45 protein-coding genes and 12 pseudogenes (1 of these 57 only partly in view) are annotated in these 57300 nt (G+C 69.0%); 23 read left to right on the top strand and 34 right to left on the bottom strand.

The window, feature by feature from the left end:
- From AB0C59_RS32305 to AB0C59_RS32295, 3 genes are all read right to left on the bottom strand, one after another.
- A protein-coding gene (locus AB0C59_RS32305; protein ID WP_363010948.1) for a hypothetical protein crosses the window boundary here: on the bottom strand, positions 1-122 show its beginning. 220 nt of this gene lie to the left of the window's left edge; only the first 122 of its 342 coding nucleotides appear in the window; it begins with the start codon at positions 120-122; its stop codon lies off the left edge, out of view.
- A 1105-nt stretch (positions 123-1227) separates the two neighbouring features.
- Positions 1228-2130, bottom strand: coding sequence for a universal stress protein (locus AB0C59_RS32300; protein ID WP_363010946.1), 903 nt, complete (start codon positions 2128-2130; stop codon positions 1228-1230).
- A 749-nt stretch (positions 2131-2879) separates the two neighbouring features.
- Positions 2880-3293 (bottom strand): hypothetical protein, encoded by a 414-nt coding sequence (locus AB0C59_RS32295; protein ID WP_363010944.1) that lies wholly within the window; start codon positions 3291-3293, stop codon positions 2880-2882.
- A gap of 737 nt (positions 3294-4030) precedes the next feature.
- Between AB0C59_RS32295 and AB0C59_RS32290 the strand changes: the two genes are divergently transcribed.
- On the top strand, positions 4031-4936 hold the full coding sequence (locus AB0C59_RS32290) for a phosphotriesterase (protein ID WP_363010942.1): 906 nt from the start codon (positions 4031-4033) through the stop codon (positions 4934-4936).
- A 308-nt stretch (positions 4937-5244) separates the two neighbouring features.
- Positions 5245-5637 (top strand): VOC family protein, encoded by a 393-nt coding sequence (locus tag AB0C59_RS32285; protein ID WP_363010940.1) that lies wholly within the window; start codon positions 5245-5247, stop codon positions 5635-5637.
- Positions 5638-5785: 148 nt separating this feature from the next.
- Here the strand turns inward: AB0C59_RS32285 and AB0C59_RS32280 are convergent, their stop codons facing one another.
- Positions 5786-6151 (bottom strand): nuclear transport factor 2 family protein, encoded by a 366-nt coding sequence (locus AB0C59_RS32280; RefSeq protein ID WP_363010938.1) that lies wholly within the window; start codon positions 6149-6151, stop codon positions 5786-5788.
- Positions 6152-6249: 98 nt separating this feature from the next.
- On the opposite strand from AB0C59_RS32280, the gene AB0C59_RS32275 reads away from it, so the two are divergent.
- On the top strand, positions 6250-7191 hold the full coding sequence (locus AB0C59_RS32275) for a LysR substrate-binding domain-containing protein (protein ID WP_363010936.1): 942 nt from the start codon (positions 6250-6252) through the stop codon (positions 7189-7191).
- 191 nt (positions 7192-7382) lie between these two features.
- Complete coding sequence (locus AB0C59_RS32270) at positions 7383-7559, top strand: hypothetical protein (RefSeq protein ID WP_363010934.1); 177 nt, start codon at positions 7383-7385, stop codon at positions 7557-7559.
- Positions 7560-7634: 75 nt separating this feature from the next.
- Here AB0C59_RS32270 and AB0C59_RS32265 read toward each other — a convergent pair whose 3' ends face one another.
- The 5 genes and pseudogenes from AB0C59_RS32265 to AB0C59_RS32245 form a co-directional block, all read right to left on the bottom strand.
- On the bottom strand, positions 7635-8345 hold the full coding sequence (locus AB0C59_RS32265; protein ID WP_363010932.1) for a hypothetical protein: 711 nt from the start codon (positions 8343-8345) through the stop codon (positions 7635-7637).
- Positions 8346-8405: 60 nt separating this feature from the next.
- On the bottom strand, positions 8406-8915 hold the full coding sequence (locus AB0C59_RS32260) for a SigE family RNA polymerase sigma factor (RefSeq protein ID WP_363010930.1): 510 nt from the start codon (positions 8913-8915) through the stop codon (positions 8406-8408).
- Between the two features lie 744 nt (positions 8916-9659).
- Positions 9660-9749 (bottom strand): annotated as a pseudogene (locus AB0C59_RS32255) (FKBP-type peptidyl-prolyl cis-trans isomerase); the annotation flags it as partial.
- Positions 9750-9932: 183 nt separating this feature from the next.
- Positions 9933-10088: pseudogene (locus tag AB0C59_RS32250) on the bottom strand (LysR family transcriptional regulator); the annotation flags it as partial.
- Between the two features lie 150 nt (positions 10089-10238).
- The gene (locus AB0C59_RS32245; RefSeq protein WP_363010928.1) at positions 10239-11093 is read right to left on the bottom strand and encodes a patatin-like phospholipase family protein; all 855 of its coding nucleotides are present in this window, start codon (positions 11091-11093) and stop codon (positions 10239-10241) included.
- Between the two features lie 210 nt (positions 11094-11303).
- Here AB0C59_RS32245 and AB0C59_RS32240 point away from each other — a divergent pair, with 210 nt between their 5' ends.
- The 4 genes and pseudogenes from AB0C59_RS32240 to AB0C59_RS32225 form a co-directional block, all read left to right on the top strand.
- Complete coding sequence (locus AB0C59_RS32240; protein WP_363010927.1) at positions 11304-11735, top strand: hypothetical protein; 432 nt, start codon at positions 11304-11306, stop codon at positions 11733-11735.
- Between the two features lie 77 nt (positions 11736-11812).
- Positions 11813-12015: pseudogene (locus AB0C59_RS32235) on the top strand (IS701 family transposase); the annotation flags it as partial.
- Positions 12016-12054: 39 nt separating this feature from the next.
- Positions 12055-12898, top strand: a pseudogene (locus AB0C59_RS32230) (IS5 family transposase).
- Positions 12899-12917: 19 nt separating this feature from the next.
- Positions 12918-13151: pseudogene (locus AB0C59_RS32225) on the top strand (transposase); the annotation flags it as partial.
- A 328-nt stretch (positions 13152-13479) separates the two neighbouring features.
- Here the strand turns inward: AB0C59_RS32225 and AB0C59_RS32220 are convergent.
- From AB0C59_RS32220 to AB0C59_RS32210, 3 genes are all read right to left on the bottom strand, one after another.
- The gene (locus tag AB0C59_RS32220) at positions 13480-14583 is read right to left on the bottom strand and encodes a hypothetical protein (protein WP_363010925.1); all 1104 of its coding nucleotides are present in this window, start codon (positions 14581-14583) and stop codon (positions 13480-13482) included.
- An 836-nt stretch (positions 14584-15419) separates the two neighbouring features.
- Positions 15420-15767, bottom strand: coding sequence for a hypothetical protein (locus tag AB0C59_RS32215; RefSeq protein ID WP_363010923.1), 348 nt, complete (start codon positions 15765-15767; stop codon positions 15420-15422).
- 140 nt (positions 15768-15907) lie between these two features.
- Positions 15908-16771, bottom strand: coding sequence for a hypothetical protein (locus AB0C59_RS32210; protein ID WP_363010921.1), 864 nt, complete (start codon positions 16769-16771; stop codon positions 15908-15910).
- Positions 16772-17557: 786 nt separating this feature from the next.
- Between AB0C59_RS32210 and AB0C59_RS32205 the strand changes: the two genes are divergently transcribed.
- Positions 17558-19126 carry an Ig domain-containing protein gene (locus tag AB0C59_RS32205; protein WP_363010919.1) on the top strand — a complete coding sequence of 523 codons (1569 nt, stop codon included), beginning with the start codon at positions 17558-17560 and terminating at the stop codon, positions 19124-19126.
- Positions 19127-19963: 837 nt separating this feature from the next.
- Here the strand turns inward: AB0C59_RS32205 and AB0C59_RS32200 are convergent.
- The 4 genes from AB0C59_RS32200 to AB0C59_RS32185 all read right to left on the bottom strand — a co-directional run bounded on the left by AB0C59_RS32200 (position 19964) and on the right by AB0C59_RS32185 (position 24377).
- On the bottom strand, positions 19964-20887 hold the full coding sequence (locus AB0C59_RS32200; protein WP_363010918.1) for an NADP-dependent oxidoreductase: 924 nt from the start codon (positions 20885-20887) through the stop codon (positions 19964-19966).
- A gap of 993 nt (positions 20888-21880) precedes the next feature.
- Positions 21881-22126, bottom strand: a complete 246-nt coding sequence (locus AB0C59_RS32195) for a DUF5133 domain-containing protein (RefSeq protein ID WP_363010916.1) — start codon at positions 22124-22126, stop codon at positions 21881-21883.
- A gap of 663 nt (positions 22127-22789) precedes the next feature.
- Positions 22790-23446, bottom strand: a complete 657-nt coding sequence (locus AB0C59_RS32190) for an HAD family hydrolase (protein ID WP_363010959.1) — start codon at positions 23444-23446, stop codon at positions 22790-22792.
- A gap of 22 nt (positions 23447-23468) precedes the next feature.
- The gene (locus AB0C59_RS32185) at positions 23469-24377 is read right to left on the bottom strand and encodes a TIGR03557 family F420-dependent LLM class oxidoreductase (protein WP_363010914.1); all 909 of its coding nucleotides are present in this window, start codon (positions 24375-24377) and stop codon (positions 23469-23471) included.
- Positions 24378-25001: 624 nt separating this feature from the next.
- Between AB0C59_RS32185 and AB0C59_RS32180 the strand changes: the two genes are divergently transcribed.
- Positions 25002-25943 (top strand): SDR family oxidoreductase, encoded by a 942-nt coding sequence (locus AB0C59_RS32180; RefSeq protein ID WP_363010957.1) that lies wholly within the window; start codon positions 25002-25004, stop codon positions 25941-25943.
- Positions 25944-26464: 521 nt separating this feature from the next.
- Here the strand turns inward: AB0C59_RS32180 and AB0C59_RS32175 are convergent.
- The 3 genes and pseudogenes from AB0C59_RS32175 to AB0C59_RS32165 all read right to left on the bottom strand — a co-directional run bounded on the left by AB0C59_RS32175 (position 26465) and on the right by AB0C59_RS32165 (position 29312).
- On the bottom strand, positions 26465-26941 hold the full coding sequence (locus AB0C59_RS32175; protein WP_363010912.1) for a hypothetical protein: 477 nt from the start codon (positions 26939-26941) through the stop codon (positions 26465-26467).
- A gap of 770 nt (positions 26942-27711) precedes the next feature.
- Positions 27712-28351 (bottom strand): annotated as a pseudogene (locus tag AB0C59_RS32170) (IS3 family transposase); the annotation flags it as partial.
- Positions 28352-28790: 439 nt separating this feature from the next.
- Positions 28791-29312: a hypothetical protein gene (locus AB0C59_RS32165; RefSeq protein WP_363010910.1), complete on the bottom strand. Its 522-nt coding sequence runs from the start codon at positions 29310-29312 to the stop codon at positions 28791-28793.
- Positions 29313-29466: 154 nt separating this feature from the next.
- On the opposite strand from AB0C59_RS32165, the gene AB0C59_RS32160 reads away from it, so the two are divergent.
- Positions 29467-30972, top strand: coding sequence for a helix-turn-helix domain-containing protein (locus AB0C59_RS32160; RefSeq protein ID WP_363010908.1), 1506 nt, complete (start codon positions 29467-29469; stop codon positions 30970-30972).
- Between the two features lie 105 nt (positions 30973-31077).
- Here the strand turns inward: AB0C59_RS32160 and AB0C59_RS32155 are convergent, their stop codons facing one another.
- Positions 31078-31458 carry a hypothetical protein gene (locus AB0C59_RS32155; protein WP_363010906.1) on the bottom strand — a complete coding sequence of 127 codons (381 nt, stop codon included), beginning with the start codon at positions 31456-31458 and terminating at the stop codon, positions 31078-31080.
- 477 nt (positions 31459-31935) lie between these two features.
- Between AB0C59_RS32155 and AB0C59_RS32150 the strand changes: the two genes are divergently transcribed.
- Positions 31936-32388 (top strand): SRPBCC family protein, encoded by a 453-nt coding sequence (locus AB0C59_RS32150; RefSeq protein ID WP_363010904.1) that lies wholly within the window; start codon positions 31936-31938, stop codon positions 32386-32388.
- Between the two features lie 36 nt (positions 32389-32424).
- Here AB0C59_RS32150 and AB0C59_RS32145 read toward each other — a convergent pair whose 3' ends face one another.
- The 4 genes and pseudogenes from AB0C59_RS32145 to AB0C59_RS32130 form a co-directional block, all read right to left on the bottom strand.
- A complete protein-coding gene (locus AB0C59_RS32145) occupies positions 32425-32682 on the bottom strand; it encodes a DUF6207 family protein (RefSeq protein WP_363010955.1) in 258 nt (85 codons plus the stop codon).
- A 248-nt stretch (positions 32683-32930) separates the two neighbouring features.
- On the bottom strand, positions 32931-33623 hold the full coding sequence (locus AB0C59_RS32140; RefSeq protein ID WP_363010902.1) for a DUF2399 domain-containing protein: 693 nt from the start codon (positions 33621-33623) through the stop codon (positions 32931-32933).
- Between the two features lie 229 nt (positions 33624-33852).
- Positions 33853-34002, bottom strand: a pseudogene (locus tag AB0C59_RS32135) (TIGR02679 domain-containing protein); the annotation flags it as partial.
- A 31-nt stretch (positions 34003-34033) separates the two neighbouring features.
- Positions 34034-34366: a hypothetical protein gene (locus AB0C59_RS32130; protein WP_363010900.1), complete on the bottom strand. Its 333-nt coding sequence runs from the start codon at positions 34364-34366 to the stop codon at positions 34034-34036.
- A 244-nt stretch (positions 34367-34610) separates the two neighbouring features.
- On the opposite strand from AB0C59_RS32130, the pseudogene AB0C59_RS32125 reads away from it, so the two are divergent.
- Positions 34611-36791 (top strand): annotated as a pseudogene (locus tag AB0C59_RS32125) (RHS repeat-associated core domain-containing protein); the annotation flags it as partial.
- Positions 36792-37107: 316 nt separating this feature from the next.
- A pseudogene (locus AB0C59_RS32120) lies at positions 37108-37631 on the top strand (IS5 family transposase); the annotation flags it as partial.
- A 54-nt stretch (positions 37632-37685) separates the two neighbouring features.
- Here AB0C59_RS32120 and AB0C59_RS32115 read toward each other — a convergent pair.
- A pseudogene (locus AB0C59_RS32115) lies at positions 37686-38207 on the bottom strand (hypothetical protein); the annotation flags it as partial.
- Between the two features lie 5 nt (positions 38208-38212).
- On the opposite strand from AB0C59_RS32115, the gene AB0C59_RS32110 reads away from it, so the two are divergent.
- Positions 38213-38782 carry a hypothetical protein gene (locus tag AB0C59_RS32110; RefSeq protein ID WP_363010898.1) on the top strand — a complete coding sequence of 190 codons (570 nt, stop codon included), beginning with the start codon at positions 38213-38215 and terminating at the stop codon, positions 38780-38782.
- Here the strand turns inward: AB0C59_RS32110 and AB0C59_RS32105 are convergent.
- Together AB0C59_RS32105 and AB0C59_RS32100 are read right to left on the bottom strand one after the other, a co-directional pair.
- The gene (locus tag AB0C59_RS32105) at positions 38681-39739 is read right to left on the bottom strand and encodes an APC family permease (protein ID WP_363010896.1); all 1059 of its coding nucleotides are present in this window, start codon (positions 39737-39739) and stop codon (positions 38681-38683) included. The two genes, AB0C59_RS32110 and AB0C59_RS32105, sit on opposite strands and share 102 nt — an antisense overlap.
- Positions 39740-39860: 121 nt before the next feature.
- Complete coding sequence (locus AB0C59_RS32100; RefSeq protein WP_363010894.1) at positions 39861-40301, bottom strand: MarR family transcriptional regulator; 441 nt, start codon at positions 40299-40301, stop codon at positions 39861-39863.
- A gap of 139 nt (positions 40302-40440) precedes the next feature.
- Here AB0C59_RS32100 and AB0C59_RS32095 point away from each other — a divergent pair, with 139 nt between their 5' ends.
- The 3 genes from AB0C59_RS32095 to AB0C59_RS32085 all read left to right on the top strand — a co-directional run bounded on the left by AB0C59_RS32095 (position 40441) and on the right by AB0C59_RS32085 (position 42678).
- Positions 40441-41424, top strand: coding sequence for an aldo/keto reductase (locus AB0C59_RS32095; protein WP_363010892.1), 984 nt, complete (start codon positions 40441-40443; stop codon positions 41422-41424).
- Between the two features lie 784 nt (positions 41425-42208).
- A complete protein-coding gene (locus tag AB0C59_RS32090; RefSeq protein WP_363010890.1) occupies positions 42209-42517 on the top strand; it encodes a hypothetical protein in 309 nt (102 codons plus the stop codon).
- Positions 42514-42678: a hypothetical protein gene (locus AB0C59_RS32085; protein ID WP_363010888.1), complete on the top strand. Its 165-nt coding sequence runs from the start codon at positions 42514-42516 to the stop codon at positions 42676-42678. Before AB0C59_RS32090 ends, AB0C59_RS32085 begins: the two co-directional genes overlap by 4 nt.
- A gap of 43 nt (positions 42679-42721) precedes the next feature.
- On the opposite strand, the gene AB0C59_RS32080 is transcribed toward AB0C59_RS32085, so the two are convergent.
- From AB0C59_RS32080 to AB0C59_RS32070, 3 genes and pseudogenes are all read right to left on the bottom strand, one after another.
- Entirely contained in the window at positions 42722-43459 is a 738-nt protein-coding gene (locus AB0C59_RS32080) for a hypothetical protein (protein WP_363010961.1), read from the bottom strand.
- A gap of 169 nt (positions 43460-43628) precedes the next feature.
- Positions 43629-44030, bottom strand: a pseudogene (locus tag AB0C59_RS32075) (rRNA adenine N-6-methyltransferase family protein); the annotation flags it as partial.
- A 1019-nt stretch (positions 44031-45049) separates the two neighbouring features.
- Entirely contained in the window at positions 45050-45259 is a 210-nt protein-coding gene (locus AB0C59_RS32070; protein ID WP_363010886.1) for a hypothetical protein, read from the bottom strand.
- 488 nt (positions 45260-45747) lie between these two features.
- On the opposite strand from AB0C59_RS32070, the pseudogene AB0C59_RS32065 reads away from it, so the two are divergent.
- A pseudogene (locus AB0C59_RS32065) lies at positions 45748-45876 on the top strand (IS5/IS1182 family transposase); the annotation flags it as partial.
- Positions 45877-46191: 315 nt separating this feature from the next.
- Here AB0C59_RS32065 and AB0C59_RS32060 read toward each other — a convergent pair.
- The gene (locus tag AB0C59_RS32060) at positions 46192-47397 is read right to left on the bottom strand and encodes a hypothetical protein (RefSeq protein WP_363010884.1); all 1206 of its coding nucleotides are present in this window, start codon (positions 47395-47397) and stop codon (positions 46192-46194) included.
- 383 nt (positions 47398-47780) lie between these two features.
- Here AB0C59_RS32060 and AB0C59_RS32055 point away from each other — a divergent pair, with 383 nt between their 5' ends.
- Both AB0C59_RS32055 and AB0C59_RS32050 read left to right on the top strand, forming a co-directional pair.
- On the top strand, positions 47781-49343 hold the full coding sequence (locus AB0C59_RS32055) for a hypothetical protein (RefSeq protein ID WP_363010882.1): 1563 nt from the start codon (positions 47781-47783) through the stop codon (positions 49341-49343).
- A 47-nt stretch (positions 49344-49390) separates the two neighbouring features.
- Positions 49391-51424, top strand: coding sequence for a hypothetical protein (locus AB0C59_RS32050; RefSeq protein ID WP_363010880.1), 2034 nt, complete (start codon positions 49391-49393; stop codon positions 51422-51424).
- A 401-nt stretch (positions 51425-51825) separates the two neighbouring features.
- Here AB0C59_RS32050 and AB0C59_RS32045 read toward each other — a convergent pair whose 3' ends face one another.
- The gene (locus tag AB0C59_RS32045) at positions 51826-52467 is read right to left on the bottom strand and encodes a hypothetical protein (RefSeq protein ID WP_363010878.1); all 642 of its coding nucleotides are present in this window, start codon (positions 52465-52467) and stop codon (positions 51826-51828) included.
- Positions 52468-52521: 54 nt separating this feature from the next.
- On the opposite strand from AB0C59_RS32045, the gene AB0C59_RS32040 reads away from it, so the two are divergent.
- A protein-coding gene (locus AB0C59_RS32040; protein WP_363010877.1) for an IS5 family transposase occupies positions 52522-53320 on the top strand; the annotation gives its coding sequence in 2 pieces (ribosomal slippage) (positions 52522-53124 and positions 53126-53320; 798 coding nt in all).
- Between the two features lie 227 nt (positions 53321-53547).
- Here AB0C59_RS32040 and AB0C59_RS32035 read toward each other — a convergent pair.
- Entirely contained in the window at positions 53548-53967 is a 420-nt protein-coding gene (locus AB0C59_RS32035; RefSeq protein ID WP_363010875.1) for a MarR family winged helix-turn-helix transcriptional regulator, read from the bottom strand.
- Between the two features lie 97 nt (positions 53968-54064).
- Between AB0C59_RS32035 and AB0C59_RS32030 the strand changes: the two genes are divergently transcribed.
- Positions 54065-54862 (top strand): alpha/beta fold hydrolase, encoded by a 798-nt coding sequence (locus AB0C59_RS32030; RefSeq protein WP_363010873.1) that lies wholly within the window; start codon positions 54065-54067, stop codon positions 54860-54862.
- 847 nt (positions 54863-55709) lie between these two features.
- Here AB0C59_RS32030 and AB0C59_RS32025 read toward each other — a convergent pair.
- A complete protein-coding gene (locus tag AB0C59_RS32025; protein WP_363010871.1) occupies positions 55710-56438 on the bottom strand; it encodes a DUF4328 domain-containing protein in 729 nt (242 codons plus the stop codon).
- Between the last annotated feature and the right edge of the window lie 862 nt (positions 56439-57300).

The raw sequence follows: 57300 nt of genomic DNA, 5'->3' as shown, positions 1-57300 counted from the left end.
TGGTCGCTGTGGGGGCCAGGAGGGGTCAGACTCCCGCCGATCTGAGTGCACTCGACCAGCTCGGTGCCGTAGGACCTGCCTCCCCTTTCGATCGCATTGATGTAGAGGTGCTGGTTTCCCACCCCGGTTGACGAGTCTCCCCTGGTGAGAAGAGTGGCCTGTGTCGCATGTCCTGTCAGGTGAAGGATTTGGTGACGGTCCCCGCTCGGTGTCCCGTCGTGCCGAAGAGCTCCTTGAGCGGGTGATGCGGATCCCGAGGCCGCCGTCACCCAAAGCAATGTCGCTGCGACGAGACCCCATCGTGAAACGGAAGGCGGCATGCTCACCCCAGCCATAGAGTTCACCAGATGATCGGCTACCAGTGTCGATCGTCGCCAGGGGAAGTCAAAGACAAACCACACCCGGGTTGCCCGTTTCCCCCCTGTCGGCCGCCTTCCCGGCAGCGACCTCTCATCCCCACAGCGGCAGGCGCTCCCGCCGCTGTGGGGATGGGGCGGGCTCAACTGCTCAATCGGAACAGGACGCTCCTTCTTCGGTCGGGGCCGTGCGCGGTCTGCCGCTGCTGGAAGTCGCTCAGTCGGGGTCCCCTACCAGGGCTGCCGCCTGGGGGAAGCCGCTGGTCGAAGACGCGGACCGTCCTACGGCAGAACTGGCACGGGCCGAGGCGACAACTGGTCGTTGGCTGCCGGCCGCGCTGCATGAGATCCCTTCGCCGACCTCGATCCGGACAATCTTCCGCTGCTGGTTCAGGCGTGCCGTGGCTGGTGCCGTTCACGGAGCGCGTGTCCATGGCCTGCGTGGAGCTCGTACCGAGTGAAGGACTGTCCATTACGGGGGGACGGCTGCAGAACGCGTGCGAGCTGCCTGCAGACCCGCTCAGTGAGGCGTCTGAGCGATTTCAGCAGGTATTACTGCCGAACTGCTCGACGCGGACGGGTCCGGAGGACTTTGCACCCCGAGTCCGAGAACCGTATCCAACGTGCCGGGCATGGAGATCTGGGCGCCGTGTCGTACGGTCCCCGGCGGCGCCCTGGCTGTGTCGAGGGTGCGGTCCATGGTGTCTGCGAGGCCCCGTGAGCCTCGCGGACGGCGAGTTCGGGGCTCCTCTCCCGTCACGCGGCAGATCCTGCAGGCAACGGTGCTGACGGAACGGCGGCCGTCTCCCGGCCACCTCCCACGAGTTCGCACACGTACGTCGCTGGTGCGTCCATCGCGCCCTCCCGGCACTCACCCGTGGGGCACGATGGCCAGTGGGCAGGCGACGTGGTGCACGGCGGCCTGGGTGACGGGGCCGATGCGTGGAACGGTCGGCCGGTCGGACACGTGGCGGCCGACGACGAGGAGGCTCGCCGCCGAGGCGGCCCGGACCAGTGTGGTGGAGGCCTTGCCCTCCACGACGGTCTCCACCACCTCGGTCTCGGGAAACTTGTCGCGCCACAATTTCAGGACGGCCGACAAGAACTGCTGCCACTCCTCGGCCCTGTGCGGCTCGTTCACGAGAGCGATGTCGCCTGGGCCGAGAGCGATCGCGGACGGCCGCTGCCAGGCGTGCACGACACGCAGCCTGGCCTGCCGCCGCCAGGCCGCTTGGAACGCAAACTCGATCACTTCGTCACAGGTCTCGGTGAGGTCCACGCCGAGGACCACATCGAGGTCGCCGTCGCGGGCGGACCGGTTCCCGTCGTCGGCCGGCAGGCACGGGGCCTCAGCATCCGCTTCCCGGCGTACGAGGACGAGGGGGCGCGTGGCCTTCGCGGCCACCCCCAGAGCCACCGAGCCGACCAGCAGGCCGGTGAAGCCACTGAGGCCACGCGAGCCCAGTACCAGCAGTTCCGCTTGGTCGGCGGCCCGCAGCAGGGCCGCGGTCGCCGGACCCTCGACCTGCTCGTCAGTGAGGCGCACCTCGGGGGTGGCGGCGCGGATGCACTCCTCCGCATCTCGCAGGACACGCTCGGCCAGATGCCGCTGCGCGGCGCTCGCCGGATCGCCGTCCGCACGGCGGGGATGCCAGTTCCAGGCGTGCACCAGTCTCAACGGGCGGTTCCGACGGACGGCCTCGTGGGCCGCCCACTCGGCAGCGGCAAGGCTTTCGGTCGATCCGTCCACTCCGGCGATGACGGGCAAAAGCATGGTGCGCACCTCCTGCACTTCGTCCTGTTCGTTACCTTCAGTGTCCTGCCGCGAATGCAGGGTGGATAGCAGTCACACGGTCTACCCCCGTCCATTTGGACTCTGATCCCGACACGCGGCAGTCGTCACGTTGCGGAGGGGTCGGAGCCCTGCGGCCGTCGGCTGGGTGCACGAGGCATCGCCGAGATCCCGCCGTCGGGGGTGGTGTGCGGCTCCTCGATCGCGGACTCGGGCATGGCCCCCGTTCATCAGTTCTCGGAGTGCCCCGGGACGATGCCTTCCTCGGGCCTCACGGTAAAGCGGCTGCCGTCCGAGGCGCACGGCGCTAGCCCAGGACGGGTGTCCCGGACCCGCGGCCGCCCTGCCGGCGACTTGACGACCCTCACCGCGGGGCAGGAGTTCGCTGAGCGCCAGGCTCCTGACTCCGCCGTCCTCGGCTGCCTGACCGGCCGGGTACGGCTGGCCACTCACGAGCGGCGCTGGAGCTTGCAACAGAGCACTCTTGTCTCCATCCTGCCCGAACCCCCACCGGCTCATCGTCGATACGCCATCGGTGCGGTTCACCTGAAATGGGACGTCCGCACTATGTCGGCAAGCTCGATCCCGCGACACAGAGGCACTGCACGGGGCAGCGGCCCCCGGCCGACCTGATGCGGGCCATCCTGCGGGCGCCCGTCGTCCTGCTGTGGAACGGCGGCGTCGGCCAGGGAGCCGTCACCGGATCTCCTGGGCCGCTTCCTCGCTTCCGGTCAGCTGAACCGGGCTCCGGCAGCTGCCAGGCGGATGTGCCAGTCGCGCATTCGTGCGGCCGCGCCACCGTTGAGCAACTGGTCCACGGCGCCGCCTGCAGCCCCTGATCGCGGTGCTCCGCATCCGGTGTTCTCCAGGGCCCGCTGCTGGTCGGCGCTCGGCGTCGGGGACGAGGAAGCGCCCCGCCCCACGAAGGCGTAGCGCCTTCCGTCGACGGCCAGTACAAGGGTGCCGAGCCGGGTGAGGCGGCCGGTTACCGCGCGCGGGTCGGCCTGCAGAACCGTGCCGAGGGAGCGGTCCCGCACATGCAGGCCGCCGGGTCCCAGGGTGACCAGCACGGGCTCGCAGCGGGCGCCGTTCCACACGCTGCGCCGCCAGTGGACGATCCCCGAATGCCCGGTGTCTGTGCTCATGCCGCAGATCATGGCATGGCCACGGAGCTCACCGCCGCCGGGCCCGGTCGGGGCGATGGGCGCGGTTCAGCGGTCCGGAAGGACGGCGGAGGCGGAACCGCTCAGCTTCGCGTACCGACGGGAGCGGCACCCCCAGCCCCTTCGCCCGGAGGAGGGCCGCCAAAAGGTCGTCGCCTGCCTCTCGACGAATCTCCGGCTCCGATCGCCCGGCGCCAGGCCCCGCAGAGCCCTTGCTGACGGGCGTCCTTCCTGTGCCGCCGTACGGTGGCGACGAGTGGCGGTGCCGGGGACGCGGTCGAGGACGTTGCACATGAGGCGGCATCACCCGAGGTAGTTGCGGACGAGCAGGTCGAGGGGCCGCCGACGGAGCAGACGCACTACGGCTCTTGGGGCGCCAGGTCCGTGGTTCGCACGCCTGGCAGGGCCACCGCTGCTCTCATGCCCTGCCGCACTCCTCCTTCACTGTGGTGGTTCAGTCGTGTGCGACGACGGGGGCTCTCGCGTGCTGCAGGACCGCGTGTGTCACCGCGCCGATGTGGAACGCGAGCGGTCACCGCGCGGGACTGCCGTCAGGCGGTACCCACCGTGGCCACCCTGGAGCAGCTGCAGCTGCAGGAGCACGACGCTGACGCGGCGGGGCGGCGGTGGCTGGGACGGGACGCGAGTAGGCGCTTGGCGCTGGCCGGACTGCGTGTCGCTGCGGACGCCCTCGCCGCCGCCCAGCAGGAAAGCGCGTGATGAGGCCCGCGATCCGGACCGTGCTCGGGGACATCCCGCCCCAAGAACTGGGCATATGCGACGCTCACGACCACCTGTTCATCGGCTCACCCATGCTGCCGGGCCAGGAACTGGACGACGGCGAAGCCGCACTTGCCGAACTGAACGCCTTCGCCGCGCTCGGCGGCAGCGCGGTCGCGCAGTGGACACCCTGGGGAATGGGACCACGAGCCGAAGAACTCCCCAGCCTGTCGCGGCGGTCCGGTGTCCACGTTGTCTCCGCCACCGGATTGCACCAGGCACGACACTACGACCCCGACGATCTGGAAAGTGTTCGTGACGGACTGGCCGACCTGTTCGTCCACGAACTGACCAGCGCCCCCGTGAAGGCCGGACTGATCAAAGTCGCCGGGGCCTATCACCGCCTGGACGACCACGCCCGGCACGTCATGACCGCCGCAGCCGAGGCACACCACACCACCGACGCACCCATCGGCGTCCACCTGGAGGCCGGAACCGCCGCCCTGGACGTGCTCGATTTCCTTTGCGGTTCGCACGGGGTCGAACCGCACCGTGTGATCCTCGGGCACCTGCATCGACTCCCCGACGCCAGAATCCACCGGCAAGCTGCCGAAGCCGGCGCCTTCCTGGCCTTCGATGGCCCATCCCGCGCGCACCATGGCACCGACTGGCGATTGCTGGACTCCCTCGCGGCCCTCGCGGGCGCCGGTCACATCGACCAGATCCTGCTCGGAGGTGACACGGTCACGCCGGCGGCCAGGTCCACTGCGGACGGCCCGGGCATGCCGTTCCTGCTGAGTGGCCTGCGTCCGCGGATCGAGAGCGAACTGGGACCCGACGTCGCCTCTGCGGTCTTCACCGAGAACCCGGCCCGCGCGTTCGCGGCACATTGGAGGCGGCCATAATCCGCAAGCCCCCCAACGATCGCATACAGTCACCTCAACTCCCGACTCAACCAGGAACTGACGACAGTCGATACGAGACTCCAGTAGTACCGAAGGCCGGGATCTGCTCGCGACTGAGAGTGAAGCATTAGCTCGGTATGTCGCGTCAGGCGGTCTCCCGGCATCTCGCCGTGCTGGAGGACGCCGAGCTGATCGAGACCAGGCGGGAAGGGGCGTTACAAGTTCCACGACCTCAACACAGCCGCGCTGCAGCAGATCGCCGGGCCACGGCCCGCGCCCGACACATCCGGATCAGAGAAGAGCTCTCCATGAAGATCCATCTGACCAGCGTCTTCGTCAACGACCAGGCCGACGCCTTGGACTTCTACACCGAGATTCTCGGCTTCGTGAAGAAGCACGACGTCCCGCTGGGCGGCGAGGCCCGGTGGCTGACCGTCGTCTCACCCGACGTGCCCGGCGGCACCGAACTCCTCCTGGAGCCCGCCGGCCACCCAGCCGTCAAGCCCTACCGTGACGCGCTCGTCAAGGACGGCATCCCGCTTGCCCAGTTCGCCGTCGACGACGTGAAAGCGGAATACGAGCGTCTGAGCGGCCTGGGAGTGCGCTTCACCCAGGAGCCCCTGGAAGCGGGCCCCGTCACCACCGCCGTCTTCGACGACACCTGCGGCAACCTGATCCAGATCGTGGCTCAGCCCCGGTAGGCGGCCAGCCTCGTGCGGGGTCGGGCCGCCGCAGCGGCCCGACCCTCGCTCCGGAATCCATCAGCAACACGGCTACACAACCGAGGGCGACCACTGTCGGTGATCACGTTCGATGCGCGGACAGGAGGCGACCTTACGGAGGCGAGGTTCAGCGAGTGGGTGGGACGAATTCGGGCTGGTCGAGCAGGCGCAGCCAGCTTCCATCAGGCTGGCGCCGGACGACCTGCGCCCGGGCGCCGGCCCCGTCGCTCGCGGGAGTCGAGGTGAGGGCGATGTCGCCGCTGATCAGCGTCGGCAGCGGTTGTTCCTGCTCGAAGCGGGGGCGATTGGCCAGCACCTTCTCCCAAAGCGCGCGGATCGCCTCCCGGCCCACCGTCTGGTCACCGGGTGGGTAGGCCATCACCGCACCCTCTTCGTAGAGTGCGCTGACCCCGGCCGCGTCACCGGCGTTGGATCGCTCGACGAACAAGCGGGTGATGTCCTCGGGCCGCATGGCCTTCTCGTACTCCGGCATGAGTTCCTCCTGACGTCGTGCTTCGACGCTTCCTAGCGTGGCCGCCGACTGGCCAGAACTCCAACAGATGAATCTTCTGAAGACTAGAATCTGCAGTCATGGAGTTGAGGCAGCTCGAATACTTTGTCGCGGTCGCCGAGGAGCGGAACTTCACCCGGGCAGCCGAGCGCGTGCACATCAGCCAGTCCGGCATCAGCGCACAGATCCGCCAACTGGAACGAGAACTCGGAGCCGAGCTGTTCGACCGGTCGGCCCGCACCGTCACCCTCACCGTCGCGGGAAAGGCCGCAGTCGAACACGCCCGTGCCGCACTCGCCGCCGCTGGGGCGGTTGGCCAGGCGGTGGGCGAGGTGACCGACCTGATCCAGGGGCACCTCACCATCGGGATGGTCACCGGCTGCACCCTCACCCCGCTGTTCGACGCCCTCGCCGCTTTCCACCAGGCGCATCCCGGTGTGGAGATCTCGCTGCTGGAGGACAGCTCCGACCGGCTCATCGAGCGGGTGCGTACCGGCGCCGTCGACCTGGCGCTCATCGGGGCCGCAAGCGCCACCCCCGACGGCTTGGACGCGCTGACCATCATCAGCGAGCGGCTCGTCGTGGCAGTCCCGGCCGGGCACCCCTTGGCGAATCAGCGGCGGGTGACCCTGCGCGACCTGACTGCCTACTCAATCGTGTGCATGCCGCCCGGCACCGGCCTGCGCGCGGTATTCGACCAGGCCTGCGCCGCACAGAGCATCCAACCCGCGATAGCGCTGCAAGCCAGCGCCGTGGACGCCATTGCAGGCCTCGCCGCCCGCGGCCTCGGCGTCGCCATCCTCAGCAACTCGATGGCCGAGAGCTACCGCGACCAACTCACCGCCCGCACCATCGATGATGTCGAAACACCGGCACTGCTCGCCCTCATATGGAAGAACGCGCTCAGGCCGGGGGTACGGGAACTGCTCGTGCACAGCCGGCGGGCATTCACCAAGCCGGACCCCGCGACTTCACCGCAACCTCACGGACCTACTCCTGACGTCAGGGCGACAGATCCCTGAGTTCCCACCGACGTGCCTACAGTTTGTCGAGTCCGTCCGCGACCACGCCGAGGAGGCGATCGAAGCGTTCGCGAAGTCGTACTGCGGCGGTCGGAGCTACCACGGTGTGGCGGCGCCGCTGGGAACCGACCGACGAACAGCACCATGACGCATACGGATACCGCCCTGCCACGATCGGAGGCTGCCAGGGCGTGAGCGTCATACCGGGACTCGGCGACGGACTGCTGTTCGACGCCGAGCGCGGATCCCTCGTCGGTTCCTCGGCATCCAGGTTCAGCGCCGTGAAGCCGTCCATCGACTTCAGCCCATGTCCGACATCGTCCTCCAGTGCCCTCGTGAGGGTGGTCAGGCTCCGGCACAAGGGCTGACCTGGGCGTAGATCGGCTTGTCCTGCCGCCGCCTCGTAGTGCGTCACACCTGCAGCGTGGACCTCGCGAACACGGCTACTGCCACTGTGAGCTGGTTGCGATGGCCTGCAGTTCGGACGGTGTCAGGATCGGCGTACTGCGGGTCGAGGGCGCGTTCTGGCTGGGTGCGTGCCACTCCATGATGGTGACGTAGAGACCGTCAGGATGCAGTACGTTGACCGCTTCGTGCCCAGGGTCCGTTCCGGGTGGTGCCTGCCGGGACTTGATCAGGGTGCCGTCGGCCGAGGGGGTCGTGCCGGCGAAGACGTGCTCGCGGATCGCAGTGGTGGGCGCTTGCCGCGAGACGTGCACTTCGAGCAGAGACTTGCCATGGCCGTCGTCCACCCACAGCTGCCCGGACTTCCGGCCGGCTGGTGGGCTCGAGTGGTTGAGACCAGCCGGTAGCAGCGTCGTCAGAATGGCAAGGGCGCGGTCGGCGGACAGCGTGCCGGTGAAGCTCGGCTCCGGGCCGGCGGAAGCCGAGGCCGAGCCGGGCGAGGCTGAGACGGCCGGGCCGGCGAGTGGGTGGTCGGCTGATTCCTCGTAGAGCAGTCCGGGAACGAGTGCCACCCCGAGGCCGAGGAGCGCTAGTACGGCTGCTCCACTCACGCCGGCGGCCGCGGCGCGGCGGCGGCCCCTGCGTCGGCCGTTGCGGGCACCAGCCTGTGCAAGGGACAGGGTGTTGGGCGGCTCGATGGTGAAGAGAGCGGTGTGTAGGGCTTCGGCGAAATCTTCTTCGATGGGCATGGCGAGTCACCGCGTTTCGGGGTCGGTGCGGAGGGCGTGGTAGGGGCCGCGGCACACGGGTCAGGTGCTGACGAGCTCGGAGAGGTCATGGCCCAGTAGGTTCCGGATCCGTGCGAGCGCGCGCATGCTCTGGTTGCGTACGGCGCCCGGCCGGATCTGAAGGACCGCGGCGGTCTGCTCGACGCTGCGGTCCTCCCAGTAGCGCAGGAGCAGCACTGCCCGGTCGCGGGCGGAGAGTCGGCCGAGAGCGTCGAGCAACGTGACCCGCAGCGTGGCGTCGTGCTCGTTGGCGGCGGGGGAGTCAGGGAGCGTGCCGGTGGGCTGCTCTGAACTGCTGCGTCGGCGCCGATAGGACAAATAGGTCCGTACCAGGACAGTATGGGTGTAGGCTGCCGGGTCGTCTATCTGCGTGATCTTGCGCCAGTTGGCATACATCCGGCCAAGCGTGTCCTGCACCAGGTCCTCCGCAAGATGCACATCACCGCTGGTGAGCACACATGCAGAGCGGAACAGAGGTGCGGATCGCGCAGCGGCGAACGCCATGAATTCCTCTTCGTACCGGCGCTTCATCCGAGATCCTGTTCGTCGTCCACACTCTGATGACGCTGTGGCCGCAGGGCTACGTCCCACCCGTAGAGCAGAAATCTTGCCGCCCGGACGATTTCCCTTCGGGGGGCTGAGGCGTCAGCCCCCGTACAGCGCCCAAGATCCAGAAGTTACGGAAGCGTTGGCAGCCCGCTGTGCCAGTGGTGCAGGGCCTCGGCGAGGGAGAGGTGGGTGCCGAACGTCCGCGACTTGGGATCGCCGAGTGGCTGCTGAAAGCGCTCAGTAGCCTGATGTTCCGGCGGCTGACCGTCGGCGCCGGTGAATCCGACGATCTACAACCATAACGACCACGACACCACCAGGGTGCGCGGGCGCGCCCTGGTGCCGCTGGCGGACGCTCGCCCACGCCGTGGCAGGCGTTTGCGCGATGTGTTGCTGCTGGGAGGGGCCTCCTCGGACCGGCGCTGTGATCGGCAGTGCGGCGAGCTGAATTCCGCCGGGAGCCTCCTTCGTTCTCCGAGCACAGCCGACGGGATCAGACGTCCGGGCGGCGGCGCCGGGTAGGCCGCTGAGGAAGTCGCTCGCCTCGTGGCGTGCGGCGGTCAACGAGTCGCTGCGGAGCCGTTCGGTTGCTACGGAGTGGGAAGCAGGAGCGACAGCGAGGAGCACGGCGGTGCCCACCCCGGGGGGGCGACGGAGCACGCCGCAGGGGAGGAGCGGCCAGGGTCGTTGAGCGTTGCTCCACCCGGTTGTGCTGGAATACGAGTCCAGCAGGTCCACCACCAGGATCAGGGTCGAGCCCGCCGGGATCAATGGTGAGGGCGGCTGGTTGCCGTGACCGAGACGCGGGGGAACGATCCCGGGCAGCTCTGCCGACACACCGCCAGCACTGGCGGGAGCCGGTAGGCACCGAGCGAGGGCCGTACCCCCGACCACTAGTCGCGAGGCGCTGGGCCGGGCGTCTTGGACGGCCTCCACGGCATGGTCGGCCATCGTGAGGATCTTCCCAGCCTCGGTCAGCAGGACCCGGGCCGTCGGTGTCGGGTGCACGGTCCGGCCGGATCGCCCTATGAATGTCGCCCGCACAGACGACTCCAGCGTCTTCACCCGTTTCGAGACCGCGGACCGACTCGTGAAGAGCCGTCGAGCAGCAGCGGCGAGTCCGCCACATTCGATGACGTGGCGGAAGACCGACAACCGCTTGAGGGCAATACTCCAGCGGTATCGTGATCTTGACAACGGGACGGCTTGCTGACGGTGGTTGCTCGTCGTGAACCAGCTACAGGTAGGGCCGGGGCCGAGGGCGGGGCAAAGAGACGCGGCGCCACTCCGGAGATCGGGCGGCGCTCAGTCCGTGTCGGATCCTGCCTTCCACGCAGGGCGGAGCTGCTCTGCGACATCGGCGGCTTGGCGAAGACCCGCCTGGTAGGCAGGTTCCCAGGCCGCTCGGTCATTCAGATCCGAGCCGAATGTGCGTATTGACGCCAGGTCGGGCTCGATGGTCACCACTGTGTACGCAGCAACGAACGCCAGTTCCCGGTGGAGCAACTCACGGGGGAACAAGTGCGCCTGGGGGTCGATCACGACGAGTGTGCGGGCTCCGGCCGCGAGTTGGGCGTTGGTCGCAGAATGCAGGGCGCCGTCCATGTATCGGCGGCCATTAATGGTGATCGGGGGGTAGATGCCCGGGAAGGCCGTGCTTGCCGCCACGGCGAAGGGCAGCGGTGCGCCACTCGCGCGGTCGAAGACCTTCTGCTCGCCGGTCTCGGCATCCGTGCCGGGGATGAGCAACTGACCGTCCGGCCATTGGTCTGCGTCGGCCAGGGCGCGCATCCGGATGATATGTGCCTGCTCGGGGCCGGTGTCGGCGGCGAGCGCGATCTGGCCCACCCGGCGCCGCGCCTCGGCCGGGTCCGAGGCGGCGTTGCCGAGCACGGCGAACGCCTCGCCCAGCCTGTGCCCGTCCACCTGGGGCGGGGTGGTGCCGGTGTCGGCGGGGCGCACGGGGGCGGCGAGCCGGCTCGGGTCCTGACCGGTGGCCAGCACTGCTCCGATGATCGCGCCAGTCGACGTGCCGACGATCAGGTCGGCCTCGCTGAGATCCACTCGGTCGTAGCGCAGTCCACAAGCCAATCCGGCCATCCAGGCGGCACCAACAGGGCCTCCGGCGCCCAGCACGAGTGCCCGGTCGAGTGTGTACATGACTGCCTCTCCCCGTTATTGAAACAGTCGTACTATATGCTGCTGTAGGGTCGGATGCGCGGTACCGAGAGGATGATCCACTGTGGGGCGACCCTCAGATCCTTCCTGTCGGGAGCGCGCGCTTGCGCGGGCGACCGATTACGTGCTGGCACACGGCTTGGCCGGGTCGAGTCTGCGGCCGCTGGCCGCAGCTCTGGATACCAGCCCGCGATGCTTCTCTACGACTTCGGCAGCAAGCAGGAGTTGGTAGCTGCCGTCCTTGCGGAGGCCCGCCGTCGCGGGGCGACACGGTTGGCCGAGAGCCTCCCGGCCGAGGCATGTTCTCCGGAAGAACACCTGCGCGGCATCTGGGCCTGGATCGGTGCACCGGAACGCGCCCCGTTCGTCCGGCTGTTCTCAGAGGTGGACGCGGATGGCCTCGCGCATCCCGAGAACTACCCCGGCCAGGCCGAGGCGATCACGGACTGGTTCACCACCCTCGGCGCCAGGTTCCGCAACATCACACCCGGCCCTGACGACACCACTACTCCCACGCTGATCATGGCCGTCATCCGGGGCCTACTGTTCGATCTCACGACCACCGGCGACCGACGCCGCACCGACCGCGCCTTGGACCGCTTCTGCGAGCTGCTGCGGCATTGAATGAAGACCATCGGTCACGCTGTGACCGCAGGTCACAGATTGGACTCTGTCCGCTGGAGGAGGTGTTCGAGGTCCTGATGGACCGGATGGCGGGCCGGTTCACGAGGGTCGAACGCAGCAGCGAAGAAGACGGCTGGTACTCGGCGTGTTCTCGGATCTGCCCCGCAAGAACTGCTGTGCCGTAGCTGACTGGGCCGGGGAAGCCACTCCGGACGGCATGCAACGCCTGCTGCACCAGGCCAAGTGGGAAGCCGACGCCGCCTGTGACGACCTGCGCGACTAGGCCGTTTCTTTCAGATCATCTGATCGTTGGTCTGGTGTGTCGTTGACTGAGGCCCAGTGGGCGAGGATCGAGCCGTGGTTGCCGGACCGGACTCCGAAGCGGGGCGGGCGGTGGCGGGATCCCCGGCAGGTGATCGACGCGATCGCGTTCAAATACCGCACCGGGACGCCGTGGATGGACATGCCCGAGCATTTCGGCTCGTGGAAGGGCGCCCACAACCGTCTGCGGATGTGGGCCGCCGACGGCACCTGGGAGAAGGTCTTCACCGCCCTGCTCGCCCAGGCCGATGCCGAAGGCGACCTGGACTGGGTCGTCGCGGTCGACTCCACGATCGTTCGTGCACACCAGCACGCCGCCGGGGCCCGTCAAAAGGGGCCCCGGTCGGCGAGCCGGACGACCATGCCCTCGGACGCTCCCGCGGCGGGCTGACCACGAAGATCCACCTCATCGCAGACGGTCGTTGCCGACCGCTGGCCTTCGTCATCACGCCCGGCCAGGCCGGTGACGCACCCGCCTTCACCAGGGTCATGGCTCGCTTACGCGTGCCCCGACCGACCGGCCGTCCCAGAATCACTCCCGACATGGTGCTGGCCGACAAGGCCTACTCGTCCCGCGCGATCCGTTCTCATCTTCGCCCACGCGGGATCCGGGCAGTGATCCCGCAGCCCGCCGACCAGGCAGCCAACCGCAAACGCCTCGGCAGCCGCGGCGGCAGGCCACCGGCCTTCGACCGCGACGCCTACACGCAACGCAACACGGTCGAGCGCTGCATCAACAAGCTCAAGCAATGGCGCGGTCTGGCCACCCGATAGACAAGACCGCCACCATCTACCTCGCAGGACTCCACCTCGCCGCCATCTTCATCTGGTCAGCAAGGTGATCCGAAGGAAACGGCCTAGGTGACCGAGCACCTGCACGACGACCAGGCGGCACTTGGTCGACGAGAGCAGCGATGTGAAGAAGGCAGCCGTACCGTCGGCGTCCAGCGCCGGTACACCGGTACAGCAACGAGAATCGAAGGCGTCCAGGTCGGCGTCTACCTGGTCTGAGCAGGCCGACGCGGACACGCTGCAGTGGACCGGGAGCTGTACATCCCGCGCTCGTGCACCGACCAACCCGACCGTGCCAAGGCCGGCCGCCCAGGAGCGGTTCCTGCGCTGTATCTGGCAGTCGATCACCGATCACGGAGAAGCGCCTGGCCGACCCGACCGTTCCGGGCCGGCGCCCGACGCCGTGGAGCAGTAACCGCGCCAGCCGCTCGTCCCGGCTGGGCACGCGTGCTTTAGCCGTAACGGGGCGGGGAGGGTGGTCTCGAGAACGTCGTCGACGGGTCTCGGTCGGTGGACGGGCGTTCGGCGGGTTACGTCGTCTCCACCCACCGTGGGCCGGCACAGCGCGGCCGGGTGATCTCTCGCCTCATGCCGACGGCCCGCCCACCCAAAACTCCCGGTCCGGGGTTGGTCAGCTCATGCAGCCCGGAGGGATGACGGGGCTGCCCTGGCAGTTGGTCGGCGTGTTGTTCGTGACCAGCGAACGCCTGGCCGTCCACTGGGTGTTGGTCCACACCCCGCCCGGAGCGAGGGTGGCGGAGTTTCCGGCGATCCGCACGTTCGACGCTGTGACCTGTCCACCCAGGTTGTAGACGCCCCCGCCCTTGCCCGCACCTCCGGTGACCGTGTTGTTGCTGATCGACGTGTCTTTCAGGAGCAGCGGGCCATCGTTGTAGATGCCTCCGCCCCCGGGCGACGCCGAGGTGATGCCGGCGGTGTTGCGGTCGACGGTCGTGCCGAGGACCTGCAGGTCGGCGTCGTTGTAGATGCCACCACCGCCGTCACCCGACGTCGCGACGTTGTCATCGACCTGGCTGTCCCGGACGACGGCCGTGCCCTCGCCGAACTCCAGCCCTCCACCGTCGAAGCTCGCCACGTTGAACCGGATCACGGACTTGCTGATCGTGGTCTTGGCCGTGCTGCCGAACTGGACCAACCCGGCACCGAACGTGGAGGTGTTCGCAACCAGTTCGGAGTCGTTGATGGTGGCCGTACCAAGCACCCCCACCCCGCCGCCGTTGCGATCGGAGGAGTTCTCGCTCACCCGGCTGTGGTCCAGTCGCAGACGGCCACCAGCCTGGACCCGGATCCCTGCGCCGAGCTCCGGCTGTCCGGTGATCATCCCGCCTTTGACGGTCAGGTTCTGCACTTTGAGGTCCCCTCCCGCGGCCACGTCGAGGATCCGGAACGGACCGGACGCTGACGGGTCGCGCTGGATGGTGGCGTCATTGCCCAGGAGGGTGATCCGACTGGTGATGGCCGGCAGACCGTTCTGGTCGGCGTAGGCGGTGGTCAGGTGGTACGTACAGCGCGATGCCAGGCTCAGTCTGCTGTCGTTGCGGCTGTTCGCGGTCTGGATCGCGGAGATCAGGGCGCCCGTGCTGCACGCCACGCGCACGTCGCCACCGTGGTGGCCGGATGCAGACGCCACGAAGGCGTACGGACCGGCGAGGGCGACGGCGGCTCCGCCGAGGCAGCAGGCGGCCCGCTGGATGAGGGCGGCTCGGTTGGGCATTGAGGTTGTCCTTTCGGGCGGCAAGATTCGAGGCGCAGGATGCGCGGTCACCCAGCATCGTGGAGAGGTGACGCTCCAGCCCGCGGCCACGCCCGGCCCCGGACATCTGTCCCCCGCCAGCGGGACGGACGTCCACCGTGAGTTCCTCCACCCGGACCACGCGCGCTATGGGCATGCCTTGTCCGGGCTCGCCGGCGTCCCTGTCGGTCTGTTCACCGCGACCGACGGCCACACCAGCGGAGGGCGTGTCCATCAAGGGGATCTCGCGGCGGCTGGGGGCGGCCGGAACCCGGTGCGTGGCCGCCTTAAATTCGGATCGGCCGCCGCCAGACCTCAAAGATCTCCTGCTCGCCGCGACGACGTAGTGGCATATGACAGCGCATGGACCCAGGCCAAGGGGGTATAGAGATCCCGCTGGCCGGGAAAGAGCCGGAGACCTGGGGAGGTCGAGGGGGCTCTTTCCCGGTCCTCGTCTGCGGGATCCTGCACTCCCAGACGATTTTCTCCCGAGTGACTCGCGTTAGGGGACCGGGGGAGATCGGGACACCGCTTGTCTGCCCTCTTCGGCTGGGCTCGTCCTGCTGCCTCACCCGGAGGGGGAGGGTGGAGGTGAGGGGCTGGGCGGTGTCTTCAAATGATCACCGCTGGTGGTTCGTGGTGTCGTGCTAGGTCGCCATGAACTGTCCGATGCCGAGTGGGAGTTCGTCCGGCCGCTGCTGCCTGAGTCGTCGCGAGGGCGGAAGCGGCTGGGGCCCGCGGCCTCGCGATCGTGCCCAGGTTCGCCGATTCGGTTCAACGCCGACCTGCTGGACTTTCGTGCGGCGCTGCTGCGTAGATCAGTCCGTGAGCCCGAGCGCGCTGTCGGGTCGGTAGAACGCGCGGGGCGGCACGGACTCCCAGGGGAGGGCGTCGCGTGCCTGGTCCGCTGTCATTGGGCGGGTGCGGGCCATCTGCGGATCGAGCGGCAGTCCCCAGCGTGGCATGTGCACCGCGGGCCCACCGGACTGGTCGAGCTCGAGCGCGTACGCGGGCGGAACGGGTCGACGTGCCCGGCTTCGTGCGCGTTCTTGGGCGCGGCGCCTGTCGTCGGCGATCCACTGCCGGGTGCGGGCCAGTTCCTGGAGCTGTACCCGCTCCAGGAAATCCAGTTGAGCCAGCCGGTCGACCGGCTGCTCACCGGGCACGGTGGTTACGCCGCCTTGCCCAGGCGTGCGGCCGCGCCGACGGTGCCGGCTCCGAACCGCTCGTTGGCACGGTCGACGGCCGGTTCGACCCGCAGCCGCATCTCACGGCTGCGGTCCATCGTGATCTGCCGCGCCGCCGCCTACGCACAGGCCAGGTCTTCGGCGCGGAGGAGGATGCCGGTAAGGCGACCGAGCTGGAGGCCCGCGCGATCCATGAGCCGGTAGACCGCGACCCGCAGATCCTCGTTATGCGCCGAGGGCTCCGGCAGCCGCAGCGTCCGGGACCACGGGGGGCCTGTCGCGAAATCGAGCCGAAGGGTGAGCCCGCGGGCGATCTGATCGCGTGAGCGCAGTGTGGCGGCGAGCTCCACGACCAGGTCCAGGGGCCGGGCACGCGCCGCGCCACTGTCCAGCTCCTGGCGCGCGAACCGGTGGCGCACCGCCACCGACAGGCGCATCCGCCGCGGCGTGACAGGCCGAAGATCCACCCCGCGAGCACGATCGAACACCAACCGCCCGGCGCTCCCGCCGAGGATCCGCTGCACCGTCGACAACGGAAGCGAGGCCAAGCCACCGGCCGTGACGACCCCGAAGCGCCGCGACCCCTTCGCCTGAACCGACCCGATCCCGTCCAGCGCCTCCACCGGCACCGGCCCGAGAAAGGCCCCGACCCGGCCCGGCTCCACGCTGACGATGCCGCCGTGCTCGGGCACCTGCGCCGACGCGGTCGCCGCCACCGTCCACGTCGGACCCAGCCCGACACGCAGATCCACCCCGAGCAACGCCACCGACCGCAGCCGCGCCTGCTCGGCCAACTGCACGGCCGGCACCTCGAAGTACCGCAGCGCACCGCGCAGTTCCACCACCGCGGCGCCGGGCGGCACGGCCTGGACGACGGGGGAGAGGGCCGTGAGCAGCTCCACCACCGACCGGTAGTGGGGCTCCGGTACGCGACCCGGTATGCGCACGTGCATCACGGTCGCCCCGGCATCCGTCCTGGTCATCGCTTTCTACTTCCTCCTCCAGACAGTACTGAACAAATATTCGAACATGCCATGTCTAAGGTCGCCCCGCGCCGGCGCCGGCTGGTCTTCTCATTGGAGGGGTGGGTGGCTACGAGTTGAGGTGAGCACCGTGGCTGCCAGCAGAGCGGCGGCGGCCGTCGATCGACTCTCGCACGGCTTCGAGGTGGTGACCGAGCTCGCGCATGCGCAATCCAAGCGCTCGATCCGGGCGGCGACCGCCTGGCGACGCGGACGCCAGGGCCTCCATGCGCCGGAATCTATCCACAGAAGACGGCCCGGCGGCCGCATCTGGCTCGACAGCGGCATCAGTCCCAGTGCGAAGGGGGGGCGCGTCCTCCCATGTTCCGGAGCCACTTACGAAGGCTCGTTCCTGAACACCTCGACCACTGAGCTGTCCAGGCGGCTCAAGCACTGCCCGAGTGAAGGGAGCGCGCCGGAAGCTCGCGAAATGCGGGTTGCCCGAGCGCGGTGCGGGCCCGTTCCCCTCTACCTCCCCGCGCGGCACACCCGCGAAGCTCATATGACGCAAATAACTTTTTCCTAGTATTTCGCCCCATATAGTGCGTCCGTGCGTACCGCGAGGTAGCGCGCCGGCTTCCCGCCGACCCCCTACGGGTGCCGACACCGCTGACATCAAGGAACCGGGAGAGATCGGTGAACGGAAGACACTTGTGGCGGCCTTCGACCGCGCCGTCCGAGCGGCGGCGTGAGGGGCCTGCCGGCAGTTGGCGACGGCGGGCGGCAGGCACCGCGACGATCCTGTGCGTGGCCTTCCCGGGCGCGTGGACCGCTCAGGCGGCCCAAGCGGTCCCGTCGCACCGCGCGGTCAACATCGACCAGACCTTCACTTTCACGGGCGCCCCGCAGAACTTCACCATTCCGGCGAACGCGGTGGCGACGATCACCGCTGACGGCGCAGGCGGCGGAAGCGCCGTCAGGGCGACCTGCCCCAACGGAGGCTCCGGTGGCACCGGCGCCCGCGTGGTCACCACTCTTCCCGCCTCCACGACCCCGACGACCGTCACTGTCAACGTGGGTGGCACCGGCGGCGCGTCCTGCGTGACCGCAGGCGGAGCCGGCGGCTACAACGGCGGCGGCGCGGGTGGAGACGGAACCACCACCCCGGTGTCCAGCGGCTCGGGCGGGGGCGGGGCGTCCAGTGTGGCGGCCGGCGGCAGTCTGCTCGTGGTCGCGGGTGGCGGAGGAGGGAACGGAGGACGCAACCTCGGCAGCCAGGGAGGCAATGGCGGCACCCCCGACGGCACCGACGGCACCGCGGGCGGGTCTCTCGGCGGCTCGGCCGGCGGCGGTGGCGGCGGAGGCACCACCAGCGCAGGCGGCGCGGGCGGCACAGGAGCCGTTGTCGGATCCTGCACCGGCCAGCCCGGCGGCTCGGGTGGCGGACCTTCCGGGCCGACACCCGGCACGGGAGGCGTCGGCGGCGACTACTCGGGCTGCGGCACCGGCTTCGTCGTCAGCGGCGGCGGAGGCGGCGGGGGCGGCTACTTCGGTGGCGGTGGCGGCGGCGCTTCCGCCACCACCGACGGCGCCGCCGGCGGGGGCGCCGGTGGCGGAGGCAGCAGTTTCGCCACCCCGACCGGTACCGGCACCACGTTCAGCACCTCGACGATCGGAACACCCAGTGCCAACGGGCAGGTGACGATCAGCTACACCGTCCAGGACCTTGCCTTCGTCACGACCAGCCCGCTGCCCGACGCGACCCAGAACGTCGCCTACTCCACCACCCTGCAGACAACCGGCGGCACCGCGGCCCCCACCTTCGCCGTCACCGGCGGATCCCTGCCTCCCGGGCTCGTCCTCGACCCGTCGACCGGGGCGATCTCCGGTACTCCGACCACAGCCGGGACGTACACCTTCACCGTGACAGCCACCGACCCCGACCCGAACGTGCCGCCGGCCGTACGAGAATTCACCCTCACCGTCCAGCCGGCGGCGACAGCCGAACTGTCCGTCAGGAAGAGCGCTCACGAGAGCAGCTTCAAGCACCAGGGACAGAGACTGCACTACACCTACACCGTCACCAACACCGGCACGGTCCCTCTGACCCACCTGAGGGTGACCGACTCGCGGCACGGCACCTTCGTGTACGGGTGCGGTACCCGGCAGCTCGCCCCAGGCCAGTCGACCACCTGCAGAGGCCTCTACGTCGTCCAGTTCGCGGACATCAGGGCAGCCCGGGTCACGGACACGGCCACGGCCACCGCCCGCACATCCGACGGCACCCTGGTGACCGCGACGAGCAACACGGTCGTCGTCCCCTACGCCTGCTCTCACAAGCGGGCACGCGGCTGCCACTCCTGGCACCGCGGCTGACACGCCCGAGGACCTGGACCGGATCCGACCGGAACGCCCCTGGCCCACGTCCAGCCGAACACACGGTGAGCCGGGGCCCTGCCGAGCAGTCGGCGGGCCCCGGCTTTCACGTCTCTGCACGGCGACGCCTCCATGTCCCGCTTCTCGACATCGCAGAGGTGGCCACCGCTGCGTCCTGCACAGGGCCACCGGACCCAATGGGGGCTGCGGGGAGTGTGCCCTGCCCGTGGTGAGCCATATTGACGACCACCCGTTCTGGCAGGCGATGGGGCTCGACCCGAACGCCGAACGCCGCCTTCCCGTCGACGGACGTCCTGCACGGGCCGTTGCCTGGCGCGCAGCTGCCGGCGCCATGACGGGGTGTGGGTCTCCAGGCCGTATCCGTCTCGCCGGTCCGGGTGACTGTGCCGGGCGGGGCAGCCCCGTGTGAACGGGTGTGGCAGTGGCACCGGACAGGTGTCAGCCAGGAGTCGAGCTGTCCATCGCGAGCATGGCTGGTGTCATCGGGGCCTACTCCCAGTCCGCACCTGAGATGTTCTCCCTGGCCGTCGACGCGGCCTGGCACGACCTGCCCGACACCCCGCGGCCTACGAGGCCCGTGCCTGGGACCGCTGGGCAGCCGGATCGCCGGTCGCGGGTGTGCAGAGTGTGTGCGCCGGGTGATGCGTGGGGTGGTTGAGGCCGGCGGCTGCGCCCGCGGGCCTCGGCCTTCGGCGCCGGACAGGTCACCGGGCGCTGGCGGTGCGCCTGGTGTGGGGGTTGCTACCGATGCACCAAGGTCGCTGGCGGGGTGTCGCTTGCCGATGTCGACGTGGGTGTTGTCGGATACGGGTGTGCTCAATGGTCTTCGGTGACGCGGATGATGGTCTTGCCGGGTGTGCGCTTGTCGGGGGCGAAGGCGGCCGCGGTCTCGGCCAGCGGCCGGATGGATCCGATGATCGGCTTGAGCCGTCCGTCGCGCAGTCGTGCGGCGAGGTCCGTGAGGCGTACGCGGTCGGGCTCGACGACGAAGAAGATCGCGCGACCGTCGGCCGGGTGCGCAGTCACCGGCTCGGCGATGGTGACCAGGGTGCCGCCGGGGCGGACCAAGGCGGTGGAGCGCTCCAGGATCTCGCCCCCGATCACGTCGAGAACAACGTCGACGTCCCCGATGTCTTCGAGGTGCTCGGACTGCAGGTCCACGAAGGTGTCCACGCCGAGATCCTGGGCGCTCTGGCGGTCGGCGGCGCGGCCGGTGCCGACGACGCGGGCGCCGACCTCGCAGGCGAGCTGGACGGCGATCGAGCCGACGCCTCCGGCGGATCCATGGATCAGCACGGTCTGCCCCGTGACGAGTCGGCCGTGGTCGAACAGGCCCTGCCAGGCGGTGAGCCCGGAGATCGGCACGGCGGCGGCCGTGACGTGGTCCACGTCGGCCGGCAAGGGTGCGAGGTTGCGGGCCTCGACGGCGACGTACTCGGCGAGGGACCCGTTGCGGGTCCAGTCGGCGAGCCCGAAGACACGCTGCCCGACCGTCAGACCCGTGGTGCCGTAGCCCAGCTCCGTGACGACGCCGGACAACTCGTGACCGGGCACGCTCGGGGTGCGGTCGCGGCCGGCGCGGTCGGTCCAGGTTCCCGGCCAGTCGAGCTCGCCCGGGGTGAATCCGGCGGCGTGGACACGGACGACGACGTCGTTCTCCGCGGCGTGCGGGTGGGGCAGGTCGGTGAGGGTGAGGCCGTGGATGCCTTCGGCCTGATCCTGGACTGTGATCGCTCGCATGCCCCCGACCGTAACCATGAACCGGCCCGTACACGTGGCTCACTTGGCCGCCTTCCCGACGAGGCGCCCTGTCGGGACGACAGGGCGCCTCGTCGGGAAGGCGGCGCCGCCAGTCTGCTTGCCGACTGGTCGGCGATGACCCGGACCGTTGCACCGTTCGACCTCGATGGGATGCTCCTGGACAGCACCGCCGCCGTCCGCTCCACCCTCACCACTTGCGCAGCCGGCCGCGCGTCACGCCGGCCGATCGCCCGCAAGGAGGAAGTCCGTCCCACGCACAAAGAGCCGCTCCTCCGCGGAGCGGAAGCCACCGACGGGGAAGAGCCCGCCGAAGAAGACAGGAGCCGCATCGGAGCGATCGCGGGGGCGTGGCCCGGACGGCAGGAGTGAACTGCGGGAACTGAACAAGGCGGAGCTGTACCAGCGGGCTACCGACCAGGGGGTTCCCGGTCGCTCCAGGATGAACCGCGAGCAGCTCATCGACGGATGCGTCTCCGCGGGGCGCCGACGTAAGAGGAGCGCCGCCTGAAAAGGAGGCTACCGACCTCCTAGCCTCGCGCTGCCAGGGACGAGTTCGAAGGAATGTTCCCTCGTGGTCGGCATTCTGCTGGTGAGGTGACCGGATTGCGTCATCAGGAAACAGGGGTCCCGATGACCAGTCCGCCTCCGATCTCCGAACCTGGTCCCTCCGCGGTGGTCTGTCCCGGCGACAGGGTCGGGCTCTGCGTCAGATGCCAGCGTAGGACCCACCGTTATGGGAGGGGCGGCAATCCGCTGTGTCAGTGGTGGATGGCGCCTGTGAGGGAGCGGTGGGGTCCCAGGGTTCGCTACGTCAGCACCCGCCCTTGACCTATCCGGCCAGAAGGGCGTCGTCTCGCGGAGACGCAGGGGTGATGCGCCAGCCAGACGCACGACGCATATCGGATGGTGTCTCGTCGGTGCCAGGGCGCTTGGCGGCTGGGAACAGGCGTGCAGACCGTTGGAGGTTCCGGGTCAGGCGGCCAGGACGGGGGCCGTTCCGGTGGTTGCGTGGCGGCTTGCCTGAACTCGTTCCAGCTGGGCGTCGGCGGCGGCGAGGGCTTGGTCGGTGGTCTGGGTTCCGGTCATGACGCACAGGGTGTAGGTGATGTCCTCGAGCTCTCGGCTCGTCTGGCCGGTGGGCTGCAGGTCATGGCGGATACGGACGTCAGCGAAGCGAGCCAGGACCGAGCGCAGTTCCTTTTCCGTGGGCAGCAGCACAGCGACGTACTCCTTCAACTGACGGGCCGGTATCTCGGCTCGAGCCGTGCGAGACACGTCTCGGTCAGGACGCGCTCGCGGATGAAAAACGGGGCAGATCCCTGTTCGCGCGCAGCGGGTTCCCTCATGTGGTCACTTCATGCACCCTGACGGCCGCGTTTCGCGTGCGCCGCCACAGCTGCTGCCTCTCTGGCTTGCTGAGGTGTGGAGGCGCCTCTCACGGCTGCCGAAGGGGAGAGGTGAGAGGCCGGTCTGCCGGGGCATCTGAACAGCATGATCAGGTATTTCCCTACCACCATATGCAGCAGCAGGACCCGGCGCGCGGGGAAGCGCCAAGGGTGCGTGGCCGGGCCGCGGCAGGCGGCCCACCGGCCCGAAGCGGAGCCCCTGTCTGCCGCCGCCACCGCGATCCGGGGAGACGCGCGATGAGCAGTGCGGGTGGGATCACCACGCTGGTGATGCGGGAAGGCGACACGGTCCGAGTGGGTGTGTTCGGGGACCTGGACCTGGATACGGGCCCGGGCCTGTATGCCGTTCTCACCGAGTGCCTCGCTCCGGGGCCGGCCAGATTCGTCGTGGACGTATCTGGCGGTCCCGTTCTGCGACTCGTCCGGCCTCACCGCCCTGGTGAAGGCCAGAGAGAGCGAGGATCGCCGAGTCGGCCTATGCCAGTGGGCTGTGCGGCAGTGAGGCGAGGAGATGGGCGGGGTGGTCGAACACGGCGTCGGCGCCGGCCTCCTCCAGGTCGCTGCGGGGGATGCCTCCGCAGAGGACCGCCACGCAGGTGACTCCGGCTCGGCTGCCCGCTCGCATGTCCCACACGGTGTCCCCGACGAACACCGCGCGCTCGGCCGGTACACCGACGCGTTGCAGTGCCCGCTCGACCGGCTCGGCGGCAGGTTTGCCCTCGCTGACGTCGTCGGCGCTCGCGGTTGCCTGGATGGCGTCGTCCGCGTCGATCGCGCGCCGTAGCGCGTCCAGCTCCTCGCCGCTGGCTGAGGTCGCGAGCACCACCTTCCATCCGTCGTCGGACAGGCGCCGTAGCAGCCTGCCGGCGTCCGGCAGAGCCGGCAGGCGGTCGAAGTACTGGGCGTAGAGGACCTTGTGCGCGGTGTCGAGATCCTCGGCTTCCTCCTTCGCGCGGTCGGCCCCCAGCAGACTGGCGACAAGGTCGTCGGAGCCGAGCCCGATCGCCCGGTGGATCGCATGCATCGGCACGTGGTGGCCGGCTTGGCGCAGTGCCTCCCACCACGTCACCACATGCAGGTGGTTGGTGTCGACGAGCGTGCCGTCCACGTCGAACACGGCCGCTCGCGGCATGTCATCCGCCTTTCCTGGACTGTCAGCGGACATGGGGCAGCACCTTCGTGCGATAGAAGTCGAAGAACCCTTGCTGGTCATGGCCGATCTGGCTGACGTACACCGCGCCGTATCCGGCCCTGACGTACTCGCTAAGGGCCTCAATGTGCCTGGCCGGGTCGTCACCGCACGGTACGGCCTGTGCGACCTGCTCCTTGGTGACCAGTTCGTTGGCCTGCTCGAAGTGACGGGGTGTCGGCAGGATCTGCGCGAGTTCCCCGGGCAGCTGTTCGTTGGCCCACAGACGGTGAGCGGTTGCTGCAGCCTCCTGCTCGTCGGATCCCCAGCACACCTTCAGTCCGGCGTACGCCGGTTTCGTGGCGCCACCACCACGCCGGAAGCGCTCGACCAGGTCGGCGTCGGGCATCATCGTGATCAACCCGTCGCCGATGCGCCCGGCAACCTCCGCGGCGTGCGGTCCGAACGCGGAGACGTCGATCGGCACCGGCTCGTCGGGCAAGGTGTACAGACGGGCGTTCTCCACCGTGTAGTGGGCGCCGCGATGGCTGATCTGCTTCCCGGTGAACAGCTCCCGGATGATCTGAAGAGCCTCCTCGAGCATCTCCAGGCGCACTGAGGCCTCGGGCCAGGGTCCGCCCAGGATGTGCTCGTTGAGAGCCTCACCGGTGGCCGCCGCCTGGGCGATCACGACCGGATGCGTACGGACCAGGGGGCAGGTCACGGCTGTCTCCACGGGCAGGGACACGGCCTGCGAGAGGGCTCCGATCACCGACCAGACGAAGGGGCTCTGGCCCTGCTGGTCGTTCCAGGGATGGAAGTGGTCGGAGATCCACAAAGCGGTGAAGCCCGCCTGCTCCGCCATCCGCGCCTGCTCGACCAGCGCCCCCGGACGGTGCTCCTCACACGACAGGAAGTAACCGAACTCCGTCATCACCCCTCCTGGAACCTCTGTGCGGCAGCGCCCGAGTACCCAGCCGGTCACCGGCCGAACATGGAAAGTGCCGGGCCTGCGGCAGCGGTGTGGGCGGACGCCTGTGCGGTACTCGCGCTAGATGGCACAACCGGCGCACGCGGAAGGTGACCCTGATGACGACGTTGCTGTCCCGGCTGTCCACGTCCCGGTCCCGCGAAAGCTCTCTGGCGGCCCTCTCGGCGGTGGTGACCGGAGGATCGCGCGGGCTCGGGCTGCTGCTCCGACCGCGTCGTGACGGCGGTGGAAGGACGCCGCACCCGCATCGTCCTGACCCCCGTGGCCAAGGCGGCGGGTTTCGCCCATGGCCTCGCTCCCGCCCTCACCACCCGCCTCAGCACGATGGCCGCCCAGGCTCTGCCCGGTCGGCGCCCACAGTTGGGGTCGCCGATGGGACGCGTGAATCCATGCGTCGCTTCGGCGAGGCGATCTGCCTCCTACCCCTGACTGAGTGGAAGCCTCGAACTGCTGAAGGCGCTGGAAGATAACCCGCTGACCGGGCTGGTCTTTCCAGACACCAACGGAGAGTTTGGCATAGTCGAAAATGAATGTGCCAAATCGGTGGCGCAGGAGAATGAGGACCGCATGGGCGACACTGGTGGCACCGGCGTACGCGCGGCGGCGAATGAGACACCGCTACGGGGGCGAGTCGCCGTCGTTACCGGGGCGGCCCGCGGAGTGGGCGAGGCTCTCGCCCGACGCCTGTCCGCCGCCGGCATGCGAGTCGCGTTGCTCGGCCGCGAGGAAGAGACACTGCGCCGGGTGGCAAACTCCCTTCCTTCCGAGAGTGTCTGCATGGAGGCGGACGTCACCGACTGCGCCGCGCTTGACGGTGCCGCGCAACAGGTCGACGCCCAGCTCGGCCCGGCCAGTGTGGTGGTGGCAAACGCTGGTATCGCCGTCGGCGGACCCTTCAGCCGGACTTCGGCCGACCTGTGGCAACGCGTGATCGACGTGAACCTGATCGGGGCAGCAAATACCGCCCGATCCTTTCTTCCTCAACTCATGTGCACCAGGGGCTACTTCCTCCAGATCGCCTCAACCGCTGCCTTCGGCTCGGCACCCCTCATGAGCGCATACTGTGCCTCCAAGGCAGGTGTGGAATCCTTTGCCCGAGCACTACGTGGCGAGGTCGACCCCGACGGTGTCACCGTCGGCATCGCCTACCTGCACTGGACTGGCACCGACATGATCGACGGCCTCGACGACCACCCCGTTCTGCGAGCCCTGCGCAGAAACCAGCCGTGGTTCGCGCGCCGCGTTCATAGCCCAGCGCAAGTGGCTGACTGGCTCACCATCGGCATCACGCACCGTGCCCACCACGTCTATGCGCCGCCGTGGCTGCGATGGTGCCAGCCGTTGAGGCCGCTCTTCCCGCCCCTTGTCGCTCGGATTACTCGGCGTGAACTGCAGACTCGGTCGAGAGTGGAACTCGAAGCCGACGTTGCAGTTCTTGGTGCTGGGGGCCGCGCCGACTGGAATTCATTCCTTACTGCGACAAACCCGCAGTTTCGCTCCCGAGACTAGGCTCGCAGACGGCGGAGTCCAGCTCTGCGGCGTGCGGCTGTCGGCTATGCGCGGCGGCGCCGGTGAGGCCGCTTTGCAGCACGGGCACAGGCATCGCGGCCTGCAGGCAGCAGTAGTGGCTGGAAGGCAGCTCGATCAGCGGCGCCCATGCGCGGGCCAAGTGCATCTGCACCAGTACAACGAGCACGGCCAGGTAGTCGCGGACGTATAGGGCATGCAACTCCCGGGGATTCCGCGGCTACCTGCGCCAATGCGGGATCGCGCACACGATCCCCGCGGAGGAGGACCAGCGAAAGCGTGGCCTCGATCTGGGTCGGCGACTCTGCCGACCACCGGGCTTCGACCGCACGACCTGGCGCCGCCGGGAAACCGTTGATCGCTGCTTCGACCGCCTCGAGGGCCTTCCGCAGCATCGCCACCGGTTACGACAGGACCGCCACCTCTTACGAAGCAGCGGTCAGTCTGGAGTCGTGCCTGCTCTGGGCGAGATCGCTCTGGTGACGGGCCCAGGTGCCGCTGGTTCAGCGCATGAGGCGGAGGGTGACCTCGGTCTCGGTGGGACCGGTGTTCATGGCGTGGACGTCGCCCCGGGCGGCGTGGTAGCGGCCCGTGCCTCCCGTGATCGCCAGGGTGATGTCGCCGGGGCCGGTGCTGGTGATGGGGAAGACCCCCTGCACGGTGATGCTCCCCCTGGGAAGCGTGAGGGTGACCACGCACTGGACGGTGCTCGAATCATCGCCGCCGGTACGGGTCGTCGTGCAGGTTTCGTCGTACGTGCCCACCATGACGCCGTTGTGCAGGACGTTCCCCGCGACGATGAGCTCGTCCCCTTGACTGGGCCCAGCCGGGGGGACGTCCACGGGCGTGACCTGCGTCGTCATCGCCGTCAGATGGATGACTTCCTCCCCGCCGGTCATCGTCACCGGGCTGGCAGCGGGTGCGGCGGCCGAGGCGAGAGGGGCGCAGCACAGTGCCCCGCGGCGGTTTCCGGTAGCCACACACGTGCTGAGGGTCGACGGGCGGGTGGCGGGGCAGGGAGCGACACGCCGCACGAGGACCATCCGGACATGAAGCTCACCCTGTTGCCGGTCGGGGAATCGGCGAGCCTGTGAGCATCACTCGTCTCGTCGTCGTGAAGCCTGAGCCCGAACTCACGACCGGCGGTACTTCACCCGTCGTGTCAGCTGGGCGGGTCCGATGTGTGAAGGTGATGCGGACACGCTCCCGGTTGCTGGCACGGGCGATCTCTGAGCCTCGGCGCTATCCCTGGTCCCTGGGGGGGATCGGCTGACCGGGGAATGAAGCAGGAGATGGAGTGGTGCGTCCTTGCCCCCGGCTGTCCACGCCGGGACCGGGACATCCACCGCACCCTCGTGACTGCGGAGGCCGACGCCTCACTGTCGGCGCAGTTCACCGTCGCCAAGCGGCTCGGGTACGAAGATCTGCGCGCGCAGGGCCGCCAGACCACACGGTTCGTGGGCGTAACTCGCGGGTGCGGGTGCGTGGTTGTGTTCCGGCTCCCCCGGAAACGTGTGCTCAGCGGCTCCCGGTGCTTCCGCTCTGGCGCTCGGAGGCCGACGCATCTCCACGCAGGTCGAGCTGCCGAGCAGGGCTGCGGCTGCTGTTCTCGCCTTCCAGGCCGTGCTCGCTGCCGGGGCCGTGGCGCCACGCCTTGCCCTGTCCGGCTCCTTACCAGGCTCATGGGGGCTATCCCCCGGCCCGTCCATATCTGGACGGGCCGGGGGATGGGGCGACCAAGGGAGGTGCACATGTGGTCGGCGATCGACCACCCCACCACCTGCCTCAAGCAGATGTCGATCACCGTGGCGATGTAAAGCCAGGTTGTGCCGACGGCTAGGTAGGTGATGTCGCCGCACCACCTGGTGTTCAGGGCGTCCGCGGTGAAATCGCGCATCACCAGGTCCGGCGCGGGCAGCGCGGTCCTGTCCGCAATCGTCGTCCGCTTCTTCCTGCGCAGGCACCAGCCGACGACGTGGTTGATCCGCATCAGCCTGGTCACCCGCTTGCGGTTGATCCGCCGTCCCCTCGCACGCATCTCGGGATGGACGCGGGGGGCATATGCGCCATGGTGCGTGGCGTGGAGGGCGCGGATCTCGCGCACGGGCCGTTTCTCATCGGCCTGGCGCTCGGCGCGAGCCTGCTCGCTAGCCAGGTGACGGTAGTAGCCGGCACGGGAGGCACCGAGCACCCTGCAGATCCGCTTCACGCCGAAATCGGCGCGAGTGTCGGAGATGAAGCCCAGGGGCGAGGGCTCACCTCACCTCCCGGGCGAAATAGGCGGCTGCCCGGCGCAGGATCTCACGCTCGAGGTGCCACTTCTCGGCCTTGAGCAGCCGGGCGTTCTCCGCACGCAACCGGGCCAGCTCCTCCGCCTCGCTGCCGCCGGCGTCACGGCGTCGGGACACCGCCTGGGCCTCTTCATTGCGGACGGCCACGCTGCACAGATCCGCCTGCCAGCCGCGGCGCGATAGCGCGCGAAGTCCTTCCCTGCTGCCCGCGGTGGATGCCGAGCGGCCATGAGACCGGGACGCCGTCGATCTTGGCAGGGGAGGAGGTGATCAGGATGCCATCGCCGGACTGGCGGACGTCCAGGTGCTGAATCCCCTCGGTGGAGTGGAACGCGGTGCCACGAACCACTCCGTGGCCGGGCGGTCGCTCTCGCCCCGCCGGCGGCGTAGCCCCGCTGTCCACGGACGGACGGTTGCGACGAAGGGCTCTGTTCGTGTCCTCCGTGAACAGAGCCCTTCGAGGGCAACGGCCGGGGTCGCTTGGGGGCCTAACGGTAGCGCCCTCTCTCGGATGAGACGGCGACCATCGCCGTGTCTGTCAGTACCAGATCTGATACTTGTTGTTGTGTTTCGGGTCGCAGGGCGTTGTGTACATGTCGCCGTTGCCGTTGCCGTCCAGGCACCAGCCCGTTTCACGGTTCACGAGCTGGAAGCCGTTGCCGACCGACACTTCCTTCCACTGCTCGTAGTAGTTGGCGGGGCCGCTGCACGGTTCCAGGTACGCCGAGCCGGGGCTGGAGTTATTGGGTGCCCAGTAGGCGGTGAGACAGACGCCGGTGTTGTGCACCTTCTCCGTCCAGTACTCGCCGGTCTGGTTCTCCAGCCCGCTCTGGGAGTCGTCCCACAGGACTCCCTGCTTCTGGCCGTCGTTCCAGCAGATGGCGTCGCCGCTGAGCCAGTAGCCGTTTGTGCCGTTGTGCCACATGAGGCAGTGGTCGGTGGACCTCTGGGTCCAGGTGATGCCGGACCCATCGGCGTATGCGCTGCCGGTGGCGGCGAGCGTCAGCATGGGTATGGCGGCCGCCATACCAAGGACCTTGGCGATGTACGCCTTGCGCATGGGAGTACCCCCTGTTTGAAGTCTTCGTTCGTCCGGACGTGTCGTCCCGGTTTGATCAACGATCCCGGGATGCGAAGAGTCGATCAAGATCCGATTTGCACAGTCTGGGGTTCCGGTGTGCACAGTGAGCAGCGATAGCCGCTAACCTCCCCTCATGCGCATCCTGTCCGAGCCTGTACCCGCGAAAGGGCGCCGTGGCCGGGCTGACGACATCCTTGCCATGCAGCGGGCGGCCCGCGGCAGAGGAAGCGGCGCGCTGCTGCGCTGGCTGGCGGGCCGCACCGGCGCGCGGCTGCTGTTGGTCGGCTCCGACGGCGCCGTTCTGACCTCCGAGGGCGGTTGCGAGGCGGCGGACATTGCCCTCGCCCAGCAGGCCGCTGATGAACTGAACGCCCGAAATCTGGACTCCGTCGTCCTCGACGTCGGCTGCCGCACGATCGTGATCGTCCCCCTGGGCGGCGACGCGCCCGTGCTCGCGGCGATCACGCCGCAGCCGCTACCGGACGGCCTGCCCCTGCTGCTCGCCGACGCATCCTTGCTGTTGGAACTGTGCTGGCGGTTGGAGCACGCCGAGGGGCAGGGGCGTCGCCTGGAGCTCACCGAGGCCCGCACCCGCGAGGCGGTGCTGCATCTGCTGATGAACCGTCACGTGGCTACCGCACGGCAGATAGCCAACCTGTTAAGGCCCGTGCTGCCGGACATGATGCGGTTCCATGTCGTGGAGTCGTCGTCACCGCGCGGACGCGAGGATGTGGCCCGCCGGTGCACGCGGCTGGCGCCTGGCGCCTGGGTTGTCCCCTGCCCGGTCTACCACGACCATGTGCTGGTCCTTGCCCCTGCCGAGCCCCCTGAGACAGCCTCGGCCCTCGCCGCGACGCTGGCCGGGGCGTTGGACGATTGTCTGGTCGGCGTCAGCGATATCGTTCCGCTGCACGACACCGCTATCGGCTATGAGCAGGCCTTCCGCGCCCTGGTCGCGGCGCGCTGCCGCGCCGGCCGTTGGGCTGCCTTCGCGGACCACCCAGATTTGGTGCTGGTCATGGGCACGGAACTGCAGCAGTGGGCCCGGCACCTACTGGCCCCCCTCCGCTCCTACGTGCCCCGGCGTCCGCAAGACCCGGACAGCGCAGAGCTGTCCGTCACGACCGCTTCCTGGCTCGCCTTCTCCACGCAGGCAGCCGCGCTGCTCAAAATTCACCGCAACACGCTCTCGGCGCGCCTGCGCCAGGTCGAGACCCTGCTCGCACTAGACCTCGACCGCCTCCCTGACCAGGCGGTCCTACATCTGGCCCTGCGTGCCCAGACGCCCCAGACCGGGGAGGTGGCCCCGCCACCGAACCCACCCGCCCCACTGGACGACCTTCTCACCCGCCCCGCAGTACTGCTCTGGGCACGCGACCTGCTGCGTCCCATCGACGAGTCGGGCCTCGGACCGACGTTGGACTCCTGGCTGCGTCACGATGGCCGACTCGCCCCGACCGCCGCCGAACTCTCCCTCTCGACCACTGCTGCCCGCAAACGCCTCACCCGACTTGAGGAACTGCTCCAACGTCCGCTGCTGCGGCCTCCCAGCGCTCGCCACGAGCTGTGGTTCGCCCGCCGCGCCCTGCTCCTCGCAGACCGTGTGACCCTCCACGGACGTCAACGAGACTGTTCGTGATCTGCTGAAGGGTGCTGGAACGGGGCCACCGCCTTCTCCAGATCAGGCTGTGAGAGGACGAGACAGCTCTGCTTGGCGACCGGCGTCGACGAACCGAGGAGTTCTTCAGCGGATCACCGGAGCCTGTTCGGCGGCTGGCACCGAGGCGTTCAGGCCCAGCCGCTCGCCGACCGCCCTGACCTGCACCGGGCCGTCGGCCTCACGCACGATCGTCAGGATCCTGCGGTAGTCGCCGGGCAGAGCGGCCTCGTCGGTCGCGTCGCTGTGGTGCGGGATGAGCAGGACCGCCCGCCCGGCTACCTGCACCGCTGCCGGAGCGGCAGCCTCGGCATCGGCCTGGACCTGCTCGGCCAGGCGGTTCAACACCCGCTCCGCGATTGCCAGTTCGTCCCGCTCGACCTGGACTTCCTGAAGCTGCTTGGTCAGCTGCTCGGCGAGGGCGTCCAGCTCGCTCCGGCGATCGCTGATCCACTGCCGCTCCTGCATCCCCGCACCCTCGCGATCTCGTAGCGTGCCGACCTGTTGACGGATCGTAGGCGCGGGTCGGTCGCGGGCGCAGCCGAAACCGGCATCCCGCCGGAGCAGGGCCCGCCCGATGATCTACACCATGGTCATCGGCCACCGACCAGCGTGAGTACTCGAGCCCTCACTCACACCAGACCCGTGACCTGCGCAATCACGATGCACGCAACTCAATGGAGCACGGGTGAGTCGGCGGCCGTGACCTAGCGAGTGGACCGGCTGCTCGGCTGCCTGGGGCGGGCGGTGCCTGTCTCGCCAGCATGGTGTGACGCGGGCCTCGGAGCGTGCGTCAGTGCCTGACCTGGGCTGTCCAGGAGACAGAGCCCCGTGTGGCGCAGTGGGTGACCGGAAACGGCCGTTGTTGCACGGCATGAAGAAGGTGCCGCTGGGAACGCGTCGTTCACGTTCCTCCGTCACTCAGCAGAGAAAGAAGGCCCGTCCATGTCGCAGGTGGAAGAGTCCATCGAGGTCAACGTCCCGGTCCGGACCGCCTACAACCAGTGGACCCAGTTCGAGGACTTCCCTCAGTTCATGGGCGGCGTCGAGCGGATCGAGCAGCGCAGCGAGACTCTCACTCACTGGGTCACGAAGATCGACGGCGTGGAGCGGGAGTTCGATGCGCAGATCACCGAGCAGATTCCCGACGAACGTGTCGCCTGGACCTCCGTCGGCGGCGCAGCCGAGCAGGCCGGTGTCGTCACCTTCCACCGGCTGAACGCCACCACTACCAAGGTGATGCTGCAGCTGGACTACGATCCCCACGGCCTGGCCGAGACCATCGGTGACAAGCTCGGCTTCGTCAAGCGGCAGGTCACCGGTGACCTGAAGCGGTTCAAGGAGTTCATCGAGCAGCGTGGCGGAATCGAGACTGGTGCCTGGCGCGGCGAGGTCTAGGCAGACGCTCAGGAAGCTGACAGGGAACGGCGGCTGTCACGACCGGTCATTTACGAGAGTGGCTTCGTACTCCAGGAGCGGTTCGCCGTCTGGCCTGGTCAGGTGACGACCGCTACGGCAGTACCAGGCGTGGGGGCCCTGGCGCAGGTCGAGGAAGGACCGCAGCCTCACGCGGGGCTCGCCGGGCTCCCTGGATGTACGGTCCGAAGGCGCGACGGCGCAGCGCGCGGCGATCAGCTGCTGGACTGCGAGGGCGGTCTTGTCATCGGCGGCGGCGACGTCTACGAGAGCCAGGCCCGGCAGCGCTACATGCGCCTCTGCGCCTACGGAGTGGTGGTCGACCGGGCGGTGGGAGCCGACCTGGCTCCCACCTCGCCTTCCCCGGGCCGCCGCGTCCGCGGGGAAGGCGGCACCGGTGAGCGGCTGGACTGCCTGCTTGGTTCCGAGCAGTTTCCGCAGCCGTCAGGCCCAACACTCGTACGGGGAGCACGTGAAAGGGTCCGGTACCGACAAGAGGCGCGGACCGGGCTCTCCCGCAACCGTCACCGCGCAACGCTCGGGGGACGTGGCGGCTCCGAGCCGTATGTATGCCGTGCGGTCTTCCTCCTCACGCTCACGCGGCACCTGTTCGGCCGTATCGCGCCCGCCTCCGCAGCCCGCTGCTGCGGCGCGCACGGAGCGCCACAGCCGTGGCGCCCACCCGGGCTGGAGCGAAGTGACACCAAAATCGAACATGGGCTCATCGGCGGAGGCAGGTCGGCTCCTGCCGTCGCAGGCGCTTTCCTGCCGTGTGGCTGAGCGAGGGCGCGCCGGCGGGCGGGTAGCCCTGGTGGAGATCGGCGAGGAGTTGGTCGATGAGTCCTTCTTCGTAGGCGGGCGGCCGCACGAGCGCATGGCCGCTGCGGGCGGGGGATCCCACGGAGTGTCGCCGAGGCGGTCGCCGTCCAGAGCACTGGTTCGAAGGGTGAGGGGTGCAGGCTGGCGGTGTAGTCGTCGGCGGTCATGCGCCACGCCTCGGCTTCTGGCATTGCGTCCAGGACAGCTCGTACGAGGGCGAGACCCGCTGTGTCGAAGTCGCCGCGTACGGCGATCCGCCGGCCGCTGTCCGCGAGGCGGGCGAGCGCGGGGACTTCGACGGCTGAGGGAGTGCCGACGGTGCACAGCAGCCGCACCGGGACGCCCGCTGGCAGGGCGAGAGCCTCCGTGGTGACCGAGGGGTTCTCGGTGACGAACACCCAGGAGCTCTCCTTGAGGTCCGGTCCGGCCCAGGTGGCCTCCGACAGGGTGTAGGGGGCAGGACGCAGGGGTGGCGGGCGGGCACGCTCCAGCCGTCGGGGTGGACACCGACGCTGAGTCCTCCGCTGAGGTAGTCGAGTTCCACCCGGAGCCGGTTCCAGGCCGTTCGCAGAGGCATGCCGATGCCGATCGCCCCGGCAAGCGAGGCTTTGCTTCGGCCAGGACGAGCCTGGCCAGATCGGTGCCCGCGTCCAGCTTGTGTGGGTCGCCGGTTACCTGGTGAGCCAGCACACGGCGGTCGAGAAAGCCGTGAGCAGGCAGCAGCCGTAACACTTCGGCTGCCCTCCTCAGCAACTCCCCGGGCGCGGTATGGGGCACCACCCTTGGGGACAGTCGGCTGGTGCGGTGCTCACTCGGTCACCTCGGTCGTGCGGCCGGTGTTCTGGGCGGGGAGATGGCCCGTGGCGGCGAGCATCTGGTGGCTGTAGAGGTGCATGGGTTCGGCGATGACGACGCCGGTGGAGGACTTGGCCAGGTCGTGGATGTCGACGCCGTCCCAGGCGCCCGGGGAGCCGTCCCAGTGGTGGCTGGTGCACATCAGGTCGAGGTCGAGACTGGCGGTGTACTTGGCGATGCCGTCGCGTCCGGCCTCATCGACCTCGCCGGGTACTTCGTCCAGCGCGCACAGGCGAAGAGCGTGGGTGGGCAGGTCGCGGTACTCCGCCGCCAGCGCGGCGAGCATGGGCGGCCAGCACGATCAGCCTGCTCTCACCGCCGGAGACCGTCGCCTGGGGCTTGCCTCACTGCTCTTCCGTGCCGTCTTCGCGGACGATCATGTACTGCACGGTGACCCAGTTGCGGATGAACGGGCTCGTGCATCGATCTCCCTGACGATCTGGTGCAGACGCAGCGTGACTGGACTGCAACGTACGCCGCTCTCGCCGCGTCCGGCGCCGGTGGCACCGCGGCGTTGCGCCGGCGCCTGCTACGCATACACGAGCGACTCGGCCACCGCGGCGGGCAAGACCACGGCCACCGACCCCGAGCTGCACGGCACGCAGTACGAGCACGACGGGGACGGCCAGGTCACCGATGTGACGGACGCGCTCGGTCGCAAGCGGTCGACGAAGTTCGACGCCAACCACAACATCGACACCGTCACCGACGCGATGGGCTCGGGCACTACTCCGGGCAACGTGGTCGACTACGGCATCAACTCCCGCGACAACCTGGAGACGGTCACCCTGCCGACCGGCGGCAAGACGGTCAACAGTTGGCAGACCATCGCCGGCGGTGACGTCCCCAAGGACTCCACCAACGCCGACGGCGAGAAGACCACCTTCGCCTACGACGCGGTCGGCAACACGAAGACGGTCGCCCAGACCGGCACCGGCGGCGGCAACGTCTCCTACGACTACAACCCCGCCACACCCACCTGCGGCGGCTTCGAGGGCCAGCGCTGCGACCAGAAGACGAAGACGACATCGTCGAAGTCGGTGCAGACCGACTTCCACTTCGACGCCAAGGGCAACCTCGACTGGGCCAAGGCCCCGGGGCCCCTGGGCAAGACCACGTACACCTACGACGACCTCGGTCGCACCAGGACCGTCACCGACGCCCGCGGCGTGACCGTCACCTACACCTACGACAACCGCGACCGCATCCGCACCGTCGACACCACCAACAACGCCCGCGTGCAGTACTGGTACGACGGCGACGGCAACCTCTCCCAGCGCACCGACGCAACCGGCACTGTCTCCTACGAGTTCGACCCGCTCCAGCGCGAAACCGTCCGGCACCTCCAGGACGGCTCCCAGACCCTGCTCGCCTACACCCCGGCGGGCAACGTCGACTACTACCAGGACCCGGACGGCAAGACCGACTACACCTGGAACGAGGTCAACAAGCTCACCGAGCTCAAGGACCCGCAGGGCGCGGTGACGACGTACGACTACAACAAGAACGACGTCCGCACCACGACCACCTACCCCGGAGGCACCGTGCAGAAGGTCGACGTCGACAACTCCAGCCGCCCCAAGAACATCAAGGTGACCTCTACCCAGGGCACCCTGGCCAACTTGGACTACACCTACGGCTACGGCACGAACAACGCCACCGACGGCAGCAAGATCCGCACCAGCACGGACAGCGTCACCGGCCGCAAGCGCACCTACACCTACGACGGCGCGGGCCGCTTCTCCTACGCCACCGAGGTGAAGGACGGCAGCACCGTCGACTCCTGGCAGTACTGCTACGACCTGGCCGGCAACCTCACCTCCCAGGGCACCGACCCCGGCTGCCCCCGCACCACCACCTACACCTACAACGACGCCCAGGAGCTGACGGCCAAGTCCAGCACCAGCGGCGGCTGGTCCTATGACCAGATCGGTAACGAGACCGCCGGCTCCTCCACCGACGACTACCTGCGCACCGGCGAGATGTGGACCGACCACTCCCAGATGTCGTCCATCACCGTCAACAACAAGACCTACGCGGGCCAGTACGGCTCCACCGACCAGAGCGAACGCATCAAGCTCGGCGACACGCTCTTCCACAACGGCCCCCTTGGCCTGTCCGCCAAGACGACAGCCGGTACGGACATGGGCTTCAACCGTGAGCCCGGGGGCACGTTGAACTCCATGACGACCGGGGGCAAGAGCTACTACTACCTCACCGACGCGATCGGTTCGGTCATCGGTCTGGTCGACGTGGACGGCAACAAGGTCGACACCTACACCTACAGCCCCCGCGGCGTCCGCCTCCTCGCCCAGTCTTCCGAGCCGGTCGACCAGCCCTACCGCTTCGCCGGCAACTACCAGGACCCCACAGGCCTCTACCACCTCCAGAACCGCTACTACGACGCCAACATCGGCCGCTTCACCCAACCGGACCCCTCCGGCCATGAGAAGAACCCCTACCTCTACGCCGAAGGCGACCCCGTCAACCGCATTGATCCCATGGGACTGTGGAGCTGGAAGAAGTTCGGCTTGGCGATTTCCGGGGGCGGTGTGACCGGTGCCGCCGGAGGCTGTGTCAGCGGCGCCGTCGCCACGATCTGGACTGGCCCGGGCGCGGCTGCCGGATGCGCTACCGGGGCTGCCGCGGGCGGGTTCGGCGGGTTGGTCTCCGGGGGCATCGGATACGCCTGGTCGCAGATTCCCTCCTGACTCAAAAATACCATTCCGCTAAGTGAGGATGACGCAGAAGATGCTGACCATCTTGATAGCAGCTGGCATCGTGGGAATCGCATTGGGTGTGATCAGCGTCCTTCTCAAGCAGCGGAAACGCTGAGCTGCGAGACCTTTCAAGGAGCAGCTTGAGTGCACCGCTACTGACGCATTGATTGCCTTCTCCGTGCGAAACGAGACGGCTCGTCTGGAACAACTGGGCCAGCCGTCATCTGTCCACACGAGGGGTGCCACTATGGGTTTCGTCAAGGAAATCGGGGTGAGATTCGGAGAGGTGTGGGGAAGTGCGGTGCGAATGCCTGACCTACTGCTATGGGTTGTCCAGAGGAGCTCTCCGTCGATTCCTGACGAGCTGTGGGATCGGGTGGCCCCGCTGCTGCCGCCCGCCCCCGAACGGCGTCATCGCCGCCCGGGGCGGCTGCGTGTTCCCGACCGAGTGGCGCTTGCCGGCGTCATGTATGTGCTGCGGTCCGGTGTCGCGTGGCGCGATGTCCCTACAGAGACCGTTGGCTGTTCCGGTGCGACGGCCTGGCGTCGGCTGCGGCACTGGACCGCGGCTGGCGTCTGGCCACGCCTGCACGCCGCCCTGTTGACCGACCTTCGCCGCGCCGGCCTGCTGGACTTGGACGATTGCTCCATAGACGGATCGCGTGTCCGGGCCCTCAAAGGGGGGAGCATGTCGGCCCCTCGCCCGTCGACCGCACCCGCCCTGGCTCCAAGCACCACCTGATCGTTGATCGGCACGGGGCCCCGCTCGCCGTCTCGCCTACCGATGGCAACCGGCACGGTGTCATGCAGTTCCTGCCGCTGCTTACGAGTTGGTGCGTGATAGCGGGCGGGTCGTGTTTGGCCTGGTCGTGGCCGGTTTTTAGGCGTTGTGTTGCGGTCGGAGACGAGGCCGGCGATGGCGCGGTAGGTGTCGGGCAGGTGGTCGCGGCGGTGGGTCCAGCGGGTCAGTTGCTTCCAGGGTTTGTGGTCGGCGAGGGCGTGTTCGAAGGTGATGCGGTCGGAGAAGTGCCCGTGGCGGTCGCGTTCCCACTGTTCGACTCTGCTGGGCAGTGCTCCGGGCCGTGGTCTTCTGGGCGGTGTGATCGCTTGCCCGCGGTGGTCGCGGCTCAGGCCGAGATAGCCGTCGTCCCCCACGAAGGCTGCGTCGGCGAATCCGTACACAGTCATGCCCTCCCTGCTGGCGACCAAGCGCCCTGCGCGGATGCCAGGCCGAGGACCTGCGGCCGGGGCTACCTCGGCGCCTGTGATGGCCTGTGTCGTCATACCGGGCCAGCCGTACCGCACGCCGTCTTTCGGGTGACGGGCTCGTGCGCGCCACGAAGTCGAGAGGAGAGGGCCGACCGCACATCGACCGTCTCGACCAGCTGAACCGGGCCGGCGCGGTCGCCTTCATGGAGAAGGTCAACCGGCTGCGGAAGATGAAGCGCCCGGACGAGCCGCTGAGTCCGGCCCACCGGGCCGGCATCATCTCCACCCTCGCGGTGTTCTTCCGCCATGCGGCACTGGCCGAATGGGACGACGTCCCGACCCGAACGCTGATCACCGCCGCGGACATGCCGCGCCGCATCGAGAAGGTTCCCCGCTTCATCTCCGAACGCCAATTCGAATCGATCATGGAACGTATCCGAGCCCTGTCCTGCCCGCTGCAGCGATGCGCGTTGCTGGTGGCCCGCTGGAGCGGCGCCCGCCGCACCGAGATCCGCAAGCTCCATCTGGACTGTCTGGATGCCTACCCCGACGGCACTCCCCGGTTGCGGCTTGCAGCCGCGAAGGCCCTCAAGGAACGCGCCGTCCCCGTCCACACGGAGGCGACAGAAGCCATCCGGCGCCGCGAGGACGGTGACGACCGCTGCCAGCACTCATGCGCCGGCGACCACCGGGAACCAGCGGGCCGCGCCCGCGGCCGGATAGGGGACGACGCTCCGGAAGAGGGTGTACCCGAGGATGGCGAGTGCACCTAGCGGGATCACGACCTCCCAGGCGGCGACCGGCATCACCCGCCGCACGAAGATCAGCCAGATGCCGCCGACCGTGGTCAGCGCGTACGCGACCAGCAGGATCAGGGTGCCCATCGTGCCGCTCCACACGAAGGTGTCCATCGGCTGCGCGGCGAAGACGGTGGCGCAGACCAGGATGACCAGGCCCATCGCCCCCGCGACGAGCGTGGCCGAGGCGCCCGGAGTGCCGATGGCCGAGACCCTGCCCGGGCCGCGGTCGCCGAGTCCGTCGCGGAACAGTGCATACATCACCCGGGAGGCGCCGACCACGGAGGCCAGGCAGCAGCCGAAGGCGCTGACCGTGGTGCCCAGGGTGATGGCGTTGCCGGCCCAGACGCCGAGGTACGACCTTCCAAGGTCGCCCAGCAGCGAAGGGGAGGCGGCAAAGGTCCTCAGCCCGGCCCCGTCCGCCCCGAATCCCATCACCTCGACGGCTGTCACGTACACGAAGTACAGCCCACCGAAGATCGCGGTGCCCAGGATCGCCCGTGGGATGTCCCGCCGGGGCTCGGTGGCCTCCTCGCCGAGGGTGGCCGCGGCCTCGAAGCCGGCGAAGGACAGGAATCCGAACACCGTGCCGAGGAACAGCGCGGACCAGTCCGTGCCCGGCTCAACCTGGGAGATGCGCAGGGTGAAGCGGTGACCGTCCGGGGCGTCGCCCGAAATCAGCCGCACCAGTACGACGGTGCTGACGAGGAGGATGAGCGCCAGGGTCGCGATCTCCACGGTGAGTAGTACGCGGGGGCCGCGCTTCGCCGGTGACATGCTGAGTGCCAACGCCGCCAGCAGTGCCACTGCGACGGGGACGAACGGGGACCACCGGGCGGGGTGCGGCCATACACCGCTCTCCTGCAGGAAGGCGGTGCCGAAGACGCCCGCCGCCGAGGACGTCACCACACCGAACAGGATGTACGCGCCCAACAGGCACCACCCCGTGCGGAGAGCACCTGGGCGTGGGGGCCTGACTGCACTGTCCGGCCCCCCGAGGGGACCCGCGCGGGCCGGGGGCGCAGGGCCGACGGGAGCCGACGCCCCGGCCGCATCAGACGGGGGGCGGTTCGGGCGAGTCCGCCATCAGGTGCAGCAGATCGCGCAGGGTGCGCCGCTGGCCGTCGTCGAGGGCGGCGAGCGGGTTGCGGGCGAAACGCAGCCGGTCGCGCAGGTCCCGGGCGGTGGCGTGTCCCACATCGGTCAGGGCGAGGAGCTTGACCCGCCGGTCGCCGGGATCGGGGTGGCGCTCGACCAGGCCGCGGGACTGAAGGCGGTCGACGATTCCGGTGAGGTTCGAGGGCTCGGCCTGCAGTCGCTCGGCGAGCCGCCGCATGGGCAGGTCGGCCTCCTCCAGGGTGATGAGCGCCTTCACCTGCTGGGGTGTGAGGCCATGGCGGGCTGCGGCGGTCTCGTACTCGCGCGAGTAGCGGTCGGTGATCCGGGCGAAGAGGGCGATCACCTCGCCGGAGAGCGGGTTGTCGGAAACGAGCATGGGCCCACCGTAGGGCACTCATGCTCCATAATAGATATTGACCATAATGATTATCTGCTATAACTTCTTCAGTGCAGTCGGGGACGCCCCGCGGGCCGGCCCGCCGACTGCCTACCGTTACGACGACAAGGAGCCACCCGTGCAGCAGCGAACCCTGGGCATCGAGGGGCCCGCCGTGGGCGCCGTCGGACTCGGCCTGATGGGCATGTCCGAGTTCTACGGGGCCACCGACGACACCCGTTCCATCGCCACCATCCACCGCGCCCTGGACCTCGGCGTGACCCTGCTGGACTCCGCCGACGTCTACGGAGGCGGCCACAACGAACAGTTGCTGGGCCGAGCCCTGACCGGCCGGCGCCGCGACCAGGTCGTGGTGGCCACCAAGTTCGGCTCCCGGTTGCACGAAGGCACCTTCACCGTCGACTCCAGCCCGGCCTACGCCCGCAGGGCCGTCGACGCCTCCCTCGCGCGGCTCGGCCTGGACCACATCGACCTGTACTACCTGCACCGGCGCAACCCCGACACCCCCGTCGAGGACACCGTAGGTGCCCTCGCCGACCTCGTCCGGGCAGGGAAGATCCGCCACATCGGCCTGTCGGAGGTCAGCTCGGACACGCTGCGCCGCGCCCACGCCGTCCATCCGGTCACCGCCCTGCAGAGTGAGTACTCCTTGTGGGAGCGCGGTCTGGAGGCCGACATCCTGCCCACCGCCCGCGAGCTCGGCATCGCCCTGGTGCCCTACTCGCCGGTCGGCCGGGGCTTCCTGTCGGGGACCATCAGCGACACCGCCTCCCTGGCCGCCGACGACTACCGTCGTCACGACCCCCGCTTCCAGGGCGAGAACCTGCGTCGAAACCTCGCGCTGGCCGAACGGGTCCGCACCCTGGCCGCCGACGCCGGCGTCACACCCACCCAGCTGGCGCTGGCCTGGCTGCTCCACCAGGGCGACGACATCGTCCCCATCCCCGGCACCAAGCGCATCGCCTACCTGGAGGAGAACAGCGCCGCGGCCGGCATTCGCCTCGACGCCGCTCAGCTCGCCGCCCTGGACGCGGCCCTGCCTCTCGGCGCGGCCGCCGGCCCTCGCTACCCCGAGCCCCTCATGACCCGGGTCAACAACTGACCTCCGCCCCCACCGCCTTGCCGCCCCGGCACGGTTCCCCGTGGGCCGGAGGCAGGGCGGCCCCAGTGAGAGTGCTGGTGGTGGCGGCCGGGGCAACCCCGTCCGCGAGCCGGCGGGGACGGATGACGAACGCCGGTGTCGGATGTACTGCGCATGCTCGCCGACGAGTGGAGGCTTCACCCGGACTGCCTCCGGTCGGTGTGCCGGTCGAGCGGCGACCGGGCGGAGGACTGGCCCCGGTCGACCACACGGCCGGTGTCCTGTTGTTCGAAACCGCAGAGGGATCGGTTCCGGCCCGGGGCGCTGCCCGGAAGGCCCGCGACCCCAGGCGACCGCCGATCGGGCCGTGCGTGAAGCCCGGCACCGGGCCAACGACACAGGCGCCCACGCCACCGACGGACGATCGGAGGAGACCACGGCGCCCGGCGGCGCCTGGAAGGCCCGCGACCTGCCCCCACCGGGCCGGCCCCGGCGATGAGTGCAGCGCTGTTTGCCACCAGGCACAGCTCCTCGACCGGCTCCTCGGAGCCTCGGGGACAGTGCACTCCGGCGACAGCGTCTCGGTAGGCTCCGGCTCACGGGCATTCACTCCGACTTCGAGAGTGGGCCCGGCCGCTCCAGATGGGGGAGTGCCCAATAGGCGGCGCACCTGATGTCGCGGATGGTGAGGTTGTGTTCGCCTGTTCAGGCGTTCAGGCGAGAGCCACGCGCGCCGTCCTGGTGCAGGGTGTTGAACGAGATCGCTGAGCGGTCGCAGCGGTCAGTCGATTCCTGAGGAGCAGTGGTGGCTGAGTTGATCCGGGAGCAGGACCTGGACGTGGAGGTGGACTTCTACGGCTTTGCGCTGCAGGACGTCGATGACACCCGCGTCCCTTTGGAGTATCCCGAAGGTAGGGAGGCTGGTGGTGCGTTCGTGACCGCCCGTGAGGGGAGTTTGGACATCGAGAGTGCCGGTCACACGCATACCGCCACGTTGACCGCGGAGGTGTGGGACGCAGAGCCGCCCGCCGCCGACGATCGCGGGCACTGGGAGGAGCACAAGGATGTCGTGCTGCACTGCCCCTCTGGCGAGTTGGCTGTGTGTGGGGGGTGACGTCCGGCCCGAGGGACACGTATCTGCGCCTGTCCGACGGAGAGGCCGTACGGCGGGTGCGGGTCTACAGCGAGGGACGTCAGGAGGTCCGACGTCTGGCGCAGGAAGGGGTACCGGAGGGCATCGAGCACTACCTGGTGCAGTTTTGGCCCACCAGTTGATGACGTGTGGCCAGGACCCTTCAGGGTCCTGGCCACACTGATCTTAGGAGATGATCTCGATGAGGAAGCCGTCGTCCATGCCGTCGATGACGCGGTTCTTCTTGTAGAACTGGCCGAGGAGGATCCCGGCGTCCTGGTTCTGCCGGCTGATCACGGGCAGGACCGAGAAGTTGTTCTTCTCCGCGTGAAGGTCGAACTCGGACTGCGCGACACCCTCGTAGGTGGACCGAAAGGGGAACTCGTCGCAGTCCTTGGTGTTGTTTTCAGTGTAGTTGGGACCGAAGTAGCGCCGGCAGTTGGCCACAGCGCGTGCGTGGTTCGTCTTGCGGCGACGGTCGTCCAGATACAACCGATGCAGTGGGTCGGACGGGACTTGCCCGCCGATCTTCTTGTTGTGGTTGAGCGGCTTCGTCGCGCCGGGTGTGGTGTAAGCCTTCTTGTCGTGCGCAGCCTCCGCGCTCCGGTGCGGTGGCCTTGGTGCTGAGCACGAGAGTGGCCAGGTAGCTGAAGGAACCTGCGCCCCTGTTGGCTGGGTGCTGCCGCCGGTCGGGTTTCTCAGATATCTGCCGGCGTCCCAGCGAGGAGCGAGCAGCGGGAGCTTGGCCACGGCGGGGCTGTCGCCGACCCAGCCAGGCGGCAGGGTGGCGGTGACGACCGGCTCGTATACGCCGAAGACAACGTCTGTGGCCCCCGCGCCGGTGCCCTGGCCAGGTGCGTAGCGCACCGTATGGGCAAAGTACGCCGAGGGCATGCTCCGCAGTTCGCTGAACGTCCTGGTCACGGCCGACCCCTTCCGGAAGAGCGGAGTGGTAGCAGCCCGTGGCGATCAGCTCCTGCACGACGCCCTCCGGCCGATCGCCAGGACCCGCAGCACCGTGGGCGAGGGTGGCGAGAAGGAGGCACGGGCGATCCCGTCGACCTCCTCCACCGTCAAGTCCGCGCGCGGCCAGCAGCTGAGCGCTGGCACTGGGCACGACCACGAGCCCGTACTCAACCCGGGGGCAGGCGAACACGTGCCGGATGAGGAGGTCGGACAACTCGGGGTCGAACGGCATGATCGACACCAGTGCACTGCCATGGTCCAAGCCGGCGGTCAGGTCCACGTGCCGCACGTCGGCGACAGTGACGCGGGCACGGGCACCGAAGGGGGCGAGCCGGCCAGTCAGGTGATCCCGCAGCCGCTCGTCCTTCTCCACGGCCCAGATGCGATACCCGGCGGCCGCGATCGCAGACGAGAGCGTGCCCAGCCCCGCTCCCACCTCGAGCACCTGTGCGCCCACCGGGATACCCGCCCGCTCCAGCAGGGCGTGAGCCGCCTCCGGAGTCCGCGAGAAGTGCTGCCCGAGGTCCACACGAGTCTGAAAGCCGAGAGCGGCATAACGGTCGGCCGCACCGACGACTTCGTCCACCCTCAAGGGTTGCTTGATCACTGTGGAAGTCCTTTCGCAAGGCACTGCCCGACGTCCATGGACGCAACCGGGTGCGTACACAAGCACCGTGCAGACGGAGCCGGAGGCCACCTCAACCGCCGTGAACCCGAAGCAGCAGCCGCCGACGCCCTGCAGGCACTACACCTGGCCGAACGCATCGGCGCGCCACGATGCGTACAGCTCGTCCGTGACCTGACTCCCGCCTTCGCTGCCTACCGGACAGCGGAGGGCGTCCCCGAACTGCTGCACGCCATCGCATGACCTTCATCGCGCCGTGACGCTTCCATTCTCGCGCTTGGGCCGTGCCGTCGTTCGTCACCTCGACCGAGATGCGCGAGGGCGAGGGCAGCCGGACCCGGAGTGTGGACCATCGGAGTCGCTGCGTGACTTCTGAGGTGTCACCGCCGGTCGAACGGTCGAGACGCCCGAGACGCCCGAGGTGCCCGAGGTGCCCAGCACCACCGGCCACGATCCGGACGATGTGAGCAGGCAGAGCCCAAGGTGGAGGAGGTGCAGGCTGTGCCCGCCTCACCTGCCTCGAGCCCCGCCAGCTGATCTGGCCACCTGCTGCGTGTCCGAGGCTGACCTATCACTCGGTGAGGCCGAGTCTGGTGTCTGGTCGGCAGAACGGGCATGGTGGCACGGGTGGTGGATGGCGTCGCGTGGCTGCTCCGCGGTGAGGGGCTTGGGGGTGGTGCGCTTGGGGGACATGACGCAGCCGCCCGTGTGCACTTGCACCGCGGCCCCGCCGGCGGGGCCGAGTTCGAGCATGTAGTCGGGTGGAGCAGGCTTGCGGGCCTGCCTTCGTGTGTGCGCCTCGATCCGCCGTCTTTCGTCGGCGGTCCACCGCCGGGTGCGCTGGAGTTCCTGGAGCTGGACCCGTTCCAGGAATTGCAGCTGCGACAGTCGGCCCGGCGACTGCTGTTCGCCGCCCATCGTGATCAGGCGGCCTTGCCCAGGCGTCCGGCCGGGCCGACGCTGCCCGCACCGAACCGGCGGTTGGCACGGTCCACGGCCGGTTCTGCTCGTATGCGCATCTCGCGGCCGCGGTCCAGGGTGATCTGCTGAGCGGTAGCCTCTGCGCCCGCCAGATCCTCGGCACGCAGGAGGAGTCCGGTGAGGCGTCCCCGTTGCAGGCCCGCCCGGTCCATGAGCTTGGCGGTAGCCGTCGGATATGACGGACGAGCAGTGGGCCGGTTGCGGCGCTCGGACGCTGTCTGCTGCGCACTGCGAACGCATCTTGGCCGGAGGCATCAGTCAGCATCGCTACGAGCAGATCGTGGCCGAGCTGCAGGAAGTGGTCGAACAGCAGGCGCGGGGCTCGTGCACGATTGGCGACCGCACCCCGGAGATCGAGCCCGATGCTCGAGCGGGGTGGCTCACGGGCCGCCCCGGGCCAGGAACTGTTCACGGTCCGCGAGACGCTGCACCCGTCTCGCCGAGGACGTCGGACTGGCCTACAAGATGGCGGAAAGTGCCAGGTGGACCGCGTCTCGGTGGCCGAGAAGGAGAAGCGGCAGACCGGCGTGTCGTTCAGGGGCGACCAGATCCTGGGACAGATCGAGAACGAGGCTGACCGCAAGGCGGGCCGCCAGGTCGAACGTTCGGCATCACCGCCGGAGAAGGTCAGCATGATGACCGGCGCCTCACCCGAGACTACGAGACCCTGCCCGTCAGCTCCGAGGCCATGATCCACGTCGCCACGATCGACAACCTCACCAAGCGCATAACGGACGAGACGACACCCACCTGGCAAGGAACTTACTAGGAGATAAAGGGTAATTTGCCTAGAGCGAACGCCCTCTCAGAAACCATTCCCCACCCCGCTGAAGCGGGGCGTCTTCTGGCTAGGTCTTGATGGTCCCGCAGCTACGCGTCGATTCCGGCGTTCCACCCTGGGTCGAGGGCTGGACGATCCGTCCACGCAACTGCCGCCCGGGTGCCGTGGTTTGAGGGTAGAGCGGACTGTGTACCGGTGACGCCGCGCAGAGCCTCAGCCCCAAACAGGACCCGCTCAGGCCGCAGGTGCCTCGGGACCCCCACCTATAGCGGCTGCGTGCGTGCCGGAGAGCGGATCTGATCGTCAGTCGGTCCGCGACACGGCCTCGACCACACTGATCTGATGGATCTTGCGCCGACGCGGGCTGCAGTGGACATCGACGACGTCCCCTACCCGGAACCGGTCCTCGAGCTCCGGGTTCGCTTCGCGTGAGAACATCGGCCGCCTCCACTGGTCGACCTCGAAGGACCAGGCTTTCCGTGTTGCCGGGTCCTCGATGGAGCAGCAGTAGTGCGTGACATCCGTGTACGGGTCGTCGTGGTGGGTGTCGTAGTCCCAGCGTGAGATGACGGCACCGCGAAAGCTCGCCTCGTCGGGAACGGCCAGGACCCGGCGGCGGGCCGGCAGCCACAAACCCCACAGCAGTACACCGGCGAGCAACGGAGCGGTGTCCCATTCCCAGGCCAACGCCGGGCGGTGCGCGGTCAGGGTCACCGCGACCAGGGCGCCAAAGGCGGCGCACACGCCCACGGCCAGCAGCATGAGCTGCCACAGGTGTCCCCAGCGCGGGGTATCCAGCGGCCCGGCGTTCACGACGTGCCACGATCTGCCGTACGAGGACCAGATCCGCTGCGGCTCGAGTACGGGAAGCGCCGATTCGGGACCAGCCGCTCCCGCCTGGCGTTTGGGCAGCCGATGCTCTCCGGCGCGGTCGTGGGTCCGCCACTCGCGCGCGGCCTGCCGTCCGGCGGCCGTCAACCTGGGCCCGGATTCGAGCGGGACGTCTGACAGCCGCACCAGCCCCAACAGGCTGAGTAACAGGACCGCTTTGAGAATGATCCTCATCCACTCGGGACTGAACGAAATGCCGGCCCACAGGGGGCCGAACCAGGCCGCGAGGGCCGCACCCCGATACAGCAGCGTCACGTACTTGTTCCGGGCCGGCCGTATGAGGCCAAGAGCGGTCGCCTCGTTGCGGACACTGTCCTGAAAGCCGCGCCACCATACCCAGAACTCGTCGCCGTCGCCCGGCCCGAGGGCGCCGATCGGCACGCGGTCGACACCGCCTCGGCAGCGCCGGCGGATCCGTTCGACCACCAGTTCCTCGACGGGCCACAGCGGCGCCGAGTCGGCGGTCTGCGGGACGATCCGTACGGTCACCGTACCGTCGGCCTTCTCTTCACCCTGCAGTCGGCCCGTGCGGACCATTTCCAGGGCGGTGGTCTCGATGCCCTTCGGAGTCGTCTCCCCGTCTCCCATAAGCAGGTTCACCACACCCGCGGTCAGCATTCGATATTTCATACGCCCCCCCAGAAATGTGACCGAGACGACTGTAGATGCTCCTGGGGATCACCGCATCGGGGAATTCACGCAGCCGAGGCATCGTCGAAGCTGATGTCCGAGCTGAGAGCCACGAGATGTTCACCGCTGCCCTGTTGAAATAACGGGCTCAGCGGGTGCGTGGATCTCTGCGGCGATTCAGCTGCGCGGGCGCGCTGTCGCCCGCCTGCGCACCAACGGGACCAGCGTCTCGGCCGGGCCACTGGTGAGACTCCGCCAGGTCGGGGCCCCGTTACTGTTGGGCCGCCTGCGCGGGCGCGCAGTTGAGGGGCTTCGCCAAGGGGGCCCCAGGCATGTCAGAGGGGTTGGCCCAGTGGGGGCCAGAGCTTTTCATGACGCGGGAACGGGAGCTGCGTCGCGGCCTGGCACCCGAGAACGACGTGGGAAGGGACATCGCGCAAGGGGAGTTCGAGCCCTGCCTGCTGACCCTTCTGCGGCTGTCGGTGGGCAGGCAATCGAGCGCCGGTCTCGCCAGTGGGTGGTTCCCGAGGGCGCTTGCCCGCACCGGCCACCTCGTCCGCGCGGCTGAGCTGGCGTACACGATCAGTGACGAGCTCAAGCAGGGTACGGAGCTACTGGAGCTGGTGCAGGCCGCGGCGGGCGCGGGAGACCTGGGCGGCGCTCAGGCGCTGGCCGAGTCGATTCCCCTACGGCAGGTGCGGGACCAGGCACTGGTCGCCCTCGTGCCGGCGTGGGCCCGTGCCGGTGAGTGTGACCGGGCCGTCGCTCTGGCGGAGAGGATCCGCTACCCGCACAACTGGGGGTGGGTCTGGGCCCTGCTGGCGAAGGCGGTGGCGGACAGCGGCGACATCGATGAGGCGCTCAGGTTTGCCGCTCGTGCCGACGACGTGGTGAGTTCTTACGCCGCCGACGGGACGGAACAGGTGCTCGCCCTCCTCGTGGAGGTGGCCGTCGCCAGCGGCGACCATGACCGGGCCGCTGCACCTGCCGACCGCGTGGAGGACATCGCCCGCTCCCGCGACTCGACGGGGTGGTCCGAACCACGGCCCCTGGCGGTGGTGTTGGCCCGTGAGGCGCTGGCGGGAAACCTTGACCGGCTCGATGCTCTCCTGCGCACCCCGCCCGGACCGGCCGTCGGCGCCGGGGGCACGGTATGCGGGTGGGCGCTCGGCGAAGCCGCCGAACAGCACATGGTGGTCCCGGAAGGAGACCTGGACGAGGCCGCCGTTCGCCCGTTCCCTCCTGGATCTTCGCTCGACGCCTGGGACATGGCCTGTGTGCTGGACGCGGTCGTTCACAGCGCCGACCAGGAGGTGGTCCTGGCCCTTGCCGACCGGGCCGAGACACTGCGCGAGACCGGCGACGGCCGTGATCACGACATTCTGCTGAGGTCCTTGACACTCCTGCTGGCCAGGCATGGGCAGGTCGAGCGGGCCATGGCCCTCGCCGGCCGTCTCGACCCCGATCTGTCCGTGGCGCGGCAGGCGGACGTCGTCGGGGAACTGGCGCGGTCCGGTGACACGGGCGGTGCCGGGGCTCTCGCCCGCACGATCAACGACCGCAGGGCACAGGACAGGGCACTGATCGAAGTGGTCCGGGAGCTGGCCCGGCGTGGCGATCCAGGCTGGGCCGAGGCTCTCGTCCACTCGATCAATGACCGCTGGGCGCAGGGCGAGGCACTGGTCGCGGTCGTCCGGGAGACGGCCCGGCACGGCGATCACGCGCGGGCCGAGGCTCTCACCCGCTCGATCGCCCACCGCGCGACACGAGCCCGCGCCCTGGCCGCACTCGTGGAGTTGTCCGAGCCGTCCCGCGCCCGCAGGCTCGCCGCGCAGGTCGTGAGGGTCGCGGGCGACTGGGGTCCTGTTCTGCCGGTCCTGGAGCGGATCGTGCCCCGTTCCGTGGCAGTGGTCGCCGATCGGATGATGAGCTGATCCGGGGCAGCCTCCTGATTGTCAGCGCTGCCTGCGAGACTCGTTCCATGATTCCCAAGCTGCCCTTGCACAGCCCTCGTTGGCTTGACCTCGACGGTGTGAAGGTCGAAGAGGTGAAAGCACTCCTGGAGCAGTTGTCCTCCGCGGCTGTCGTCGGGAGCGGCGATGGATGGAGGCAGACCTGGACGTACCTGGTCGGCGGTCTGATGGACGACGGGACCGTCTTCGACGGGGCCTATGCGGCTTTGCCGCATCTCGTCGAGGCGGCAGCGGCCCTGCCTCCGGGACAGACCGCCGACTTCTGGGTGGACTTGGGATGCATCGTGACCGCGGAGGACAGGCCCCCCGTCCCGGCCGATCTCGAGACGGGGTTCGGCGCCGCACTGCGTCTGGCCGAGTGGGCGGCCACCCGAAGCCTCCTTGCCGCCGATACTGCTCCGCAGGTCTGCGCCCACCTCGTGCTCGCCTGCGTGGCCTTCGCCGGCCACCACATGGGTCGAGCGCTGTGGCGGTTCCCCGATCGCCGGGAAGCTGACCTCCTGCTGATATGTCCCGAGTGCGAGAGTGATACCGAGATCCCCGACTTCTTCGTCGACCCGGCACGTCCGCCCGCCGAGGCTCCGGGGCTTCCTGATCCCGCCCGTGTCAGGCAGGGAGGACATACCTGGGGCGAGGTCGCTGCGGCATTGCGCGAGGAAGCGGTGGGAGAGGAGTGGGAGCCCTTCCTGCGGGTGGCACGCGAGGTCGCGATGGCGGGGGTACCCCCCGAAACACCGGGGCAAGCCGTCCTGTGTCTGGTCGTCGGCATGGTCGCGGTCGCGGGCACCCCGCAACAGGACGCAAGGGAGTTGGCCCGCCAGCTGATGGCGCTCACCGGAGACTTCCGCTGCTGGGACTGCGAGCGGATGTGGACGATCGCCGACGGCCTGGCGGAGAACCCGGCTGGTGCGAGCCCCCGGCACCGTCCGACGGAGGCGCGGGCGGACTCCGACGAGTCGGCCGCCACGGTGGAGTCGACGGCGCCCGGACGAACAGGTGAAGCGGCGACTCGGTTCCGGCAGAACGGGAACGCGGTGCTCGCGGCCGACGGCACCCCCTGGGGCCGTATGTCGGTGTTCTCCGATTCGGCGGCCGGTTCATCCGGGGGTGTCGAGGCGCTGGCGGTGGTGTCCTGCCCGGGTCGGCCGACGCTCGTGGCCGGCGCCGGGGACAGGGGCGTGGTGTGCCTGTGGGACGTGGCCGAGGCCCGGCTCGTCCATGCCCCGCTGCCAGGACATCGTGACCGTATCCGCTCGATGACGACCCTGCCCCTGCCCGACGGCCGCGTCCTTCTGGCGAGCGGAGGCGACACCGGGACGATCGCCCTGTGGAACCCCGTCACCGGGCAGCCGATCCGCGAACCGGCCGGGGACTGGCCTGGCGGGGTGACCGGAATGTGTACCGCGATCGTCCCCGACGGCCGTATTCTGCTCGTCACCGCCACCCCCCGAGGCGCGGTCCGGCTGTGGGATCCGGAAACGGGTGAGTGCGTCGGGCGCCTCAACCCCTATGGCAGTCCGATCCAGTCGATCGCCGCCGTCCCGATCTCCGCCGGCCACACACTGATCGCGGCCGCGGACACCGCGGGCCGCCTTCATGTGTGGGACCCGGCCGTCGAGGACCCCTGGGAAAACGGCGCGGCCGTGCAGTTGAGCGCCAGTGCCCTCGCCGATGCCGACCACCGGGTGGTAACCGTGGCGGCTGTGCCCACACCCGACCGAACCATGTTGGCCACCGGAGACAACCAGGGCGTGGTCATGCTGTGGGACCTTGTCACCGGTGCCCCGGTCGGCGACGGTCTGCCCGCCTCGACAGGCACCGGGGGCCTGCCGGTCATCACCGCCTCCACCCTGCACGGCGGCCGCACGGTCCTGGTCACCGGCACCCGTCACGGTCACCGACTGCGGGTATGGGAACCGGAGACCGGCGCGGTGGAGCACATCGCCCTGGATGTGGCGCTCACCTGTCTGGCCACCGCGGGTCCGGACCTGATCGTCGGGCACGACCGCGGGGTCCTCAGCCTCCCGCTCACCAGACGATGAACGCGTTCAGCCGAGACCCGTCTCATCCCGTCGTGCGGAGCCTCGGGACGGATGCCGAGAACCCGCGCGACGTACGCGACAGGCCGGTGCCTGTGGCCCGAACCTCGCGGATACCCCCCCTGCGCGGCTCGTCCGGCCATGGACGGGCCGGGCCCAGGCGCCAGCCCCGCCATGGGCGGGCACGCCGCGCCGCATCGGCTGAGGACGCCGTCCCGCGGCGCCGGGCCGGGAGTTCACCGCCCGTGTGGCGTCCAACTCTCCGGCCGGTCCGCGTTGTCCCATCGATCCGTCGTAGCCGTCTCGCGTCGGCTTCGACCGTAACGGGACCCGAGCGTTGCGCGGCCGGGCGAGGCCAACGGGCTGTAGGAGCAAGCGGATTCATGGTTGCGCTGCTCCGCAGGTCACAGCACTGATCCGGGGCCAGATCCTTTGGGACGGGACAGGAGCCGTGTGTAACGGATGTAGTGGCGGAGGATGTCGTGTGTGACCAGGTAGTCGTGGTGGTCCATGAGTTCGGTCCAGATCTGCCTTCCGTTGAGCTTCCTGCCGATCATGCCTTCGACCAGGTCGGCGAGTTCCCCTACGATGTGGTCGGTCAGCGGAATCGTCTCTGCGGTGGTCAGGCGCGGGACCTCCAGGGCCAAGCGGACGTCCCAGCAGCTGAGGTTGTGGCGCTTTGCGAGCGTGCGGATCTGCGTCCCCTTGAGAGCCTCTTGGGCGATGCGGTGGGCCAGGTCCTGGCGCCCGGCGAAGGGATTCCTTCTGGGGAGGCGTCGGCGTGGTCTGTTCGTGCCGCCCAGGGAGTTGGCGTCGGCGAGAGCCCGTTCGAGTGCTTCGGGCGAGTGGCCGGCGGTGGTGGCGAGGTGTTCGAGGGGCGGCCTGCCGAACCACTGCGGTGGGCCGCAGAGATAGCAGTGCAGGAAGCTGGGCTGGAGATGGTTGGCGCGAGCCAGGCGCCGGATGTAGGAGTTGGTGGATTCTCCGAGGCAGGGGCGGAGTCGGACCGGCAGCGGCGCGAACCGGGGCGGCAGTTCGCTGTTCATCGGAGCGTAGCGGTCGGACGCCCCCACCGTTACGATTCGGCTGTTCGTGAGGGTGTGGGTACTCGACCGTGGATCGTGGACGATGAGTTGTGGGCGGTGATCGAGCCGTTGCTGCCGCCGTGGCCGGATCGGTCGCCGGGACCGAGGCCGGTGTCGGACCGGCTCTGCCTGCAAGGCATCCTGTTCGTCCTCCACAACGACATGGCCTGCCAACTTCTGCCCTCGGAACTGGGGTTCGGCTCGGGACAGACATGCTGGTGCCGACTGGACCGGTGGCAGAAGGCAGGAGTCTGCGATCAACTGCACCGGGTCCTGCTCGCCGAACTGCACGCGGCCGGCGAGTTCGACTGGTCACGGGCGTGCGTGGACCGTTTCCCCATCCGCGCGAAAAAGGGGGACCCGACACCGGTCCGTCGCCGGTCGACCGGCGGCAAACACCACCTGATCTGCGACGGACGCGGCACCCCGCTCAAAGTCATCACGACCGCGGCCAACGTCAACGACGTCTCCCAGACCCTCGCCCTGGTCGACGGCATCCCACCCGTCGCGGGCCGTCCCGGCAGACCCCGCCGACGACCCGACGCCCTGCTCGGCGACAAGGGCTACGACTCCAACCCCAACCGCGACGAGCTCCGCCACCGACGGATCCTGCCCGTTCATCTCCCGCAAGGGATCACCCAACATCAAGGGCATCGGCAATCTCCGCTACGTCGTGGAGCAGACCTTCGCCCTGCTCCACCACTTCAAGCGCCTCGCATTCCGCTGGGAACGCCGGACTGAACTCCACGACGCCTTCGTTTCCCTCGCCTGCAGCCTCATCTGCTGGAGACGACTCAAGAAGGCCCGATCGTGATCGTATTACGAGCTCTGACAGCCCGTCCTGTCGGCGGGGTGGAGCGGGGTGATCCTCTCCTCGGTGCTCGAACACGACGCGGCCGATCCGCGGCCACTGCCCGCGGTGTTCGTCCAGGGAGCCGATCGGCTCCCGTGTCCGGCCGTGCCCGCGGGGGCTTCGCCTTCGGCTTCACGGGCCGTGCGGCCGGGCGGACGGATGAACGCGGCGTGCGGCGGAGCGGAGGGTCAATGCCCGGGGTCGGCGCCGAGGGCGGTGTCGAGGAGGGTGCCGAGCTGGTCGAGCTGGTCGGGGGTGAGGGCGGCGAACGAGGTGGCGGTCACCGCGTCGACCAGGCGCCGGCCTTCGGCGCGCAGGCGTTCGCCCTTGGCGGTGAGGCGGTGGCGGACGGCGCGGCCGGGGCCCGGCAGGCGCTCGATCAGGCCCAGGCCGACCATGCGCGTGGCCAGGGAGCCGAAGGACTGGTCGGTCTGGAAGGTCAGGACGGCCAGGTCGTGCAGGGACGCGTCGGGGTGGGCGTGCAGGTGGCGCAGGGTGTCCCACTGGACCAGGGACAGGCCGAGCGGGGCGAGGGCCGCGGTGGCGGCGCGGTGGTGGCGGTGCTGGAGCCGTTTGACGGCAAGGCCGACGTCGGAGGGCTGGTGCATGTCCACGATCCTACCCGCTTTCTAAGGTTGCTTATATGCCAACCCTTATCTAAGGTTCCTTATGTAAGCAACCTGTCCTTACGAGGAGGCGGCAGCCATGACCACCCCTGTCCCCGCCGGGACTCTTCGTCCCGCCCGCACCACCACCCGCACCCTGACCACGCCCGTCGGCCGGATCGAGCTGAGCGTGCAGGAACGCGACCGCACCCGGTCGTTCCTGCTGTTGCACGGCGGCGGCGGGGTCGCGACCATGGCCGGCTTCGCCGACCTGCTGGCCGAGCGCGCCCACGCCCGGGTGCTGCTGCCCACCCACCCGGGCTTCGCCGGCACCCCCCGCCCCGAGTCGCTGACCGACACGGCCGCGCTGGCCCGCGCCTACGTCGCGCTGCTGGACGAGTTGGAGCTGGCGGACGTGACGGTGGTGGGCAACTCCTTCGGCGGCTGGCTCGCCGCGGAGATCGCCCTGCTGGGCAGCGCCCGCGTCAGCGGCGCGGTCATCGTCAACGGCGTCGGCATCGAGGTGGAGGGCCATCCGGTCACCGACGTCGCCGGTCTGACGCCGCAGCAGCTGCGCGCCCTGTCCTTCCACGACCCGGCCAAGGCCCCCGTCCCGCCCACCGGACAGGCAGCCCCCAGCCCGGACGTGCAGGCCCTGATCGCCTACACCGGCACCGCGATGACCGACCAGACCCTCGCCGACCGCCTGGCCGGCCTCGACCTGCCCGTCCACGTCATCTGGGGCGCGAGCGACGGCATCGTCGACGCCGACTACGGCCGCGCGTACGCCGCCGCCATCCCCGGTGCGGCCTTCACCCTGCTGCCCGGCACCGGCCACCTGCCGCAGCTGGAGACCCCCGAGAAACTCCTCGGCGCCCTGCTCGACCTCGGCGCCTGAACCCCGGTCACCTCCCACGACCAGGAGAACCGCCATGACCACCAGTGCCACCACCGCGCAGACCGCTGAGCTGGCCGTGACCCGGATCGGGCACGCCTGCCAGCTGATCGAGATCGGTGGCATCCGCATCCTGATCGACCCGTGGTTCACCGAGACCACGAGTCTGCGACCAGCTCGCCGAGCGGGTCGGCGTCATCGCCGAGGACCTCAGAGACCGGCGCGGCCCACGCGGACAGCGGCTCATGGCCGACTTCGAGGAGTTGTGGCGCCAGGACTTCGTCCCCACCAGCGAAGCGATCGCCGACGCGGCCGTACAGACGGCCTCACGGAAACAGGTGGCCGATCAAGAGCTACCCCCCGCGGACGCGGGGACGACAGCCTTGTATTGGGTCCCCTGGGCGATCCTGGCGAGCTACCCCGCAGGTGCGGGGACGAGGCGGAGGGCGTCTGTGCTGCGGTGGAAACGAGGTGAGCTACCCCCGCAGGCGCGGGGACGACGACAAGCTGCTGTTCGGTGACAACCGGGACGCCGAGCTACCCCCGCGGGCGCGGAGACGACGGGACGACTCGCGACCGGTGTCTTCGTGTTCGATTACCCGGGAGATACCCCCGCGGACGCGGGGGGTGAACCGACCATGTGCTCGGCGTTGACCGCGATGTCCCCATGCCAGTGGGGACCACCGCCAGCCCCGAATTGCGAGTCACGACCAAACGCGGCATTCAGCGCGGACAGCAGCCGCCAGGACACCCTCCCGGCCTGCGGCCCCCGGACTGGAGTGCACCGAGGCGAAGGGAACTACGCACAACGAGCCTACAGCCGATCGACAACGTCCCCTCCCGCGAAGCGCTACGCCGGCAACGGCCCCGCCAGTGCCTTCTTGTGCTGCATCCGGGTCAGCCGCAGCACGACCGCGATGGCGAGCAGCGCGGCTGCGATGTCGACGACGTGGGCGGCCAACAGGAAGCGGCTCGCCAGGTGGAGTCGCGCAGTGGTCTCGGCGTGGCGGTTCTCCACGGCGGAGATCTGGTCGGTGACGAGCGAGCTGATCCACAGTCCCCACCAGACGTTGACCAGCCCGTGTGAGCCGCGCTTGCCCCAGGGGGTGCTGGCGTCCCATATATCGAGGACGATTTGGCGCGGGAACCAGAGGTTCACGATTGGGGTGAACCAGCCGCCGATCGTCCAACCGCGTGCATGGCTGAGAGCAGACTGGTCGAATACCTCGGCGTTGACGCGCACCCGGTAGAGCCAGCAGAGATACACGACGGCGCTGATCACCAGCGCGACCCTCTCGCCGGAGCCCGCGACGCCGGTCATGCGGTCGACGTCGTGGGCGCGCCGGATCAAGTCGGCGCCATGGGCACCGCTCATGAGTTCACTCGTGATGTCGAGCCGCAGGAAGTCCACCCAACTGGCGAAGGTGTCCGTGGCGACGACGAGTGCGAGCGCCGCCACTGCGGCCCTGCCGAGACCGACTGGCGACCGCAACCAGGCCCCGGGGGCGCCCATGTGGGGAGCGTCCCCGAAGGGCGGGGCGGGCACCGCGACGGAGTGGTCGCTGTGAGCATGGGCCATGAGGGTCCCCCAGGAAATATAACGAGAAGGTCACAGGAGTGGGAAAGCTGTGTGCGATCCCCCCGGAACGCCCACACGGCCCCGGGAAGATTACGTTTCACCCACCTCGCGCGTCCAACCCGATGCGGGGTGTGGACCAGATACGCGTCCAAGGGGGCAATGGGTCGATCTTGAAGCCCTGATGGGACCACCCCGCCAGGTCATGGTGAGCGGGCACGCGGTCTCCGACACGGCCTCGTGCCCGCTGGACTGGCGGCTCCGTCTCCAACATGGATGACCCGTGACAGCGAAGTTTGACGGTTTGCCATCGAAGTTTGACCGCGCATCGGGCAGGGCTATGGTTCCCTCTGGGACACAGAGTGTGGCGGTCTGTCGAGAGGCCGATCTGTGCAGAGCCGCTTTGCGTTTCGCGGGAGGGGAGTGAGGAAGTGCCCTGCGGGTTCAGCGGGACGGGGGCGGCTTTTCAACAGGACTGTCACGGGAACCTCGGGCAACACACTCCGCATGGCACGACCTGCCGAATCGGTCTGTGCGATGGGCGGCTCAGATCATTCGTCCGGCGGACGCGTGAGTGCAACGCAATGATCATGAAGGGTCGGAATCCGGGCCTGGCCGCTCAGGGATTCGTGCAAGGGGCCGATACTTGCGAGGCTGCGGAGCCGGAAGGGCCCAGGGCACAGCCATCGCCCGCAGAACACTGGGTGTCCGCCGTGCTGCCGGAAGCAGCCGCCGGACCTGCCGCATCCAGACCGCCGGCCAAACCAGTTACTGAGCGTTTTCAGCGGGGCCACTGATCGGGTGACAGGGCGGTGTGAGGTCGGAATGCGCAACGGACAGGGCTCCCGTGCCGTTGAGGGAGGTG

Origin of the sequence: Streptomyces sp. NPDC048664 (assembly GCF_040650555.1) — a bacterium.
Lineage (GTDB): Bacteria > Actinomycetota > Actinomycetes > Streptomycetales > Streptomycetaceae > Streptomyces.
The sequence above is the reverse complement of the archived record's forward strand: the minus strand, read 5'-3'. Positions and strand labels throughout refer to the sequence as shown.

Bases quoted from the DNA above. Each gene is read 5' to 3' on its own strand.
- AB0C59_RS32190 (WP_363010959.1), bottom strand. From the start codon at position 23,446: ATGCCGCGAGCGGCCGTGTTCGACGTGGACGGCACGCTCGTCGACACC.
- AB0C59_RS32265 (WP_363010932.1), bottom strand. From the start codon at position 8,345: ATGCCCATCGAAGAAGATTTCGCCGAAGCCCTACACACCGCTCTCTTC.
- AB0C59_RS32050 (WP_363010880.1), top strand. From the start codon at position 49,391: ATGATTCCCAAGCTGCCCTTGCACAGCCCTCGTTGGCTTGACCTCGAC.
- AB0C59_RS32180 (WP_363010957.1), top strand. From the start codon at position 25,002: ATGGGCGACACTGGTGGCACCGGCGTACGCGCGGCGGCGAATGAGACA.
- AB0C59_RS32045 (WP_363010878.1), bottom strand. From the start codon at position 52,467: ATGAACAGCGAACTGCCGCCCCGGTTCGCGCCGCTGCCGGTCCGACTC.
- AB0C59_RS32300 (WP_363010946.1), bottom strand. From the start codon at position 2,130: ATGCTTTTGCCCGTCATCGCCGGAGTGGACGGATCGACCGAAAGCCTT.
- AB0C59_RS32240 (WP_363010927.1), top strand. From the start codon at position 11,304: ATGCTTCTCTACGACTTCGGCAGCAAGCAGGAGTTGGTAGCTGCCGTC.
- AB0C59_RS32160 (WP_363010908.1), top strand. From the start codon at position 29,467: ATGCGCATCCTGTCCGAGCCTGTACCCGCGAAAGGGCGCCGTGGCCGG.
- AB0C59_RS32110 (WP_363010898.1), top strand. From the start codon at position 38,213: ATGGAGAAGGTCAACCGGCTGCGGAAGATGAAGCGCCCGGACGAGCCG.
- AB0C59_RS32285 (WP_363010940.1), top strand. From the start codon at position 5,245: ATGAAGATCCATCTGACCAGCGTCTTCGTCAACGACCAGGCCGACGCC.
- AB0C59_RS32130 (WP_363010900.1), bottom strand. From the start codon at position 34,366: ATGCTCGCCGCGCTGGCGGCGGAGTACCGCGACCTGCCCACCCACGCT.
- AB0C59_RS32155 (WP_363010906.1), bottom strand. From the start codon at position 31,458: ATGCAGGAGCGGCAGTGGATCAGCGATCGCCGGAGCGAGCTGGACGCC.
- AB0C59_RS32210 (WP_363010921.1), bottom strand. From the start codon at position 16,771: ATGACCAGGACGGATGCCGGGGCGACCGTGATGCACGTGCGCATACCG.
- AB0C59_RS32260 (WP_363010930.1), bottom strand. From the start codon at position 8,915: ATGAAGCGCCGGTACGAAGAGGAATTCATGGCGTTCGCCGCTGCGCGA.
- AB0C59_RS32245 (WP_363010928.1), bottom strand. From the start codon at position 11,093: ATGTACACACTCGACCGGGCACTCGTGCTGGGCGCCGGAGGCCCTGTT.
- AB0C59_RS32280 (WP_363010938.1), bottom strand. From the start codon at position 6,151: ATGCCGGAGTACGAGAAGGCCATGCGGCCCGAGGACATCACCCGCTTG.
- AB0C59_RS32275 (WP_363010936.1), top strand. From the start codon at position 6,250: ATGGAGTTGAGGCAGCTCGAATACTTTGTCGCGGTCGCCGAGGAGCGG.
- AB0C59_RS32295 (WP_363010944.1), bottom strand. From the start codon at position 3,293: ATGAGCACAGACACCGGGCATTCGGGGATCGTCCACTGGCGGCGCAGC.
- AB0C59_RS32290 (WP_363010942.1), top strand. From the start codon at position 4,031: ATGAGGCCCGCGATCCGGACCGTGCTCGGGGACATCCCGCCCCAAGAA.
- AB0C59_RS32165 (WP_363010910.1), bottom strand. From the start codon at position 29,312: ATGCGCAAGGCGTACATCGCCAAGGTCCTTGGTATGGCGGCCGCCATA.
- AB0C59_RS32100 (WP_363010894.1), bottom strand. From the start codon at position 40,301: ATGCTCGTTTCCGACAACCCGCTCTCCGGCGAGGTGATCGCCCTCTTC.
- AB0C59_RS32185 (WP_363010914.1), bottom strand. From the start codon at position 24,377: ATGACGGAGTTCGGTTACTTCCTGTCGTGTGAGGAGCACCGTCCGGGG.
- AB0C59_RS32220 (WP_363010925.1), bottom strand. From the start codon at position 14,583: ATGCCCAACCGAGCCGCCCTCATCCAGCGGGCCGCCTGCTGCCTCGGC.
- AB0C59_RS32150 (WP_363010904.1), top strand. From the start codon at position 31,936: ATGTCGCAGGTGGAAGAGTCCATCGAGGTCAACGTCCCGGTCCGGACC.
- AB0C59_RS32025 (WP_363010871.1), bottom strand. From the start codon at position 56,438: ATGGCCCATGCTCACAGCGACCACTCCGTCGCGGTGCCCGCCCCGCCC.
- AB0C59_RS32035 (WP_363010875.1), bottom strand. From the start codon at position 53,967: ATGCACCAGCCCTCCGACGTCGGCCTTGCCGTCAAACGGCTCCAGCAC.
- AB0C59_RS32055 (WP_363010882.1), top strand. From the start codon at position 47,781: ATGACGCGGGAACGGGAGCTGCGTCGCGGCCTGGCACCCGAGAACGAC.
- AB0C59_RS32070 (WP_363010886.1), bottom strand. From the start codon at position 45,259: ATGGACCGGGCGGGCCTGCAACGGGGACGCCTCACCGGACTCCTCCTG.
- AB0C59_RS32030 (WP_363010873.1), top strand. From the start codon at position 54,065: ATGACCACCCCTGTCCCCGCCGGGACTCTTCGTCCCGCCCGCACCACC.
- AB0C59_RS32200 (WP_363010918.1), bottom strand. From the start codon at position 20,887: ATGCGAGCGATCACAGTCCAGGATCAGGCCGAAGGCATCCACGGCCTC.
- AB0C59_RS32060 (WP_363010884.1), bottom strand. From the start codon at position 47,397: ATGCTGACCGCGGGTGTGGTGAACCTGCTTATGGGAGACGGGGAGACG.